The organism is Pseudomonas asplenii (assembly GCF_001293465.1).
In the GTDB taxonomy this organism is placed as follows: domain Bacteria; phylum Pseudomonadota; class Gammaproteobacteria; order Pseudomonadales; family Pseudomonadaceae; genus Aquipseudomonas; species Aquipseudomonas fuscovaginae_B.
In genome coordinates, this window is sequence record NZ_JSYZ01000015.1 from 1 (window position 1) to 57,671 (window position 57,671).

Annotated in this window: 50 protein-coding genes and 1 riboswitch (1 of these 51 running past the window's edge); of the genes, 30 read left to right on the forward strand and 20 right to left on the reverse strand. The window is 63.7% G+C overall.

Translation table 11 applies throughout. The features are described from left to right. Positions 1–73: 73 nt before the first annotated feature. From PF66_RS18745 to PF66_RS18755, 3 genes are all read left to right on the forward strand, one after another. Positions 74–550, forward strand: a complete 477-nt coding sequence (locus PF66_RS18745) for a thioesterase family protein (protein ID WP_054063506.1) — start codon at positions 74–76, stop codon at positions 548–550. A gap of 24 nt (positions 551–574) precedes the next feature. Further along, entirely contained in the window at positions 575–1,738 is a 1,164-nt protein-coding gene (locus PF66_RS18750; protein WP_054063507.1) for a gamma-butyrobetaine dioxygenase, read from the forward strand. Positions 1,739–2,119: 381 nt separating this feature from the next. Continuing rightward, positions 2,120–2,383, forward strand: coding sequence for a hypothetical protein (locus tag PF66_RS18755; RefSeq protein ID WP_054060901.1), 264 nt, complete (start codon positions 2,120–2,122; stop codon positions 2,381–2,383). Between the two features lie 216 nt (positions 2,384–2,599). Here PF66_RS18755 and PF66_RS18760 read toward each other — a convergent pair whose 3' ends face one another. Next, positions 2,600–3,703 carry a GlxA family transcriptional regulator gene (locus tag PF66_RS18760; protein WP_017902435.1) on the reverse strand — a complete coding sequence of 368 codons (1,104 nt, stop codon included), beginning with the start codon at positions 3,701–3,703 and terminating at the stop codon, positions 2,600–2,602. A 552-nt stretch (positions 3,704–4,255) separates the two neighbouring features. Further along, positions 4,256–5,632, reverse strand: coding sequence for an L-serine ammonia-lyase (locus tag PF66_RS18765; RefSeq protein ID WP_054063508.1), 1,377 nt, complete (start codon positions 5,630–5,632; stop codon positions 4,256–4,258). 441 nt (positions 5,633–6,073) lie between these two features. On the opposite strand from PF66_RS18765, the gene PF66_RS18770 reads away from it, so the two are divergent. The 3 genes from PF66_RS18770 (at position 6,074) to choV (ending at position 9,111) form a co-directional block, all read left to right on the forward strand. Beyond that, on the forward strand, positions 6,074–7,021 hold the full coding sequence (locus PF66_RS18770; protein ID WP_054060903.1) for a choline ABC transporter substrate-binding protein: 948 nt from the start codon (positions 6,074–6,076) through the stop codon (positions 7,019–7,021). A 69-nt stretch (positions 7,022–7,090) separates the two neighbouring features. After that, on the forward strand, positions 7,091–7,936 hold the full coding sequence (gene choW / locus PF66_RS18775; protein ID WP_054060909.1) for a choline ABC transporter permease subunit: 846 nt from the start codon (positions 7,091–7,093) through the stop codon (positions 7,934–7,936). Next, positions 7,933–9,111 (forward strand): choline ABC transporter ATP-binding protein, encoded by a 1,179-nt coding sequence (gene choV, locus PF66_RS18780; RefSeq protein WP_054060904.1) that lies wholly within the window; start codon positions 7,933–7,935, stop codon positions 9,109–9,111. The genes choW and choV overlap by 4 nt, the downstream gene beginning before the upstream one ends. 350 nt (positions 9,112–9,461) lie before the next feature. Here the strand turns inward: choV and PF66_RS18785 are convergent, their stop codons facing one another. Continuing rightward, on the reverse strand, positions 9,462–11,414 hold the full coding sequence (locus PF66_RS18785) for a BCCT family transporter (RefSeq protein ID WP_239688118.1): 1,953 nt from the start codon (positions 11,412–11,414) through the stop codon (positions 9,462–9,464). A 477-nt stretch (positions 11,415–11,891) separates the two neighbouring features. On the opposite strand from PF66_RS18785, the gene betI reads away from it, so the two are divergent. The 10 genes from betI to yccS all read left to right on the forward strand — a co-directional run bounded on the left by betI (position 11,892) and on the right by yccS (position 26,861). Then, positions 11,892–12,485: a transcriptional regulator BetI gene (betI, locus tag PF66_RS18790; protein WP_054060906.1), complete on the forward strand. Its 594-nt coding sequence runs from the start codon at positions 11,892–11,894 to the stop codon at positions 12,483–12,485. Positions 12,486–12,592: 107 nt separating this feature from the next. Further along, positions 12,593–14,062 (forward strand): betaine-aldehyde dehydrogenase, encoded by a 1,470-nt coding sequence (betB, locus tag PF66_RS18795; RefSeq protein WP_054060907.1) that lies wholly within the window; start codon positions 12,593–12,595, stop codon positions 14,060–14,062. A 176-nt stretch (positions 14,063–14,238) separates the two neighbouring features. Next, on the forward strand, positions 14,239–15,942 hold the full coding sequence (gene betA, locus PF66_RS18800; RefSeq protein ID WP_054060908.1) for a choline dehydrogenase: 1,704 nt from the start codon (positions 14,239–14,241) through the stop codon (positions 15,940–15,942). A gap of 245 nt (positions 15,943–16,187) precedes the next feature. After that, complete coding sequence (locus PF66_RS18805; protein ID WP_054063509.1) at positions 16,188–17,630, forward strand: TldD/PmbA family protein; 1,443 nt, start codon at positions 16,188–16,190, stop codon at positions 17,628–17,630. A gap of 2 nt (positions 17,631–17,632) precedes the next feature. Beyond that, on the forward strand, positions 17,633–18,955 hold the full coding sequence (locus PF66_RS18810; RefSeq protein ID WP_054063626.1) for a TldD/PmbA family protein: 1,323 nt from the start codon (positions 17,633–17,635) through the stop codon (positions 18,953–18,955). Positions 18,956–19,250: 295 nt separating this feature from the next. Continuing rightward, positions 19,251–20,129, forward strand: coding sequence for an alpha/beta fold hydrolase (locus tag PF66_RS18815; protein ID WP_054059938.1), 879 nt, complete (start codon positions 19,251–19,253; stop codon positions 20,127–20,129). Between the two features lie 34 nt (positions 20,130–20,163). Continuing rightward, positions 20,164–21,594, forward strand: coding sequence for a multidrug transporter subunit MdtD (gene mdtD, locus PF66_RS18820; RefSeq protein ID WP_054059937.1), 1,431 nt, complete (start codon positions 20,164–20,166; stop codon positions 21,592–21,594). A 276-nt stretch (positions 21,595–21,870) separates the two neighbouring features. Continuing rightward, the gene (dbpA, locus tag PF66_RS18825) at positions 21,871–23,208 is read left to right on the forward strand and encodes an ATP-dependent RNA helicase DbpA (protein WP_239688056.1); all 1,338 of its coding nucleotides are present in this window, start codon (positions 21,871–21,873) and stop codon (positions 23,206–23,208) included. A 129-nt stretch (positions 23,209–23,337) separates the two neighbouring features. Then, positions 23,338–24,516, forward strand: coding sequence for an NAD(P)/FAD-dependent oxidoreductase (locus tag PF66_RS18830; protein WP_054063510.1), 1,179 nt, complete (start codon positions 23,338–23,340; stop codon positions 24,514–24,516). Positions 24,517–24,668: 152 nt separating this feature from the next. Next, the gene (gene yccS, locus PF66_RS18835) at positions 24,669–26,861 is read left to right on the forward strand and encodes a YccS family putative transporter (protein WP_054059935.1); all 2,193 of its coding nucleotides are present in this window, start codon (positions 24,669–24,671) and stop codon (positions 26,859–26,861) included. A 50-nt stretch (positions 26,862–26,911) separates the two neighbouring features. Here the strand turns inward: yccS and PF66_RS18840 are convergent, their stop codons facing one another. Then, entirely contained in the window at positions 26,912–27,649 is a 738-nt protein-coding gene (locus tag PF66_RS18840; protein ID WP_054059934.1) for a substrate-binding periplasmic protein, read from the reverse strand. Between the two features lie 250 nt (positions 27,650–27,899). Between PF66_RS18840 and PF66_RS18845 the strand changes: the two genes are divergently transcribed. Further along, a complete protein-coding gene (locus PF66_RS18845) occupies positions 27,900–28,352 on the forward strand; it encodes a GNAT family N-acetyltransferase (protein ID WP_054063511.1) in 453 nt (150 codons plus the stop codon). 6 nt (positions 28,353–28,358) lie between these two features. Here the strand turns inward: PF66_RS18845 and PF66_RS18850 are convergent, their stop codons facing one another. From PF66_RS18850 to PF66_RS18860, 3 genes are read right to left on the reverse strand one after another with little or no spacing between them, the layout of a single operon-like run. Then, on the reverse strand, positions 28,359–28,655 hold the full coding sequence (locus PF66_RS18850) for a winged helix-turn-helix domain-containing protein (protein ID WP_054063512.1): 297 nt from the start codon (positions 28,653–28,655) through the stop codon (positions 28,359–28,361). 21 nt (positions 28,656–28,676) lie between these two features. After that, positions 28,677–29,189, reverse strand: coding sequence for a M48 family metallopeptidase (locus PF66_RS18855; protein WP_054063513.1), 513 nt, complete (start codon positions 29,187–29,189; stop codon positions 28,677–28,679). A gap of 45 nt (positions 29,190–29,234) precedes the next feature. Beyond that, the gene (locus PF66_RS18860) at positions 29,235–31,358 is read right to left on the reverse strand and encodes a putative bifunctional diguanylate cyclase/phosphodiesterase (protein WP_054063514.1); all 2,124 of its coding nucleotides are present in this window, start codon (positions 31,356–31,358) and stop codon (positions 29,235–29,237) included. A 402-nt stretch (positions 31,359–31,760) separates the two neighbouring features. On the opposite strand from PF66_RS18860, the gene PF66_RS18865 reads away from it, so the two are divergent. Beyond that, complete coding sequence (locus tag PF66_RS18865; RefSeq protein ID WP_054059940.1) at positions 31,761–32,432, forward strand: polysaccharide lyase family 7 protein; 672 nt, start codon at positions 31,761–31,763, stop codon at positions 32,430–32,432. Positions 32,433–32,475: 43 nt separating this feature from the next. Here the strand turns inward: PF66_RS18865 and PF66_RS18870 are convergent, their stop codons facing one another. From PF66_RS18870 to tkt, 7 genes are all read right to left on the reverse strand, one after another. Then, positions 32,476–32,727 carry a hypothetical protein gene (locus PF66_RS18870; protein WP_054063627.1) on the reverse strand — a complete coding sequence of 84 codons (252 nt, stop codon included), beginning with the start codon at positions 32,725–32,727 and terminating at the stop codon, positions 32,476–32,478. Between the two features lie 180 nt (positions 32,728–32,907). Continuing rightward, positions 32,908–33,972: a class II fructose-bisphosphate aldolase gene (gene fba / locus PF66_RS18875; RefSeq protein WP_017902971.1), complete on the reverse strand. Its 1,065-nt coding sequence runs from the start codon at positions 33,970–33,972 to the stop codon at positions 32,908–32,910. Between the two features lie 89 nt (positions 33,973–34,061). Next, complete coding sequence (locus PF66_RS18880; RefSeq protein ID WP_054059929.1) at positions 34,062–34,397, reverse strand: MliC family protein; 336 nt, start codon at positions 34,395–34,397, stop codon at positions 34,062–34,064. Between the two features lie 58 nt (positions 34,398–34,455). Then, positions 34,456–34,698: a hypothetical protein gene (locus PF66_RS18885; RefSeq protein ID WP_054059928.1), complete on the reverse strand. Its 243-nt coding sequence runs from the start codon at positions 34,696–34,698 to the stop codon at positions 34,456–34,458. A gap of 14 nt (positions 34,699–34,712) precedes the next feature. Next, positions 34,713–35,876 (reverse strand): phosphoglycerate kinase, encoded by a 1,164-nt coding sequence (locus tag PF66_RS18890; RefSeq protein ID WP_054059927.1) that lies wholly within the window; start codon positions 35,874–35,876, stop codon positions 34,713–34,715. Positions 35,877–35,893: 17 nt separating this feature from the next. Further along, a complete protein-coding gene (gene epd / locus PF66_RS18895) occupies positions 35,894–36,943 on the reverse strand; it encodes an erythrose-4-phosphate dehydrogenase (protein WP_054059926.1) in 1,050 nt (349 codons plus the stop codon). A 232-nt stretch (positions 36,944–37,175) separates the two neighbouring features. Next, positions 37,176–39,173 (reverse strand): transketolase, encoded by a 1,998-nt coding sequence (tkt, locus tag PF66_RS18900; RefSeq protein WP_054063515.1) that lies wholly within the window; start codon positions 39,171–39,173, stop codon positions 37,176–37,178. A 261-nt stretch (positions 39,174–39,434) separates the two neighbouring features. Between tkt and PF66_RS18905 the strand changes: the two genes are divergently transcribed. The 5 genes from PF66_RS18905 to PF66_RS18925 all read left to right on the forward strand — a co-directional run bounded on the left by PF66_RS18905 (position 39,435) and on the right by PF66_RS18925 (position 44,451). Continuing rightward, positions 39,435–40,430, forward strand: a complete 996-nt coding sequence (locus PF66_RS18905) for an ArsR/SmtB family transcription factor (protein ID WP_054063516.1) — start codon at positions 39,435–39,437, stop codon at positions 40,428–40,430. A 19-nt stretch (positions 40,431–40,449) separates the two neighbouring features. Then, entirely contained in the window at positions 40,450–41,640 is a 1,191-nt protein-coding gene (metK, locus tag PF66_RS18910; RefSeq protein ID WP_054059923.1) for a methionine adenosyltransferase, read from the forward strand. Between the two features lie 190 nt (positions 41,641–41,830). Further along, on the forward strand, positions 41,831–42,196 hold the full coding sequence (locus PF66_RS18915; RefSeq protein WP_054063517.1) for a DUF1090 family protein: 366 nt from the start codon (positions 41,831–41,833) through the stop codon (positions 42,194–42,196). An 88-nt stretch (positions 42,197–42,284) separates the two neighbouring features. Continuing rightward, positions 42,285–43,958 carry an NAD-dependent DNA ligase LigB gene (gene ligB, locus PF66_RS18920; protein ID WP_054063518.1) on the forward strand — a complete coding sequence of 558 codons (1,674 nt, stop codon included), beginning with the start codon at positions 42,285–42,287 and terminating at the stop codon, positions 43,956–43,958. Positions 43,959–44,055: 97 nt separating this feature from the next. After that, the gene (locus PF66_RS18925; protein ID WP_054059920.1) at positions 44,056–44,451 is read left to right on the forward strand and encodes a DUF1090 domain-containing protein; all 396 of its coding nucleotides are present in this window, start codon (positions 44,056–44,058) and stop codon (positions 44,449–44,451) included. 20 nt (positions 44,452–44,471) lie between these two features. Here PF66_RS18925 and PF66_RS18930 read toward each other — a convergent pair whose 3' ends face one another. Beyond that, positions 44,472–44,921, reverse strand: a complete 450-nt coding sequence (locus PF66_RS18930) for a c-type cytochrome (protein ID WP_054059919.1) — start codon at positions 44,919–44,921, stop codon at positions 44,472–44,474. Between the two features lie 146 nt (positions 44,922–45,067). Between PF66_RS18930 and mltA the strand changes: the two genes are divergently transcribed. After that, positions 45,068–46,216, forward strand: a complete 1,149-nt coding sequence (gene mltA, locus PF66_RS18935; RefSeq protein ID WP_054063519.1) for a murein transglycosylase A — start codon at positions 45,068–45,070, stop codon at positions 46,214–46,216. Positions 46,217–46,349: 133 nt separating this feature from the next. On the opposite strand, the gene PF66_RS18940 is transcribed toward mltA, so the two are convergent. From PF66_RS18940 to PF66_RS18950, 3 genes are all read right to left on the reverse strand, one after another. Continuing rightward, complete coding sequence (locus PF66_RS18940) at positions 46,350–46,736, reverse strand: MAPEG family protein (protein ID WP_054059723.1); 387 nt, start codon at positions 46,734–46,736, stop codon at positions 46,350–46,352. Between the two features lie 201 nt (positions 46,737–46,937). After that, positions 46,938–47,792, reverse strand: a complete 855-nt coding sequence (locus PF66_RS18945) for a formate/nitrite transporter family protein (protein ID WP_054059722.1) — start codon at positions 47,790–47,792, stop codon at positions 46,938–46,940. 73 nt (positions 47,793–47,865) lie between these two features. Further along, positions 47,866–48,273, reverse strand: coding sequence for an acyl-CoA thioesterase (locus PF66_RS18950; RefSeq protein WP_054059721.1), 408 nt, complete (start codon positions 48,271–48,273; stop codon positions 47,866–47,868). Positions 48,274–48,469: 196 nt separating this feature from the next. Continuing rightward, positions 48,470–48,576: riboswitch (S-adenosyl-L-homocysteine riboswitch) on the forward strand. 21 nt (positions 48,577–48,597) lie between these two features. On the opposite strand from PF66_RS18950, the gene ahcY reads away from it, so the two are divergent. The 4 genes from ahcY (at position 48,598) to PF66_RS18970 (ending at position 54,053) form a co-directional block, all read left to right on the forward strand. After that, positions 48,598–50,007 (forward strand): adenosylhomocysteinase, encoded by a 1,410-nt coding sequence (ahcY, locus tag PF66_RS18955; protein ID WP_054063520.1) that lies wholly within the window; start codon positions 48,598–48,600, stop codon positions 50,005–50,007. A gap of 155 nt (positions 50,008–50,162) precedes the next feature. After that, on the forward strand, positions 50,163–51,008 hold the full coding sequence (metF, locus tag PF66_RS18960; RefSeq protein ID WP_054059719.1) for a methylenetetrahydrofolate reductase [NAD(P)H]: 846 nt from the start codon (positions 50,163–50,165) through the stop codon (positions 51,006–51,008). Between the two features lie 132 nt (positions 51,009–51,140). Further along, entirely contained in the window at positions 51,141–51,899 is a 759-nt protein-coding gene (locus PF66_RS18965) for a substrate-binding periplasmic protein (RefSeq protein WP_054063521.1), read from the forward strand. A 306-nt stretch (positions 51,900–52,205) separates the two neighbouring features. Continuing rightward, positions 52,206–54,053, forward strand: a complete 1,848-nt coding sequence (locus PF66_RS18970; protein WP_054063522.1) for a DEAD/DEAH box helicase — start codon at positions 52,206–52,208, stop codon at positions 54,051–54,053. 152 nt (positions 54,054–54,205) lie between these two features. On the opposite strand, the gene PF66_RS18975 is transcribed toward PF66_RS18970, so the two are convergent. Further along, positions 54,206–54,784, reverse strand: a complete 579-nt coding sequence (locus PF66_RS18975) for a YceI family protein (protein WP_054063523.1) — start codon at positions 54,782–54,784, stop codon at positions 54,206–54,208. A 31-nt stretch (positions 54,785–54,815) separates the two neighbouring features. Then, positions 54,816–55,367 carry a cytochrome b gene (locus tag PF66_RS18980; protein ID WP_054063524.1) on the reverse strand — a complete coding sequence of 184 codons (552 nt, stop codon included), beginning with the start codon at positions 55,365–55,367 and terminating at the stop codon, positions 54,816–54,818. Between the two features lie 343 nt (positions 55,368–55,710). On the opposite strand from PF66_RS18980, the gene PF66_RS18985 reads away from it, so the two are divergent. Beyond that, entirely contained in the window at positions 55,711–57,117 is a 1,407-nt protein-coding gene (locus PF66_RS18985) for an adenosylmethionine--8-amino-7-oxononanoate transaminase (RefSeq protein ID WP_054063525.1), read from the forward strand. A gap of 88 nt (positions 57,118–57,205) precedes the next feature. Then, a protein-coding gene (locus PF66_RS18990) for a 16S rRNA (uracil(1498)-N(3))-methyltransferase (RefSeq protein WP_054063526.1) crosses the window boundary here: on the forward strand, positions 57,206–57,671 show its 5' portion. It continues 254 nt past the right edge of the window; 466 of the gene's 720 nt are visible here — the first part of the coding sequence; its start codon is at positions 57,206–57,208; its stop codon lies off the right edge, out of view.

A 57,671-nucleotide genomic window follows, 5' to 3' on the forward strand; every position in this document is an offset into this window, starting at 1 on the left:
TCGCGGGCGAGCCCGCGAAAGCGCCCGCCCTGACGACACCCACTGCGATCCATTCACATTCGGGAGCCTGCACATGCCCCACCTCACCACCTACACCACCACCGTCATTCCCGACTGGGTCGACTACAACGGCCACCTGCGTGACGCCTTCTACCTGCTGATCTTCAGCTACGCCACCGATGCCCTGATGGACCGCCTGGGCCTGGACAGCGACAACCGCGAAGCCACCGGCAGTTCGCTGTTCACCCTGGAACTGCACCTGAACTACCTGCACGAGGTGAAACTCGGCGCCCAGGTCGAGGTGCACACCCGGATCATCGCCCACGACGCCAAGCGCCTGCACCTCTACCACAGCCTGCACCTGGTGGGCGGCGACAAGGAACTGGCCGGCAACGAACAGATGCTGCTCCACGTCGACCTCGCCGGCCCGCGCTCGGCGCCGTTCAGCGAAGCCGTGCTGGAACGCCTGCAAGCCCTGCTCGAAGAACAGAGCGAACTGCCAATGCCCGAGTACATCGGCCGGGTGATCGCACTGCCTGGCAAGAGATAACCACACAACGAAAAGGAGCTCGCCGTGAACACCGCCGCCGCTTTTGCCGACTACCGCCGTTATCCGCTGATCAGTGCCCTGACCGCCGTGCAAACGCTGGCGGACCAGGTCCGGGTGAGCTGGGCCGATGGCCGGGTCAGCCCCTTCCATCACCCATGGCTGCGGGACAACTGCCCGTGCCCGCAGTGCGTGTACACGGTGACCCGCGAGCAGGTGCTGGAGATCGTCGACGTGCCTGAGGATCTGGCCCCCGCCGCAGCGCGCATCGACGACACCGGCTGCCTGTGTATCGACTGGCAGGACGGCCATGCCAGCCGCTTCGATCCGGGCTGGCTGCGGGCCCACGCCTACGATGACGCCTCACGTGCCGAGCGCCAGGCCGGCAAGCCGAAAAGCCGCCTGTGGGACAGCAGCCTGGAACTGCCGGTATTCGACTACGCCGAGCTCAAGGCCGACCCGCAGGCACTGCTGCAATGGCTGCTGGCGCTGCGCGACATCGGCCTGACCCAGGTCCGTGGCGTGCCCACCGAACCCGGCTCGCTGGCGGAGGTGGCGAAACTGATCGCGTTCATCCGCCAGACCAACTTCGGCGTGCTGTTCAACGTGCAGTCCAAGGCCGATGCCGACAGCAACGCCTACACCGCCTTCAACCTGCCGCTGCACACCGACCTGCCGACCCGCGAGCTGCAACCGGGGCTGCAGTTCCTGCATTGCCTGGTCAACGAGGCCAAGGGCGGCGAGAGCCTCTTCGTCGACGGTTTCGCCATTGCCGAAGCGTTGCGCCGCGAAGATCCGGCGGCGTTCCAGGCACTGAGCGAGATACCCGTGGAGTTTCGCAACAAGGACCGTCACAGCGACTATCGCTGCCTGGCACCGGTGATCGCGCTGGACGGTCTCGGCCAGGTCAGCGAGGTGCGCATGGCGAACTTCCTGCGCGGGCCGTTCGATGCGCCGATGGCGCAAATGCCGGTGTTGTACCGGGCCTATCGGCGCTTTATCGCCATGACCCGCGAAGCACGCTTCCAGGTACAGCGCCGGCTCAACCCGGGCGAGCTGTGGTGCTTCGACAACCGCCGCACGCTGCACGCACGCCATGCCTTCGACCCGGCCAGCGGGGCGCGGCATTTCCAGGGCTGCTACATCGACCGTGATGAACTGCTGTCGCGCATCCTGGTGCTGCAGCGCTGACCGGCCTGGCGCATTCGCGGGCAAGCCCGGCTCCTACGGGGCGGTGTCGTGCACAGCATTCATGTACGACACAGGCCTTGTAGGAGCTGGGCTTGCCCGCGAAGAACGATAACGCGGCGTAATGACAGGACAGGCAAAAAAAACCCCGATCAAGCCGTGACAGGATCGGGGTGAGAGAGTGTCTTCAGCAGTGGCGTCGAGAAGGTGACCAAACCGTCGACTGGCCTAGCTGGAAATCAGTTTGCGCCTTCACCCGGGCCCCGACTTTGCCGAAAACGACATGTTCATAGGCATCTATGACATCGCGACAATCTGTCCTTGCCGACACTCCCATGCCCTACCAGAATCGAGTCACGAACAGCCCTGAATAGGAAAAGCGCCATGATGTACGCAGATCTGATTGACCAGGAAGACCTGTTGGGCCAGCTCAAGTCCCTCGGCCTGCAAGTACCCACCGGCGCCACCGCCGAACAGGCATGCGAACATGCGGTACGCGGCCTGGACGATGCCCGCGCCTACGCGCTACGCAAGATGGTCAAGGAAATGTACACCAGCAGCGCGACGATCCTGCCGGCCGTGCGCCAGGCCATCGACAAGCAGTTGCTGCCGGCCCTGGCCGAATACCAGCAGCAAAAACGCGCCTGATCCCCAGCCGTTGCCCAGAGCAATGGCCGCCCACCGTCGGTGGGCGCAGGCAGGAACGGCGGCCCCAGACGACAGCGCCCCCGGTTTCGGGAAAACCGGGGGCGTGGTGTCTTTCAGCAAGCGTCCCTTATCACGCGCCTAGTGGCCTGTACGGTTAATTCGAATACTCAAACCCCTGGCCCTGGACTTGAGTGTGCGAATTAGCCACGCAGGCCACTAGAGACGCACACTGGCGAAGGTCGACTCGTTGCGCGCCTGGCTCAGGGCCGACATCGGCCCGGACAGCGGCGCCAGGACCATGGCCTGCGGAATCGGCATCATCGCCACCTGCTGGGCGGTGTTGGAGCCGACGCGCTCATCGCGCGGCGGAATGCCGAAGTACTCGCGGTAGCACTTGGAGAAGTGCGGCGTGGAAACGAAGCCGCAGACCGAAGCCACCTCGATGATCGACATCGGCGTCTGCTTGAGCAACTGCCGCGCACGGATCAGCCGCAGCTTGAGGTAGTAGCGCGACGGTGAGCAGTGCAGGTATTTCTGGAACAGCCGCTCCAGTTGTCGACGCGACACGGAGACGTAGACCGCCAGCTCGTCGAGGTCGATCGGCTCCTCCAGGTTGGCTTCCATCAGCGCGACGATTTCCTGCAGCTTCGGCTGGTTGGTGCCGAGCATGTGCTTGAGTGGCACGCGCTGGTGGTCCTGCTCGTTGCGGATGCGCTCGTAGACGAACATCTCGGAGATCGCCGCCGACAGTTCGCGACCGTGATCACGGCTGATCAGGTGCAGCATCATGTCCAGTGGCGCGGTGCCACCGGAGCTGGTGAAGCGATTGCGGTCGAGGGTGAACAGACGGGTGCTCATGGCCACCCGCGGGAAGGCCTCCTGCATCGCCGCCAGACATTCCCAGTGCACGCTGCAATCGAAGCCGTCGAGCAGGCCGGCACAGGCCAGCGCCCAACTGCCGGTGCACACCGCACCCAGGCGGCGGGACTGGCGCGCCTGACCCTGCAGCCAGGAGACGTGTTCGCGGGTCACCGTGCGCTGGATGCCGATGCCGCCGCAGACGATCACGGTGTCCATCGCCGGGGCTTTGTGCATGGCCGCGTCAGGCGTGATCTGCAAGCCGTCGCTGGCCCAGACCTGCCCACCGTCGACGCTCAGGGTAGTCCAGCGATACAGCTCGCGACCGGACAACTGGTTGGCCATGCGTAGCGGCTCGACCGCGGAGGCCAGGGAAATGAGCGTGAAATTGTCCAGCAGCAGGAAGCCGATGGACTGAGGCGCACGGTTCTGAGGCTGAGCCCCGGAGTTGAACGACGTCATCGCGATATCTCCTCACACAAAGCGGGTTATGGCCTCAGGCGGAGGCTCTTGTTGTATGGCTCTTGTTCCCTGTGGGAAAAGGCGCTTTGTGATGACAGAGCAATTGCCATGCCGAAACTTGAATGCGTATTCAATAACTCCTGAAAACGACATGGCGGCCTGTCTGTAGAGCCCTTGCCGCACGTACGGGTTATGGCCTGGGAAACTGGCGTAGACGGCGTGCCCCGGGGATTTGAGCAGATCGGTAGCACTTGTGTTTCGGGCGAAGTGAGCGCTGCGCGCGAGTGTCACCGCAAGCACGCTGGAGGGTATCTGAGAAGCGTTGCCGACAAGGCGGGCGGCAACGGCCCAGTTATCTGTTTGCGACGCGCCAAAAGGTGGCGCGGGCGGCGAGGAGTGGGCGATTAGTGCACAGTTTCAGTCTTTGGAGAGTCGACTGGCGCTTTCGCGGATGAATCCGGCTCCCACAAGAGGGCGGCGAGCACAGACACTATGAACGCCACAAACCTGTGGGAGCCGGATTCATCCGCGAACCGGCACAGCGCCAAAGGATCAGCACTCCACCGCACTGACCGCCAACCCGCCGCGCGAAGTCTCCTTGTACTTGTCATGCATGTCGGCCCCGGTATCACGCATGGTGCGGATCACCCGGTCGAGGGAAATGAAATGCTGGCCGTCGCCACGCAGGGCCATCTGCGCGGCGTTGATCGCCTTCACCGCGGCAATCGCGTTGCGCTCGATACAGGGCACCTGCACCAGGCCGCCGACCGGATCGCACGTCAGCCCGAGGTTGTGCTCCAGGCCGATTTCCGCGGCGTTGCACAATTGCTCCGGGGTCGCGCCGAGCACCTCGGCCAGACCCGCCGCCGCCATCGCGCAGGCCGAACCGACCTCGCCCTGGCAGCCGACTTCGGCACCGGAGATCGAAGCATTCTTCTTGCACAGGATGCCGACCGCCGCCGCCCCCAGGAAGAAGTCGACGACATTGGCGTCGGTCACCGCCTCGCTGAATTTCATGAAGTAGTGCAACACCGCCGGGATGATCCCCGCCGCGCCGTTGGTCGGCGCCGTGACCATGCGCCCGCCGGCGGCGTTCTCTTCGTTGACGGCCAGGGCGAACAGGTTGACCCACTCCATCGCACTCAGGGTCGAGCCGATCACGTTCGGCTTGTTCAACTCCTGCAGGCTGCGGTGCAGCTTGGCCGCCCGCCGCCGCACGTTCAGCCCGCCCGGCAGGATGCCCTCGTGCTGCAGGCCGTGCTCGACGCACTCCTGCATCGCCCGCCAGAGTTTCATCAGGCCGCTGCGGATCTCGTCTTCCGAGCGCCAGACCCGCTCGTTGGCCATCATCAGTTCGGCCACGCGCAGATTGTGCTTGCGGCACAGTTCGAGCAGTTCCACCGCACTGGAAAAGTCATAGGGCAGCACGGTGCTGTCCATGTCCGCCACGCCGCTGGAGGCCTGCGCCTCGTCGACGACGAAACCGCCGCCGACCGAATAGTAGGTGTCGCGGTGCAGCTCGCCATCCTCGCCGAAAACCACCAGGGTCATGGCGTTGGGGTGGAACGGCAGGTTCTCGTCGAGCAGGCGCATGTCCCGCGACCAGATAAAAGGTACCGGCAGGCGGTTGTCGAGCAGCAGCGTGTCGGTTTCACGCAAGGTGGCGATGCGCAAGCCGATCTGCGACGGATCGATCGCGTCCGGCCATTCGCCCATCAGTCCCATGATCACCGCGGTGTCGCTGCCGTGACCGATGCCGGTGGCCGACAGCGAACCATAGAGCTGCACCTCGACCCGCCGGACCTGCTCCAGCAGGTCGCGCCCGCGCAATGCCTGCACGAACAACGCCGCCGCCCGCATGGGCCCCACGGTGTGGGAACTGGAAGGCCCGATGCCGATCTTGAACAGGTCAAACACACTGATTGCCATGACTGCGAAGTCCTCTGGATACGGGAGCCGGGCGGCCAGGCGCCCGGTGGCGGGGCTGCTACGCTGAAGTCGCGATCCGCCGGGATGAAAACATCATCAGCCTTTTGGATCGGTGCTCGTCGTCTCGTACCGACGCAATCTTGTCCATCAACGCCAGACGCCGCCGACAGGCTTTTTTCGCGGTTTTTTTGCGTCCAGGAGACGGAAAAATTCGACGAAAAGTCTGTAAGCGACCTCATCGACACTGGATGCGACCCCCCCTGTACTGGATACGACGCACCCCGTAGGCGACATTTTCAGGCTGGTACATGATCAATCCCGACTCGATTGCAAGGCACCGGGGGTAGAGCTGTCCTCGACGCCTCCAACCGCAACAGAACAATTAAGCGCAATCGTCCCTTTGGACACTGCCAAGAAAAAAACTGATAGGAGTCTACCCCGATGAAAGGTTCCCCCTCGTTGTTGTTGGCCGCCATGCTGAGTCTCCCCCTGCTGGCCCAGGCCGCAGAACCGGCACAATGCAGCACCGTGAACTTCTCGGATGTCGGTTGGACCGACATCACCGCCACCACCGCCACCACCAGCGTCGTGCTCGAAGCCCTCGGCTACAAGACCAAGACCACCATGATCTCGGTGCCGGTGACCTACAAGTCCCTGGCCGACGGCAAGAACATGGACGTGTTCCTCGGCAACTGGATGCCGACCATGGAAAACGACATCAAGGCCTACCGCGACGCCGGCACCGTCGACACCGTGCGCACCAACCTCAAGGGCGCCAAGTACACCCTCGCCGTGCCCCAGGCCCTGTATGACAAGGGCCTGCACGACTTCGCCGACATCGCCAAGTTCAAGAAGGAACTGGACGGCAAGATCTACGGCATCGAGCCGGGCAACGACGGCAACCGCCTGATCCAGAGCATGATCGACAAGAACGCCTTCGGCCTGAAGGACGCCGGCTTCAAGGTGGTCGAGTCCAGCGAGGCCGGCATGCTCTCGCAGGTCGATCGCGCGCAGAAGCGCGACACCGCCGTGGTCTTCCTCGGCTGGGCGCCGCATCCGATGAACAAGCGCTTCAAGATCCAGTACCTGACTGGCGGCGACGACTATTTCGGTCCGGACTTCGGTGCCGCCACCGTCCTGACCAACACCCGCAAGGGCTACGTACAGGAATGCAGCAACGTCGGCCAGTTGCTGAAGAACCTGGAGTTCACCGTCGACATGGAAAGCTCGCTGATGGGCAACATCCTCGACGACAAGATGAAACCCGAAGCTGCGGCCAAGGCCTGGCTGCAGAAGAACCCACAGGTACTCGATACCTGGCTGGCTGGCGTGACCACCATTGACGGAAAACCCGGCCTGGAAGCCGTGAAAGCCAAGCTCGCGCAATAACCGCCGACACCGGGCGGGGTCGCCCGCCCGGACCGGCATTTATTTCCCTGCATGTGGACGTTCGATACCATGCTGACTGAACAGAAAATCCCCCTGGGCCAGTACATCGCCGCCTTCGTGGAATGGTTGACCAAACACGGTGCCAACTATTTCGATGCGATCGCTTCGACACTGGAAACGATGATCCATGGCGTCACGTTCGCGCTGGCCTGGTTCAACCCACTGGCACTGATCGCGCTGATCGCGCTGATCGCCCACCTGATCCAGCGCAAATGGGGCCTGACCGCCTTCGTCGTTGCTTCCTTTCTGCTGATCCTCAACCTGGGGTACTGGCAGGAAACCATGGAAACCCTCGCCCAGGTGATGTTCGCCACCCTGGTCTGCGTGGTCATCGGTGTGCCGCTGGGCATCGTCGCCGCACACAAGCCGGTGTTCTATACTTTGATGCGTCCGGTCCTCGATCTGATGCAGACGGTACCGACCTTCGTGTACCTGATCCCTACCCTGACCCTGTTCGGCCTGGGCGTGGTTCCCGGGCTGATTTCCACCGTGGTGTTCGCGATCGCCGCGCCGATCCGCCTCACCTACCTGGGCATCCAGGACGTACCGCAGGAACTGATGGACGCCGGCAAGGCCTTCGGCTGCTCGCGCCGCCAGTTGCTCGCCCGAATTGAACTGCCCCATGCCATGCCGAGCATCGCCGCCGGCATCACCCAGTGCATCATGCTGTCGCTGTCGATGGTGGTGATCGCCGCGCTGGTAGGTGCCGATGGTCTGGGCAAACCCGTGGTCAACGCACTGAACACCGCTGATATCGCCCTGGGCTTCGAAGCCGGCCTGGCGATCGTATTGCTGGCAATCATGCTCGACCGTATCTGCAAACAACCCGACGCACAGGTCAAGGGGGACGCATGAGCATCATTCGCTTCGACAAGGTAGACGTTATCTTCTCCAAGAACCCGCGCGAGGCGCTCGCGTTGCTGGACAAGGGCCTCAAGCGGGAAGAAATCCTCAAGAAGACCGGTCAGATCGTCGGCGTCGAGAATGCCAGCCTGGAAATCGAGAAGGGCGAGATCTGTGTGCTGATGGGCCTCTCCGGTTCCGGCAAATCCAGCCTGCTGCGCTGCATCAACGGTCTGAACACCGTCAGCCGCGGCCAGTTGTTCGTCGAGCATGAAGGTCGGCAGATCGATATCGCCTCCTGCACGCCCGCCGAACTGAAGATGATGCGCACCAAGCGCATCGCCATGGTGTTCCAGAAATTCGCCCTGATGCCCTGGCTGACGGTGCGCGAAAACATCAGCTTCGGCCTGGAGATGCAGGGTCGTCCGGAAAAGGAACGACGCAAGCTGGTGGACGAGAAGCTCGAACTGGTGGGCCTGGCGCAATGGCGCAACAAGAAGCCCGATGAACTCTCCGGCGGCATGCAGCAGCGGGTCGGCCTGGCCCGCGCGCTGGCGATGGACGCCGATATCCTGTTGATGGACGAACCGTTCTCGGCCCTCGACCCGCTGATTCGCCAGGGCCTGCAGGACGAACTGCTGACCCTGCAGAACAAGCTGGCGAAAACCATCGTGTTCGTCAGCCACGACCTCGACGAAGCGCTGAAGCTCGGTAGCCGTATCGCGATCATGAAGGACGGCCGGATCATCCAGTACAGCAAGCCCGAGGACATCGTGCTCAATCCGGCGGACGACTATGTGCGCACCTTCGTCGCCCATACCAACCCGCTCAACGTACTCTGCGGCCGAAGCCTCATGCGCAGCCTGGACAACTGCAAGCGCGTCAACGGCTCGGTGTGCATCGATCCGGGCGGCGACTCGTGGATCGACCTGGCCGAAGGCAACACGGTCAAGGGCGCCCGCCAGAACGGTTCCAGCCTGAACCTGCAGAGCTGGGTCCAGGGCCAGGCAGTGGAAACCCTGGGTCGCAGCCCGACCCTGGTGGACTCCAACATCGGCATGCGCGATGCCCTGCAGATCCGTTACCAGACCGGCAACAAGCTGGTGCTGCACGACAACAACAGGGTGGTGGGGATTCTTGGCGACAGCGAGCTGTATCACGCGTTGCTGGGCAAGAACCTGGGCTAAGCCAGATGCAGGAACGCCGCGAGACTCTCGCGGCGTTCCTGTTTGTGAAGCACCCAAATGATCCCACACCGTACTGCTGTAATCCCCACGTACTGTAGGAGCCGGGCTTGCCCGCGAAAGCGACCTTCAGGGCAACGCAGGACTCAAGGACCCATTCGCGGGCAAGCCCGGCTCCTGCAGTACGTGATACCAGGCAGAGGGGGCTGGTGTCAGCTGGGAGGGGGCTGGCACCAGGCCCAGAGATGTTGGGCGCCAGGCCGTGGGGCGCGTGGGCATCAGGCCTGAGGGCCGTGATCTGCCGACGATGAGCGGTGTTGGGCGGTGCAACGACTGTACCGCCCAACCAACCTTCAGCTGTAGACCCGGCCCAGGAGCTGCCGATGGCTTTCAAACTGATCGAGCACATCACGGGTGATCTGCTCCTGGGTGAAGCCCATCAGGTCGTATTCCTGGCTGCCGTTGTGCAGGTACACCTCGGCGCGGTAGTAACGGGTCCGCACTTCGCTCTCACCGCCCTCGGCCTGGGCCGATTCGCTCGGTGCCGCCAGATAGCCGTCCAGGCTCACTTCATAGACGAAGGGATTGCCCTCCTCCATTTCCACCCGCAGGCCGATCAGGCTCTTGGACTTGCCCAGTTGCGTCTGCACCGTCAGGCCCAGGTTACGCAGTTGCGCCGCCGCCTCTTCCAGGGCCGGTGTAACCTGCTTGTCCATGTAGCGCTGGACGATCGCCTGGGTCGGCTGCAGGTCCAGCTGACTCAGGCGCTCGCTGAAACCGCGACGGCCGCGGGCCGCCAGCTCGGCCTGCTCGTCTTCGATCTGCACGTCCTGGCGCATCGCCTTGTGCAGGCCGAACATGAAGAACACCAGCACCACCGAGAACGGCAGGCCGGCCAGCACCACCATGGTCTGCATGGCTTCGAAGTTGCCGGCGAACAACAGCCCGACGGTCACCAGGGTGATCACCACCGACCAGAAGATCCGCAGCCAGTGCGGCGCGTCCTCGTCGACCTGGCCGCCCTTGCACGACAGGTTGGCCATCATCACCGCACCGGAGTCCGCCGGGGTCAGGAACAGCACGAAACCGACGAAGATCGACACACCGATCACCACCTTGGCCGCCGGGTAGAAGTCCAGCAACTGGTAGATCGCCATCGATGGCTGTTCCAGGGCGGTCTTGCCCAGTTCCGCAGCGCCGTGGTTCATCACCAGATCCAGCGCCGAGTTGCCGAAGATCGACAGCCAGGCCAGGGTGAAGCCCAGCGGGATCAGCAGCACGCCCGCCACCAGTTCACGCACGGTACGACCACGGGAAATACGCGCGATGAACATGCCGACGAAGGGTGCCCAGGAGATCCACCAGGCCCAGTAGAACAGGGTCCACAGGCCCAGCCAGCGGTCGGACTTCTCGGCGTTGTTTTCGTAGACGTAGAGATCGAAGGTCTTGAGCACCACGCCGTTGAGGTAGTCACCGATGTTCTGCACGAAGCCGTTGAGCAGATGCAGGGTCGGGCCGAACAGCAGCACGAAGATCAGCAGGCCGCTGAACAGCACGATGTTCAGGTTGGACAGGCGGCGAATGCCGTTTTCCACACCCGACACGGCGGCGATGGTCGCCACGGTGCTCATGACGATGATCACGATCAGCAGGTTGGTGTTGCTGTGCTGCATGCCGAAGAGGTTTTCCAGGCCGGAAGACACCTGCATCGCGCCGATGCCCAGGTTGGTCACCAGCCCCAGCAGGGTGACGAACATGCCGAAGCCGTCCACCGCGTGCCCGGCCGCGCCCTTGACCCAGCGCTCGCCCGCCAGCGGGTACAGCGCCGAACGCAGGGCCAGCGGCTGGTTGTGCCGGTAGGCGAAGTACGCCACCGCCAGGCCGACCAGGGCATAGATCGCCCAGCCGTGCAGGCCCCAGTGCAGGAACGTCAGTTGCAGCGCCTGGCGTGCGACCTCGTTGCTGCCGGGCGTGCCCTCGGGCGGGTTGAAGAAGTGGTCCAGCGGCTCGGAAGCACCGAAGTACAGCAGCGAGATACCGATCCCCGAGGAGAACAGCATGCCTGCCCAGGCGCCGTAGCTGAAGTCCGGGGTGTCCTGTCTGGAGCCCAGTTTCAGCTTGCCGTAGGAGGAGAACGCCAGCCCGATGACGAACACCAGGTAGGCGGCGATCACCAGCATGTAGTACCAGCCGAAGCTGCGCGACAGCCAGGCCTGGGCGACGCCGAGCATTTTGCCGGCCTCTTGCGGGGCGATGATCAGGATGGCGGTCAGCAGCAGTATCAACGCGGTAGAGGTGTAGAACACCCAACCGTTGACCCGCACCTTTTCGGCGGGAGTTTTTATAAGAGAGGCAGAACTCATTGCACAGATGCTCCAGGCAGTGCGAGAGAAAGACACAAGGCAACACGGCACCCGGCCAATCGGTTTGGTGGCAGCCGACCGGCGGGTGATATAAAGACACCCCGAAAAAATTCGAACTTGCGTGGATTGCGCCTGAACCGGTGCGCCAGGACCTTATGCAAGACGTTACCGTGCTGCCGGGTGCCTTTCGTGCCTGTTCGCAATGTCCGTCCTGGCCTGCGCAGAGTGTCTACCCCGCAGGTTCGGCGTTTTTTCGGAGGTCGTTTTTCCGTCAACCGCACGTAGGAAAGACCTGTAGGCAGCGACGATTTGTCGCAGATCTTATTCTTTGTTGATTGAACGTTCAATCAAAACAAAATAGACTGGCCCCATGCCGGTAGCCGTGACACGTCTGCCGGAGGGCCTAAGGAGAGCTGCACGATGCCCAAGGTCGGTATGCAACCCATACGCCGCCAGCAATTGATCGAAGCCACCCTGCTGGCGGTCGATCAGGTCGGAATGGGGGACGCCAGCATTGCGCTGATTGCCCGTCTGGCCGGTGTCTCGAATGGCATCATCAGTCATTACTTTCAGGACAAGAACGGCCTGATCGCTGCCACGATGCAGTACCTGATGAATGTCCTGAGCGAGAGTGTCGCCACGCGCCGCCAGGCGCTGGCAGATGGCAGCCCGCGGGCGCATCTGCAGGTGATCATCGAAGGCAACTTCGACGCCAGCCAGGTCAACGGCCCTGCAATGAAAACCTGGCTGGCCTTCTGGGCCGCCAGCATGCACCACCCGTCGTTGCACAGGTTGCAGCGGATCAACGATCTGCGCCTGTACTCCAACCTGTGTTACCAGTTCCGCCGCGTCCTGCCGGTTGCCACGGCACGCAGCGCGGCAAGGGGGCTGGCAGCGTTGATCGACGGTTTGTGGTTGCGCGGCGCGTTGTCGGGAGACGCTTTCGACACCGCGCAGGCGCAACGGATCGCTTACGAATACATGGATTTGCAACTGGCGAAGCAGGAGCGCTAGAGCACAGAGAACCGCTCGGCCCCTGAACGGCTGTCGCCCGGCGTTGTCACGATCTTGTGGCGCGCACGACGGTCAACGTCAACCACTCATGCACTTGCGAGGACACTATGGCCCGTTTCGAACTGCAAAAACTCTACATTGACGGCGGCTACACCGACGCGGGCAGCGATGCCACGTTCGATGCCATCAACCCGGCTAACGGTGAAGTTCTCGCCAAAGTGCAGCGTGCGACCAAGGACGACGTCGAACGCGCCGTGGTCAGCGCCGAGAAGGGCCAGAAGATCTGGGCCGCCATGACCGCCATGGAGCGTTCGCGCATCCTGCGTCGCGCCGTGGAAATCCTCCGTGAGCGCAACGACGAACTGGCCGTGCTGGAAACCCTCGACACCGGCAAGGCCTACTCCGAAACCCGCTATGTCGACATCGTCACCGGTGCCGACGTGCTCGAATACTACGCGGGCCTGGTGCCGGCGATCGAAGGCGAGCAGATTCCGCTGCGCACCACCTCGTTCGTCTACACCCGCCGCGAGCCGCTGGGCGTGGTCGCCGGTATCGGCGCGTGGAACTACCCGATCCAGATCGCCCTGTGGAAATCCGCCCCGGCCCTGGCCGCCGGCAACGCGATGATCTTCAAGCCGAGCGAAGTCACTTCGCTGACCACCCTGAAGCTGGCCGAGATCTACACCGAGGCCGGCCTGCCGGCTGGCGTGTTCAACGTCCTGACCGGCAGCGGCCGTGAAGTCGGCACTTGGCTGACCGAGCACCCGCGCATCGAGAAGGTCTCCTTCACCGGCGGCACCGACACCGGCAAGAAGGTCATGGCCAGCGCCTCGAGCTCGTCGCTCAAGGACGTGACCATGGAACTGGGCGGCAAGTCGCCACTGATCATCTTCGACGACGCCGACCTGGATCGCGCCGCCGACACCGCGATGATGGCCAACTTCTACAGCTCCGGCCAGGTCTGCACCAACGGCACCCGCGTATTCGTGCCGAGCCACCTGAAAGCCGCCTTCGAAGCCAAGATCGTCGAGCGCGTGGCGCGCATCCGCGTCGGCAACCCGGAAGACGAGAACACCAACTTCGGTCCGCTGGTCAGCTTCGCCCACATGGAAAGCGTGCTGGGCTACATCGCCAAGGGCAAGGAAGAAGGTGCCCGCCTGCTGTGCGGCGGCGAGCGCCTGGGTGGCGAATTCGCCAACGGCGCCTATGTCGCACCGACCGTGTTCACCGACTGCACCGACGACATGACCATCGTCCGTGAGGAAATCTTCGGCCCGGTGATGAGCATCCTCACCTACGAGACCGAGGAAGAGGTGATCCGTCGCGCCAACGACACCGACTTCGGCCTGGCCGCCGGCCTGGTGACCCGTGACCTGAACCGCGCCCACCGCGTGATCCACCAGCTCGAAGCCGGCATCTGCTGGATCAACGCCTGGGGCGAGTCCGACGCGAAGATGCCGGTCGGCGGCTACAAGCAGTCGGGTGTCGGCCGTGAGAACGGTATCAGCTCGCTGAACAACTTCACTCGCATCAAATCGGTACAGGTCGAACTGGGCGACTACGTCTCGGTGTTCTGACCCCGAGCCCTGTATTGCCCGCGAGGCCGTTTTCGCGGGCAAGCCCTGCTCCTACAGGGTCCCGGCGTACTCCTGTCATGTGTACGCCCCCTGCAGGAGCGTGGCTCGCCCGCGAACGAGTGCAACGCACTCGCCATGGCCTGCCCCGACCCACTTCAAGAGAGGGAGTGCATTTCATGTCCCAAGAATACGATTACATCATCGTCGGTGCCGGCTCGGCCGGTAACACCCTGGCCACCCGCCTGACCGAAGACGCAGGCGTCACCGTGCTGCTGCTCGAAGCCGGCGGCCCCGACTACCGCTTCGACTTCCGCACCCAGATGCCCGCCGCCCTGGCCTTCCCGCTGCAGGGCCGGCGCTACAACTGGGCCTACGAGACCGACCCGGAGCCGCACATGGACGGCCGCCGCATGGAATGTGGCCGCGGCAAGGGTCTGGGCGGTTCCTCGCTGATCAACGGCATGTGCTACATCCGCGGCAACGCCATGGACTACGACGGCTGGGCCAAGCTGCCAGGCCTGGAAGACTGGAGCTACCTGGACTGCCTGCCGTACTTCCGCAAGGCGGAAACCCGTGACATCGGCCCCAACGACTACCATGGCGGCGAAGGCCCGGTGCGGGTGACCACGCCCAAGGCCGGCAACAATCCGCTGTTCCACGCCATGGTCGAGGCCGGCGTGCAGGCCGGCTACCCGCGCACTGAAGACCTCAACGGCTACCAGCAGGAAGGCTTCGGTCCGATGGACCGTACCGTGACGCCGAACGGCCGTCGCTCCAGCACCGCCCGCGGCTACCTGGATATCGCCAAGAAGCGTTCGACCCTGACCATCGTCACCCACGCCCTGACCGACAAGGTGCTGTTCGAAGGCAAGCGTGCCATCGGTGTGCGTTACCTGGTGGGTTCGGCCGAAGAGCGCGTCGAAGCCCGTGCGCGCAAGGAAGTCATTGTCTGCAGCGGCGCGATCGCCTCGCCCCAACTGCTGCAGCGTTCCGGCGTCGGCCCGCGCAAGCTGCTCGAAAGCCTGGACATCCCGGTGGTGCATGACCTGCCGGGCGTCGGCGAGAACCTGCAGGACCACCTCGAGCTGTACCTGCAGTACGCCTGCACGCAGCCGGTGTCGCTGTACCCCTCACTGCTGTGGTGGAACCAGCCGGCCATCGGTGCCGAGTGGCTGTTCAATGGCACCGGCATCGGCGCCAGCAACCAGTTCGAGGCCGGCGGTTTCATTCGCACCCGTCCGGAATTCGAATGGCCGAACATCCAGTACCACTTCCTGCCGGTCGCCATCAACTACAACGGCAGCAACGGCGTGAAGGAACACGGCTTCCAGGCGCACATGGGCTCGATGCGTTCGCCGAGCCGTGGCCGCGTGCAGCTCAAGTCCAAGGACCCGCGCCAGCACCCGAGCATCCTGTTCAACTACATGGCCACCGAGCAGGACTGGCAGGAATTCCGCGACGGCATCCGCCTGACGCGCGAGATCATGGCGCAGCCGGCACTGGACGCCTACCGTGGCCGCGAGCTGAGCCCGGGGATCGAGGTGCAGACCGACGAGGAACTCGACAAGTTCATCCGCGAACACGCCGAGACCGCGTTCCACCCGTCCTGCTCGTGCAAGATGGGCACCGACGAAATGGCGGTGGTCGACGGCCAGGGCCGCGTGCATGGCATGCAGGGCCTGCGGGTGGTCGACGCGTCGATCATGCCGATCATCACCACCGGCAACCTGAACGCGCCGACGATCATGATCGCCGAAAAAATCGCCGACAAGATCCGTGGCCGCCAGCCACTGCCGCGCAGCACGGCTCCCTATTACGTCGCGGGCGAGGCACCGGTGCGTGGCAAGCCGCTGCGTGAAGTGAGCCATCCCGCGAAGTAAGTGGCGCCTTGATCATTCCCACGCTCTGCGTGGGAATGCCTCCCTGGACGCCCGGCATCCGCTCTTGTGACGCAGAGCGTCACGGGCTGGGTTCCCACGCCAGAGCGTGGGAACCATCATGCCCTCTGCCATCAGATCTCTCCCCGACATTTTGTTTCTCCGACTGGATTGCGCGCGCCTGACGCCGCACTATGACGGTACTGGCGCCAAGCGCCCCTCACCGACATTTCCAGGGAGGTGTCCTCATGTTCGATTTCCACCCCCAGCTCAAGCAGCACTTCGCCGCCTTGCGCACCGGGGCCGAATTCTTTTCGCTGCGCTACGTGCGCCAGACCGGCCAATACCTGTCGGTGCGCAAGAACGTTCCGGAGCCCCCCAGCCTGAGCCGTGACGAAGGCGCGATGCTGACCGTACGGGTCAATGGTGTCGAAGCCTATGCCGCCACCAACGATCTCTCCCGCCAGGGCCTGCAGGCCGCGCTGCAACGGGCCGAGGACCAGGCGCGGCTGATCGGCGCCCGTGCCCTGCTCGACCTGCGCCAGCAGGCCGTATCCAGCGAGCGTGGCGACTACCGTTCGCCGCAGCTCGACCAGGCGTTCCCGTCGCTGAGCGACTGCTACGACCTGCTCGCCGCCGAGTCCGCGGCCGTGCCCCGGGACGAGCGCCTGGTGAACTGGGAAGTCAGCCTCGGCGTGAACCACGTCGAGCAGATCTACCTCAACAGCGCCGGCGCCGAACTGCGCCAGGCCCAGCGTTTCGTCTTTCCGGGTCTGAGCGTCACCGCCTTCGACGGCATGGACAGCCAGACCCGCACCCTCGGCCGCGAGAACTTCGGCCAGCAGGGTGGCGCCGAGGTGCTCGGCCGTTCGGGGCTGATCGGCGCCGGCGCACGGGTCGCCGACCAGGCCCTGCAACTGCTGCTGGCCCCCAACACGCCATCCGGCCCGCGTGACCTGCTGCTGACCCCGGACCAGATGATCCTGCAGATCCACGAGTCCATCGGCCACCCGCTGGAACTGGACCGCATCCTCGGCGACGAGCGCAACTACGCCGGCACCAGCTTCGTCCGGGCCAGCGACTTCGGCCACCTGCAATACGGTTCCAGCCTGCTCAACGTGACCTTCGACCCGGAGATTCCCGAGCAGTTGGCCAGCTATGCCCATGACGACGACGGCAGCGCCGCCCGCAAGCAGTTCCTGATCCGCGAAGGCCTGCTGCTGCGGCCGCTGGGTGGCGCACTGTCGCAGTTCCGCGCCAACCTCGATGGCGTCGCCAACAGCCGCGCCTGCAGCTGGAACCGGCCACCGATCGATCGCATGGCGAACCTCAACATCGAGCCGGGCGACCGCTCGTTCGAGCAACTGGTCGGCGGTATCGAGCACGGCATCCTGATGTCGACCAACCGTTCGTGGTCCATCGACGATGCCCGCAACAAGTTCCAGTTCGGCTGCGAATGGGGCCAGTTGATCGAGAACGGTGAACTCAAGGGCGTGGTCAAGAACCCCAACTACCGGGGGATTTCCGCACAGTTCTGGCGCAACCTCAGCGCGGTCGGCGATGCCGGCACCTTCAAGGTCCTCGGTACGCCGAACTGCGGCAAGGGCGAGCCCAACCAGGTGATCCGCGTCGGCCACGCCTCGCCGGCCTGCGTATTCAGCCAAGTCGATGTCTTCGGAGGAGATGCCTGATGATGGACTCCACTCATTTCCAGGCGCTGCTGGACGGGTTGCAGGCGAACCTGCGGGCCACGGAACAGTTCACCCTCGGCTATGCCGCCGAGTCGTCCGAGTTCATTCGCTTCAACCACGGCCGGGTGCGCCAGGCCGGCCAGGTCCAGCAGGCCAGTCTGAGCCTCAAGCTGATCGACGGGGGGCGCCACGCGGACCTGCAGATCACCCTCTGCGGTGAGGCGCAACAGGATCGCCAGCGTCTCGCCGACGGCCTGCAGCAATTGCGCGAGACCCTGCCGTTGCTACCGGCCGATCCCTATCTGCTGCTCAATCACACCGCCTGGCAAAGCCGCAGCGTGCAGCAGCAGCCGTTGCCCGACAGTGCCCAGGTACTGGAAGAGATCAGCACCGCCGCGGCTGGCCTGGACCTGGTCGGTTTCTATGCCGCCGGCCCGATCAGCCGTGGCTTCGCCAGTTCGGACGGAGCGTTCGGCTGGCACCAGGCCAACAGCTTCAACTTCGACTGGAGCCTGTTCCACGACAACGGCCAGGCGGTGAAGGCCAGCTATGCCGGCGAACGCTGGGACAGCGAAAGCTTCGCCCGGCGCTTCCAGCAGGCCCGCGAACAACTGGCGTTCCTCGGCCGACCGCTACGCACCCTCGCTCCCGGCCAGTACCGCGCCTACCTGGCACCGGCGGCGCTGGAAGAGATCATGGGCATGCTCTGCTGGGGCGGCTTCTCGGCCCAGGCCATCGCCAGCAAGTACAGTCCGTTGCAGAAGCTGTATGCCGGCGAGGCGTCGTTCCATCCACAGGTCTGGCTGGACGAGCAGGTCAGCGGCTCGCTGAGCCCGGCCTTCTCCAGCGAAGGTTATCCACGCAGCGACCTGTCGCTGGTGGCCAGCGGTTCGGCCAACGAGCGCATGGTCAGTTCGCGCAGCGCCGCCGAGTATGGCCTGACCGCCAACGGCGCGGGCGGCGGCGAGTACCCCAGCGCGCTGGAGATGCGCGGCGGCCAGCTGGCGCAGGCGGATATTCTCAAGGCGCTGGACACCGGCCTGTATATCGGCAACCTGTGGTACCTGAACTATTCGGACCAGTCGGCGGCGCGCATGACCGGCATGACCCGCTTCGCCACCTTCTGGGTGGAGAACGGCGAGATCCAGGCACCGGTCAGCACCATGCGCTTCGATGACAGTGTCTACAGCCTGCTGGGCAGCGAGCTGCTGGCCCTGACCACCGAGCGCGAACTGCTGCTGTCGGCCAGCACCTATGAACAGCGGCAGACCTCTTCCAACCTGCTGCCCGGTGCACTGATCGGCAAGCTGACCCTCACACTCTAAGAAGCCATGGGGGCGGGGTGCCCGCAAGCTGCAAAAAGCTTCGCGGGCAAGCCCGCTCCCACAATGCCCCCGCAAGCCCCCTGGCATCCCTGGCGGAAACACCCGCACACCTATCCATTCAGACTGTTGTCCCGCCAGCACGGGCGCGCTATACATACCCCTTCATCCGACACGGCATTAAAAAGCCAGCACCTCGCTCGTCTCCCGATCATGGATCCATCAGGCTTCACCCCCGATTTCGTTACTCAATGCCACGCCTCTTTCCTCTCTCGAAAGTGTTTTGCTGGAGTTTGATATGAATCACGGAAGCTTCGTCATCAACAATCTGTTCAGACATTTCAACATCCACGTCGAACGCATCGGCGATGACCCGTGCCGCAACACCGTGCTGATGGTCAACGGCGCCCTGTCCACCACCTCCTCCTTCACCCGCACCAGCAAGTGCCTGGCCGAACATTTCAACGTGCTGCTGTTCGACCTGCCCTTCGCCGGCCGCTCGCAGGCCCACAACCCCGACCCTGGCCTGGTGACCAAGGACGACGAGGTGCAGATACTCCTGGCGCTGATCGAGCGCTTCGCGGTCAACCACCTGGTGTCGGCGTCCTGGGGCGGGATCTCCAGCCTGCTGGCCCTGGCCAGGAATCCGCCGACCATCGAGAGCTCGGTGATCATGGCCCTGGCCCCCGACCTCAACCCGCCGATGCTGGCCTATGTGCAGCGAGTGCACGAGCTGATCCAGGTCGACGACAAGTCCGCCATCGGCCACCTGCTCAATGACACCGTCGGCCACTTCCTCCCGCCTCGCCTCAAGACCACCAACCACCAGCACCTCGCCAACATGGCCAGCACCGAATACCGCCAGGCGCGCTTCCATATCGACCAGGTGCTGCAACTGGGTGACGGCAACTACCTGAAGACGCTCTCCGATATCCGCACGCCGGTGCACTTTCTCAACGGTGCCAAGGACATCTACACCCCTGCCGAAGGCGCCCGACAGTTCCAGCGGCATATTCCCCATTGCAGTTTTTCGGTGGCCGAGGACACCGGCCACCTGCTCGACCTGGAGTCACGGGTGGCCGCCGACAACGTGCACCGGGCACTGCTCGGTTTCCTGTTGAAGAAGGAGCAAATAGGGCTTCGGCACAGCGCTCAAGTGCAAACCGATCAGGCATAATCCGGTCCATCGCCTGCCAACGAAGAGCCGTTCCATGCCCGACCGTGCCCCGCTGGACGCAACGACCGCTCGCTGGCTGCCCTGGGTGGTAGCCATTGCCTTCTTCATGCAGTCCCTCGACGGGACGATCCTCAACACCGCCCTGCCCGCCATGGCCCGCGACCTGGCGGAGAACCCGCTGCGCATGCAGGGCGTGGTGATCGCCTACATGCTCACCGTGGCGTTGCTGATCCCGGCCTCGGGCTGGATTTCCGATCGCTTCGGCACCCGGCGGGTGTTCTTCAGCGCCATCCTGCTGTTCAGCATCGGTTCGCTGCTGTGCGCGCTGTCGAGCTCGCTGAACATGCTGGTCGGCGCCCGGGTGATCCAGGGCCTGGGCGGCTCGCTGATGCTGCCGGTGGGCCGGCTGGTGGTGCTGCGCGCCTACCCGCGCTCGGAGCTGGTGCGGATCATGGGCTTCATCACCATTCCCGGTCTGCTCGGCCCGTTGATCGGCCCGACCATGGGCGGCTGGATGGTGCAGTTCCTGACCTGGCACTGGATCTTCCTGATCAACCTGCCAGTGGGGCTGATCGGCTGCTATGCGGTGTGGAAGTTCATTCCCGACCTGCGCGGCAGCGAACGCACCCGTTTCGACAGCCTCGGTTTCCTGCTGTTCGGCGCGGCGATGCTGCTGATCACCATCGCCATGGAAGGCCTGGGCGAACTGCAACTGCCGCATCTGCGGGTGATGTTGCTGCTGTTCGCCGGCCTGGCCTGCCTGGCGGCCTACTGGCTGCGCGCCGGGCATGTCGACAATCCGTTGTTCGCGCCGTCGCTGTTCAAGACCCGGACCTTCGCCGTGGGCATCCTCGGCAACCTGTTCGCCCGCCTGGGCAGCGGCGCCCTGCCGTTCCTGGTGCCGTTGCTGCTGCAGGTGGCGCTGGGCTACTCGCCGTCCCAGGCCGGGATGAGCATGCTGCCGCTGGCCGCGGCGGCGATGTTCGCCAAGTCGATCGCCCGTCCTCTGATCGAGCGCCTGGGTTATCGCATCGTCCTCACCGGCAACACCCTGGCCCTGGGCATCATGCTCGCCGCCCTGGGGCTGGTCACCGAACACACGCCCTATCCACTGCTGCTGGGCATGCTGGCGGTGGCCGGGGCGATCAACTCGCTGCAGTTCACCGCGATGAACACCGTGACCCTGATCGATCTTGACGACAAGGCGGCCAGCAGCGGCAACAGCCTGCTGTCGGTGGTGGCGCAACTGTCACTGAGCCTCGGCGTGGCCTGCGCCGGTGCGCTGCTCGGCGGCTTTACCGCGGCGATCGGCAACGATGGCGTGGAAACGGTGCTCGGCGCCTTCCAGCTGACCTTCCTCACCGTGGGCATCATGGCGATGCTGGCGGCGGCGATCTTCCTGCAACTCTCGCCCCAGGACGGACGCCGGGCGCGGGTGGTGCGGGAGCAGCATATCGAGCACTGAGCCAGGAGCTCGCTGCCTAGGGGAGCGCACACCTCCCCAGGGCGGTCCAGGGGGCGATCTTGAGGACCTGTTCGCGGGTGAATCCGATGCCCACGACTTGCATCCCGCCGATATGGTGCAGGTCCACAGATAAGGATGAGGATATCTGACTACTTTTCGTCCAGAAATTACGGATTGCCGGGGCGAGACTGATACACTACGCGGCATTTTTTCTTGCAGGCCCGTCCCGTGACCACCATCGCCACCGCTTTCAACTCGCTGCCCCTGTCCGCCGCCATGCTGGCTAACCTGGAATCCCTCGGTTATGCCCAGATGACGCCGATCCAGGCACAGAGCCTGCCGGTGATGCTCAAGGGCATGGACCTGATCGCCCAGGCCAAGACCGGCAGCGGCAAGACCGCCGCCTTCGGCATCGGCCTGCTGAACCCGATCAACCCGCGGTTCTTCGGCTGCCAGGCGCTGGTGATCTGCCCGACCCGCGAGTTGGCCGACCAGGTCGCCAAGGAAATCCGCCGCCTGGCCCGTGCCGAAGACAACATCAAGGTGCTGACCCTGTGCGGCGGCGTGCCTTTCGGCCCGCAGATCGCCTCGCTGGAGCACGGCGCGCACATCATCGTCGGCACTCCGGGGCGCATCCAGCAGCACCTGGACAAGGGCACGCTGGTCTTGCGCGGGCTCAACACCCTGGTGCTCGACGAAGCCGACCGCATGCTCGACATGGGCTTTCACGACGCCATCGAGGCGATCATCGCCCAGACCCCGGAGCGCCGGCAGACCCTGCTGTTCTCGGCCACCTACCCGGCCGGCATCAAGCAGTTGGCAGCCAAGTTCATGCGCGACCCGCAGCAGGTCAAGGTCGAGACCCTCCACACCGACAGCCAGATCGAGCAGCGCTTCTTCGAAGTGGCGCCGCAGGAACGCCTGGAGGCGGTGGTGAAGGTGCTCCACCACTATCGTCCGCAATCGTGCGTGGCGTTCTGCTTCACCAAGCAACAGGTGCAGGAAACCGTCGACCTGCTCAGTGCCAAGGGCATCTGCGCCGTCGGCCTGCACGGCGACCTGGAGCAGCGCGACCGAGACCAGGTCCTGGCGATGTTCGCCAACCGCAGTACCTCGGTGCTGGTGGCCACCGACGTCGCTGCCCGCGGCCTGGATATCGATGCCCTGGACATGGTGATCAACGTCGAGCTGGCCCGTGACCCGGAGATTCACATCCACCGCGTCGGCCGCACCGGCCGTGCCGGCGAGAAGGGCATCGCGGTAAGCCTGGTGGCCCCGGCCGATGCCCATCGGGCGCGGGCGATCGAGGAATTGCAGAAGGCCCCGCTGCTCTGGGAACAGCTCGACAGTCTCAAGGCCAAGGGCGGCGGCCCTCTGCTGCCGGCCATGAGCACCCTGTGCATCGCCGCCGGGCGCAAGGACAAGGTACGTCCGGGCGACATCCTCGGCGCCCTGACCGGCGACGCCGGGATTCCCGGGGCCCAGGTCGGCAAGATCGCGATTTTCGATTTCCAGGCCTATGTGGCGGTGGAACGCGGTATCGCCAAGCAGGCCCTGCAGCGCCTGAACAGCGGCAAGATCAAGGGCCGTTCGCTGCGCGTGCGGATTCTCTGATAGCCGCCAGGTCCATCTGTGGGGGCCGACGACCCCGGCCAGGCTGACTGGCCCATTCGCGGGCAAGCCCGCGCCCACTAAGGCCAGGGACCGGCTCCACCCCAACAGAAACCGAGTGAGGACAGCGCTGTGCGCTCTACTGAAGTTGTGATCATCGGCGCCGGTGCCGCCGGCCTGATGTGTGCCTTTACCGCCGCTGCCCGTGGGCGCCAGGTGCTGCTGCTCGACCATGCCAACAAGGCCGGGAAGAAGATCCTGATGTCCGGTGGCGGGCGCTGCAACTTCACCAACCTGTACACCGAACCGGGCAACTTCCTTTCGCAGAACCCGCATTTCTGCAAGTCGGCGCTGGCCCGCTACACCCAGTGGGACTTCATCGCAATGGTCGCCAAGCACGGCGTTCCCTACCACGAGAAGAAGCTCGGCCAGCTGTTCTGCGACAACAAGTCCAGCGACATCCTCGGCATACTGCTGGACGAATGCGACCAGGCCGGCGTCGAACTGCACCTGGACACTTCCATCGAACACATCGAAAAGCTGGACAGCGGTTACCTGCTGCAAACCACCCTTGGCCCGGTCACCTGCCAGTCGCTGGTGATCGCCACCGGCGGGCTGTCGATCCCGACCCTCGGCGCCACCGGTTTCGGCTACCAGGTCGCCCGGCAGTTCGGCCACCAGGTGTTACCGACCCGCGCAGGGCTGGTGCCGTTCACCATTACCGATCAACTCAAGGCGCTGTGCACGGAACTGTCGGGGACCTCGGTCGATTGCCTGGTGAGCTGCAACGACCAGGGTTTCCGGGAAAACATCCTGTTCACCCACCGCGGCCTCAGCGGCCCGGCGATCCTGCAGGTGTCCTCGTTCTGGCAGCCAGGCGACACGGTGCATATCAACCTGCTGCCGGACCACGATGCCCTGCAGTGGCTGCAACAGCAGCAGGCCGAGCGGCCCAACAGTGAACTCAAGACTCTGCTGGGCGAAATCTTCACCAGGAAAATGGCCAACCTGCTGGCCGAACACTGGTTCGTGTCCAGGCCGATGAAGCAGTACACCCCGGCGGAGCTGGCCGAGGTGGCCGGCAAGCTCGGCGACTGGCAGGTGATTCCGGCGGGAACCGAGGGTTATCGTACGGCCGAGGTCACCCTGGGCGGGGTCGACACCCGCGAGGTGTCGTCCAAGACCATGGAATCGCTGAAGAGCCCGGGGCTGTATTTCGTCGGTGAGGTACTGGACGTCAGCGGCCACCTGGGTGGGTTCAACTTCCAGTGGGCGTGGGCTTCGGGGTATGCAGCGGCACAGTTCGTCTGAGGCGTTGCGGCAGATGGCGCTGACACCGATCGCCAGCCAGCGGAGCGCCACCCACCGGAACAGATTTTGCTTTGTTTGCATGTGGCGCCATTGCACCGCCACCCGTCTATAAGCTAATACAGATCAACCGCTTGGCAGGCTCTCACACCTTCATGGCATCGACCTCGTTCAACCAGTCCCTGCGCCGCCTCTGGGCGCTGGACAAATTCAGTTATAGCGTTCGGGTATTCATCGCACTGAGCGGCATCATGGCGCTGTGCTGGTTCCAGAACGAAATGAAGCTGCTGATCCCACTGTTCCTCGGGGTCATCGCCTGCGCCCTGGCCGAGACCGATGACAGCTGGCAGGGGCGCCTCAATGCCCTGGCGGTGACCCTGGTCTGTTTCAGCGTGGCGGCCTTCTCGGTCGAGCTGCTGTTCCCCTACCCCTGGGTATTCGTGGTGGCCATGGCCCTGGCGGCCTTTGCCCTGACCATGCTCGGGGCGCTGGGTGAACGTTATGGCGCGATCGCTTCGGCCACCCTGATTCTCTCGGTCTACACCATGATCGGCGTGGACCAGCGCGGCGGTGAAGTCACCAACCTCTGGCACGAGCCTCTGCTGCTGGTGGCCGGCGCCGCCTGGTACGGCGTGCTTTCGGTGCTGTGGCAGGCGATGTTCTCCAACCAGCCGGTACAGCAGAGCCTGGCCAAGCTGTTTCGCGAGCTGGGCTACTACCTCAAGCTCAAGTCATCGCTGTTCGAACCGATCCGCCAGCTGGACGTGGAAGCCCGGCGCCTGGAACTGGCCCAGCAGAACGGCCGGGTGGTCGCGGCGCTGAACACCGCCAAGGAAATCATCCTGCATCGGGTCGGCAACGGCCGGCCGGGCTCGAAGGTCAGCCGCTACCTGAAGCTGTATTTCCTCGCCCAGGATATCCACGAACGCGCCAGTTCCTCGCACTACCCGTACAACGCCCTGGCCGAAGCCTTTTTCCACAGCGACGTGCTGTTCCGCTGCCAGCGCCTGCTGCGCCAGCAGGGCAAGGCCTGCCGGGAACTGGCGGCCTCGATCCAGTTGCGCCAGCCGTTCGTCTATGACGCCAGCTTCGCCGAGGCCCTGGCGGACCTGCATGCCTCGATGGAGCATCTGCGCATCCAGAGCAATCCGGCCTGGCGCGGGCTGCTGCGCTCGCTGCGGGCACTGGCCGCCAACCTCAGCACCCTCGACCGCCTGCTCAGCGCCGCGAGCAATCCCGACAGCCTGGCCGACGCCAGCGACAGCAGCCTGCTGGACCGCTCGCCCCGCAACTTCAAGGACGTGCTGACGCGCCTGCGTACCCAACTGACGCCGACCTCGCTGCTGTTCCGCCATGCCTTGCGCCTGCCGCTGGCCTTGAGCGTCGGCTACGGCATGGTGCACCTGGTGCACCCGTCCCAGGGCTACTGGATCATTCTCACCACCCTGTTCGTCTGCCAGCCGAACTACGGCGCCACGCGGCGCAAGCTCGGCCAGCGGATCATCGGTACCGCCTTCGGCCTGACCGCGGCCTGGGCCCTGTTCGACCTGTTCCCCAGCCCGCTGATCCAGGCGTTCTTCACCATCGCCGCCGGCCTGGTGTTCTTCATCAACCGCACCACCCGCTACACCCTGGCGACGGCCGCCATGACCCTGATGGTGCTGTTCTGCTTCAACCAGGTGGGTGACGGCTACGGGCTGTTCCTGCCACGCCTGTTCGATACCCTGCTGGGCAGCCTGATCGCCGGCCTGGCGGTGTTCCTGTTCCTGCCGGACTGGCAGGGGCGACGCCTGAACAAGGTGCTGGCCAATACCCTGACCTGCAACAGTCTGTACCTGCGCCAGGTGATGCAGCAGTACGGCCAGGGCAAGAGCGATGACCTGGCCTACCGCCTGGCCCGTCGCAACGCCCACAACGCCGATGCGGCGCTGTCGACCACGCTGGCGAACATGCTGATGGAGCCGGGGCACTTCCGCAAGGAGGCCGACGTCGGCTTCCGCTTCCTGGTGCTGTCGCACACCCTGCTCAGCTACCTCTCGGGGCTCGGCGCGCACCGCGAGAACCCGTTGCCGGCGGAGGCCCGCGAACACCTGATCAATGGCGCCGGCGCCACGCTGGCCAACAGCATCGAGCAGATCGCCATCGGCCTGGCGAACAAGACGCCCATCGAAGTCCAGAGCGACGCTGAAGAAGCCCTGGCCAACGAACTGGAACAGATGCCGGAAGAAATCGACGAAATCCAGCGTCTGGTCCAGACCCAGCTGGCGCTGATCTGCCGGCAGTTGGGGCCATTGCGCACGCTGGCGGCGCACCTGATCAAGGGGGCGGAAGAACAGGCGCCGGTGTAAAGCCGCCAACCGCTTCGCGGGGCTTGCCCGCGAAGCTTTCGATCCGACAATCACATGCCGTGCAATTCGAGCAGGCGCTGATAACTTCCATCCGCCTTCATCGCGGCGATCTCACGGTCGAAGCCGGCGACAATCTGCTCATGCTGGGGATTCTGCAGGCTGACCAGGATATGCAACCCATTCTCCGTCAGCGGCTTGGGCAGGAACTCCACCGCATCGCGCACCTCGGGCGACTCCTGGCCAAGGTAGTAACGCGCCACATACTCATCCTCCAGCGTCAGCTTCACCCGCTCCGCCGCCAACATGCGTACGGCCAGGGCGAAGTTGTGCACCGGCACCTTCTGTAAGCGGGTATCGGCTTCGAACTCGCTGGAATAGGCATAATCACGCACCACCGCGATCGGGTAGCCGTGCAACTGCTGCAGGTTGTCATAGCTGATCGACGAGCCCTTGTGCCGGAGGAACATCACCCGGTTCATCAGGTACTCGCCCGAGAATTGCCCCAGCAGGGTCCTGTCCTTGCTGTACCAGGCGTTGATCAGGACATCGTAACGACCTTCGCCGACGCCCTTGAGTGCCCGCGCCCAGGGCACCTGTTCGAATTGACTGGCATAACCGGCACGGGCCAGGGCCGTACTGACGATATCGGTCGCCAGGCCACCATTGACCAGGCCCACATCGGTGAAGGGCGGCCAGGCATCGGCGACCAGACGCAGCTTTTGCGCAACCGCACCCTGTGCGAGCAACAACAATCCAAGCAAGGCAAAAGCTCGATGCAGTCGCGACATGCCAAAGATCCTTAGCGGGCTGGACGGCCCAGCAGAATGAGGCGAAGCAGAGGGGCCGGAAGAAAGCAATTGAGCGCTCCCTGTTCCTAACAGTAGCTCATTAGCATCAGGGCAGACGCCCTGCCGGGCAGATTACACAAAGATGCCGAAAACGGGCAACGCGCCCGGGGCCGCAACAGTGTTCACCCGGTTGGCGGCATGGGCCAGGCCGCTTAGTATCGACAGCGGATATCGAATCAGAGTGAATGAAATGAGCATCGACTGGATCTGCAAGCACCACAGCGACCTGGGCAAGGAACAGCTGTACACCATTCTGCGACTGCGCACCGAAGTTTTCGTGGTCGAGCAGAAATGCCCCTATCAGGAAGTCGATGGCCGCGACCTGCGGGACGACACCCATCACCTGATGGGCTGGCGCGATGACCGGCTGGTGGCCTATCTGCGCCTGCTCGACCCTCTGTCCCAGGGCGGCAACGTGGCGATCGGGCGGGTGGTCGTCGCCCCCGAAGCCCGCGGAACCGGGCTGGGCCATGAGCTGATGCAAGAAGCCCTGAGGCAGACCGAGAAGATGTGGTCGGGGCTGGAGATCTACCTGTCGGCCCAGGCGCACCTGCAGGACTACTATGGCCGCTATGGTTTCGTCGCCGTGGGCAACACCTACCTGGAGGACGGCATCCCGCACGTCGGCATGCGCAAGGCCTGAGACGGTTCAGGGATAACCCAGCACCCGCTTGATCGACGCCAGGTTGCCCTCGATCCAGCGCTTGTCGATCGCGCCCCAGTCATGAATCCGGTAGCTGCCGGCATGATTGCGGGCGCCTTCCTGCTGTTCGAATGCGCAATGAATATCCAGGTCGGCCAACGCGACGATGGTGTCCTGGGCCGTGCGCCGCGGCATGCCGGTCACTTCGGTCAGCGCCGGGACGCTGTTGGCCGCTCCGCTGTCGATCAGCCAGGCCACGTACAGGCGGCGATAGAAACTGCTCTTGGTCTTGCTGATGTCCATCGGAAAGTCCTTGTCGATCGATCAGTCGGCCACGGCGGCCTTGCCTTGCAGATCCCGCCAGGTCAGGTAGACCCGCAGGTCGAACTCCAGTTGGTGATAGCCCGGCTGCATATACTCGCACAACTGGTAGAACGCCTTGTTGTGCTCGCTTTCCTTGAGATGCGCCAGTTCATGCACCACGATCATACGGAGAAATTCCGGCGCCGCCTCCCGAAACAGTGAAGCGATGCGGATCTCCTTCCTGGCCTTGAGCTTGCCCCCCTGGACCCGCGAGATCGCGGTGTGCAGGCCGAGGGCGCGATGGGTCAGGTCCAGGCGGTTATCGAACAGCACCTTGTCGATGGCCGGCGCGTTGCGCAGGTGTTCCTGTTTCAGGTCCAGGACATAGCCATACAGCGCCTTGTCGCTCTGCACCGCATGCCGGCCGGGATAACGCTGGCTCAGGTAGGCGCCCAGCCGATCCTGGGCGATCATCTGGCGCACCTGCTCCTGCAGGGACGGCGGATAGGCCTGGAGGTATTTCAGCACAGTCATGGGAGGCCGTCGCCTGCATCGGGAAAGGCAGCCAGTTTAGCGAAATCAGCTCGACAGTGCGCTCCAGTCGAAGGTCGTGGCAAAACCGGTGGCATCCCTGGCGATCAGCGGACGGGCGACCAGGAAGCCCTGTACGAACGGGCAGCCATTGGCCCGCAGCCAGTGGGCCTGTTCCAGGGTCTCGACGCCTTCGGCAATCACCAGCAGGCCGAACTGCTGGCACAACTCGATCACGCTGCGCGCCAGGGCGGCATCCCGGGGCGAATCGAGAATCCGGGCGATCAGATGGCGGTCGAGCTTGAGGGTGTCCAGTTCGAGATCGCGCAGGTGATTCAGCGAACAGTGACCGGAACCGAAATCATCCAGGGCCACCCGCACGCCCTGCCCGCGGATCCGCCGCAGTTGCTTGCGCGAAGCCTCGAAATCCTGCATCAGCGCCGACTCGGTGACTTCGACCTCCAGCTGGCTGGGGCGCAGGTCATACCGCTCGATCACTTCCTGCAACTCGTCGATCAGGTTCGGCATGCAGAACTGCGTGGCGCTGAGGCTCACGCTCAGCACCAGCTCATCGGCGAACACGCCATTCCAGTCATGACGCTGGCTGGCCGCCTGGCGATAGATCCAGCTGCCCAGGCGACTGATCAGCCGCACTTCTTCCAGCAGCGGCAGGAACAGCCCCGGCGGGACATCGCCGACGCTGGGATGATGCCAGCGCAACAGCGCCTCGAAACCGCGCAGATGGCCGTCTTCCAGGGACACCTGGGGCTGATAGACCATCTTGAACTCACGACTCTCGATGGCCGAACGGACGCTTTCCTCGAGCATCAGCCGCGAGCGGGCGCGGCCGTTCATTTCATGGTCGTAGTAGCGGTACTGCTGGCGTCCGGCGCGCTTGGCCTCGTACATGGCAATGTCCGCCGCCCGCAACAGGCCTTCCAGGTCGGCACCGCAATCGGGGTAGATGGCGATACCGATGCTGACCCCCAGGGTCATGTCCATGCCATCGATCTGCTGGCGGATCGACACGCGCTCGATCAGCTTCTCCGCGACTTTCGCCGCCTGCTCCGGGCGCTCCAGTTCCAGCAGCGCGGTGAACTCGTCGCCGCCCATGCGCGCCAGGATATCGAAGGGTTTCAGGCAGGCCTTCAACTGCTCGGAGACCCAACGCAGCACCCGGTCGCCGGCATCGTGCCCAAGGGAGTCGTTGACCCGCTTGAAGCCGTCGAGGTCCAGGTACATCAGCACCATCGACTTGTGACCGGGATCGCTGCGCAGCAGGGTGTTTTCCGCGGTCTGGTAGAAGCCCCGGCGATTGAGCAGGCCGGTCAGCGGGTCGGTCACCGCCTGGAACTCCAGCTGCTGATGCAGGTGGCGCACCACCGACATGTCGAGCACGGTCACCACCATGGCCTTCTGGTCGCTGGGCAATGGCGCAAAGGACATCGCCACCGGCAGCGAATCGCCGGTGCTGGTGCACAGCAGCGCATCATGCAGGCGATAGGTCTCGCCCTTGCAGTAACCTTCGTAGAAAGGCGACGTCAGCCATTGGGCAAAGTGCGGCGTGTGCATGAAGTTCAGGAACGGCATGCCGATCAGCATTTCCAGCGGCGCCGCCAGCAGGCGCGAAATCGCCGGGTTGGCGAAGCGGATGCTGCCGTCGTCGTTGACCACCAGGATGCCTTCCGCGGCGTTGTCCAGCACCGAGGCATTGAAGGCCCGGGCGGCCTCCAGATCGCGGGTCAGGCGCTGCAAGGTGCGCCGATTGCGTTGCTGCTCAAGCAAGGCCTGGATCTTGGGCTTGAGGATGTCCGGGTTGAACGGCTTGAACAGATAGTCCACCGCGCCGCTGGCATAGCCCTTGATCACGGCATCCTGGGACTGTTCGTTGGCCGTCAGGAAAATGATCGGGGTCAGCCGGGTACGCTGGCTACCACGCATCAGTCGGGCGACTTCGAAGCCGTCCATGCCGGGCATCTGCACATCCAGCAGTACCAGGTCGATTTCGTGTTCGAGCAGTAGTGTCAGCGCTTCGATACCGGACGCCGCCGTGACCACCTGCCAGTCCTGCCGTTCCAGCAGGGCTCGCATGCTGATCAGGTTTTCAGGATAGTCGTCGACCACCAAAAGGACAGAACTGCTATCACCAGCCTTAAGTTGAGCGCAATCCATGCTGCATCTCTATAGTTCAGGGGACTCCACCCATGTCAGACGGAACCGGACGTAATTACAGAAACAACTCTAGTCCGAGTTTGCGCAAAGCGTAGTAATCACTACGCCATCATTTAACCCGGGCCCGTCTCTCCCGACTAACGGTTGATAGAAGCAATAGGCCATCTTTCGTGCTAGCACCCTGCCAATCCGACTAGCGGTCGTTCGGCCAAGCCGCCGCCAATCGGGGCTCGCGCATTTCGTCGGCGATTTGACGTCAACCGTTCGCCGCTTCGGCGTTAACAAACTATCTTTCAAGCCTTATAAAGAGCGCGCAAAAGCGCGGGCCAAAGCGGTTTGTCCGAAATTTCCGGGCAGGCCTGCGGCTGCGCGAGTCCCATGTTTTTCACGGAACAGATGATCATGATCGACCTGACGACCTGGAACCTCAGCGTCCCTGTCGGCACCCCGCCGGCAACCATCGATACCCCCAAACTGGTACAAGGCTTCAAGGACCAGTATTTTCATTCCGATACCGGCACCCTGTTCTTCTGGTCACCGGTGACCGGCTCCAAGACCGAGAATGCCATCTACCCGCGCAGTGAACTGCGCGAAACCTACCCCGACGGTCGCCTGCGCAACTGGCTATACAGCGAGGCCAACAATTACCTGCGTGCAACCCTGGCGGTGAACCAGGTACCGTCCTCGGGCAAGATCGTCATCGGCCAGATCCATGCCTTCAACAGCACCCAGCCGATGCTCAAGGTCGAGTACCAGTACAAGGACAGCCGCAAGACCGGGATCATCGTGGTGAAGGTCCGCAACCACCCGGACGACAAGGAGAGCCGGGTCATCCAGATCGCCGACGACGTGCCGCTGGACAAGAGCTTCACCTACGTGATCCACCTCAGCCGGGGCGGCTACCTCAGCGTGCGCGCCGCCGACGCGGCGTGGTACACCCAGGTCAGCAGCAGTTGGCGCGACAAGCCGCTGTACTTCAAGGCAGGGGTCTATGTGCAGGACAACACCGGGTATACCAGCGAGGGCGGGATGGTGACCTTCTACAAGCTCGATATCGATCACGAGCAAGGCTGACGGCCCCGAATACAGGGCGGGGCTGGAGAGAGATACCGCTCGATCAGGGGTGGAACAGGGACGACTTGCGGTAGCTGGCGATGGGATCGATCTGCTCGATCTCATCGAACTTCACGGCTCGGTACAGGCCGCTTTCGGCACAGTAGACGAGTAGCCGCGCACTCCAGTCGATACTGCACAGTTCGCCGCGCTCACAGGCCGGTTGCACGCCCGGGATACGCCGGGTCACGGTGATCTTCTGGCGGGTCTTGAAATATCTCAGACGGTTTGGATCGCTTTCTTCCTCTTCGCTCATGGTCATTGGCCTCACTGGCTGAATGAACCGTCAGCGTGGCGTATCGGCGTCCTGGCACACCACTGTCATAATTGACAGTCCGCTATATCGTTTCCTCATAGCCTCAAGCGCATTCGCGTCTAGCGATCGACGACCATGAAAAAACCCGCCTTGCGACGGGTTTCTTCAGCGCACAGGGTCTTAGTTGACCTTGGCGTTCAGCTCACCTTTCAGGTAGCGCTGGAACATGCCTTCCAGGGAGATCGGCTTGATCTTCGAGGCATTGCCGGCGGTGCCGAAGGCTTCGTAACGGGCGATGCACACGTCACGCATCGCAACCACGGTGGCACCGAGGAACTTGCGTGGGTCGAACTCGCTCGGGTTGGTGGCCATCAGGCGACGCATCGCACCGGTGGACGCCAGGCGCAGGTCGGTGTCGATGTTGACCTTGCGTACGCCGTGCTTGATGCCCTCGACGATTTCCTCGACCGGTACGCCGTAGGTTTCCTTGATGTCGCCACCGTACTGGTTGATGATCGCCAGCCACTCCTGCGGCACCGAGGAGGAACCGTGCATCACCAGGTGGGTGTTGGGGATGCGCTTGTGGATTTCCTTGATGCGGTCGATCGCCAGCACGTCGCCGGTAGGCGGCTTGGTGAACTTGTAGGCGCCGTGGCTGGTGCCGATGGCGATGGCCAGGGCGTCGACCTGGGTCTTCTTGACGAAGTCGGCGGCTTCTTCCGGATCGGTCAGCATCTGGCTGTGATCCAGCACGCCCTCGGCGCCGATACCGTCTTCTTCACCGGCCATGCCGGTTTCCAGCGAACCCAGGCAGCCCAGCTCGCCTTCCACGGAAACGCCGCAGGCGTGGGCCATGGCCACGGTCTGCTGGGTCACGCGGACGTTGTACTCGTAGTCGGTCGGGGTCTTGCCGTCTTCGCCGAGGGAGCCGTCCATCATCACCGAGCTGAAGCCCAGCTGGATCGAGCGTTGGCAGACGTCAGGGCTGGTGCCGTGGTCCTGGTGCATGCACACCGGGATATGCGGGAACTCTTCGATGGCAGCCAGGATCAGGTGGCGCAGGAACGGCGCGCCGGCGTATTTGCGGGCACCGGCCGAAGCCTGGACGATCACCGGGGAGTCAGTCTTGTCAGCGGCTTCCATGATGGCGCGCATCTGCTCAAGGTTGTTGACGTTGAAAGCCGGAACGCCGTAGCCGTATTCGGCTGCGTGGTCCAGCATCTGGCGCATGCTGATAAGTGCCATTGTGTATCTCTCTCCCGGACGAGGGTCGTTAATCGTGCAAGCCTGCCGTAGCGGCGGCTGCTATTCAAGTTAGATCAAGCTACTACCGGTCAGGGCGCCTTGCAGGCCCGACCGATCAAATCGTTGGTGGCAACCCAGTAGACCAGGCCTTCCTCACCTTTTTTGTGAAACGCCAACATGTTGTCGCTGTACAGCACACCGCTGTCGACGGCGCCGACTTCCGGCTTGAGGCGATAGACCTGGTCGCCGCCACCGAGGCGTACGTCGACCGCCTGCTGGCTGCTGTCGGCGTAACGCCAGAGCACTTCGGCCTGACTGTCGCAAACCCAGCGGGTCCAGTTGTCCGCCGGTTTCGACGACGGCAGGTTGAAGGCGGCGCAACCGCCGAGCAGTGCCAGTGAAGCGAGGGCGATAAAGCCTTTCATGCCGGTTCCTCGACTGGCGACCCAGGCCGCCAGTACTGCATGTGATGAATCAGACCCGTCAGGGGCAACCCTGTTCCCGAGCCGGCGACGGGGTGTCGTATTTCTCCAGGCCATCCGGGCCCAGGCGCTTGTTCAACAACGGCGCGGTTTCCGCCTGCCAGTCGGCCTGGTAGCAGCCCTTGCCGGCCGGATCGGGCGCTGGCCGCGCCGGTTCGACCGCGGCCTGGCCGGCACATCCGGCCAGCGCGGCGACGGCGAGCCACAGCGCAAGCGGCTTGACCCTATGAACACTCCCTTTCAACGGTCGGTACCGGCTCAGGCCTTGGCGCGGCTTTCCAGCACTTCCACGGCTGGCAGTACCTTGCCTTCGACGAACTCGAGGAAAGCACCACCACCGGTAGAAATGTAGGAGATATCCGCAGCCACGCCGTACTTGTCGATGGCGGCCAGGGTGTCACCACCACCGGCGATGGAGAATGCGGCGCTTTCGGCGATAGCCTGGGCCAGCACCTTGGTGCCATTGCCGAACTGATCGAACTCGAACACGCCGACCGGGCCGTTCCAGAGGATGGTCTGCGACGACTTCAGCAGCTCGGCGAACCGGGCGGCGGTCTGCGGGCCGATGTCGAGGATCATGTCGTCGGCGGCCACGTCGGCGATCAGCTTGACGGTGGCGGCAGCACTTTCGGCGAACTCCTTGGCCACCACCACGTCCACGGGCAGCGGTACGCTGACCTTGGCGGCGATGGCACGGGCGGTGTCCAGCAGGTCAGGCTCGTACAGCGACTTGCCCACCGGGTGGCCAGCAGCGGCCAGGAAGGTGTTGGCGATGCCGCCGCCGACGATCAGCTGGTCGCAGATCTGGCTCAGGCTGTTGAGCACGTCGAGCTTGGTCGACACCTTGGAGCCGGCGACGATCGCCGCCATCGGCTTGGCCGGAGCGCCCAGGGCCTTGCCCAGTGCTTCCAGTTCGGCGGCCAGCAGGGGACCGGCGGCAGCGACCTTGGCGAACTTGGCCACGCCATGGGTCGAACCCTCGGCGCGGTGGGCGGTACCGAAGGCATCCATCACGAACACGTCGCACAGGGCGGCGTATTTGCGGGCCAGCTCGTCGGCGTTTTTCTTCTCGCCCTTGTTGAAACGCACGTTCTCGAACAGCACGATGTCGCCGGCCTTGACTTCAACGCCATCCAGGTAGTCGGCCACCAGCGGCACTTCGCGACCCAGGGCGCGGCTCAGGTAGTCGGCCACGGGCGCGAGGCTGTTCTCGGCCGAGAACTCGCCCTCGGTCGGACGGCCCAGGTGCGAGCAGATCATGACTGCCGCGCCTTTTTCCAGGGCCAGCTTGATGGTCGGCAGCGAAGCCAGGATACGCGCATCGCTGGTGACAACACCGTCCTTGACGGGGACGTTGAGGTCTTCGCGGATCAGTACGCGCTTACCTTGCAGATCGAGGTCGGTCATCTTCAACACGGTCATGGGTCGCAATCTCTGGTTTACGGTTTTGGGTGGACAACGTTCAGGTAGTGCCCTGCAACGTCGATCATTCGGTTGGCAAAACCCCATTCGTTGTCGAACCAGGCCAGCACGTTGACCAGCCTCGGGCCGGAAACGCGGGTCTGACTCGCATCGACAATCGCCGAATGGGGGTCATGGTTGAAATCACAGCTGGCGTGGGGCAACTCGGTATACGCCAGCAACCCCTTGAGCGGGCCGCTGGTGGCGGCTTCGCGCAGGATCCGGTTGACCTCCACGGCATCGGTGTCGCTGACGGTCTGCATCGTGATGTCGAGGCAGGACACGTTCACCGTCGGCACCCGTACCGCTTTGGCCTGGATTCGGCCGGCAAGTTCCGGCAGCAGCCGTTCGATACCGCGGGCCAGGCCGGTGGACACCGGGATGATCGACTGGAAGGCCGAGCGCGTGCGCCGCAGGTCCTCGGCGTGGTAGGCGTCGATCACCGGCTGGTCGTTCATCGCCGAATGAATGGTGGTGATCGACACATGCTCCAGACCGATCGCCTGATCCAGCAGGCGCAACAGCGGCACGCTGCAGTTGGTGGTGCAGGAAGCGTTGGACACCAGCAGTTCGTCGCCGGTCAGGCAATCCTGGTTGACCCCATAAACGATGGTTGCGTCCACCGCCGCCTCGCTGGCCATCGGCTGGGAGAACAGCACCCGTGGCGCACCGGCCGCCAGGAAGCGCTGGCCGTCTTCGCGAGTGTGGTAGGCGCCGGAGCATTCGAGCACCAGGTCGACGCCCAGGCCGGCCCAGTCGATGTCTTCGGGGTTGGCGCTGCGCAGGACCTTCACGCAGCGGCCATTGATGTGCAGGCAATCGTCCTCGACCCGTACTTCGCCAGGAAAGCGGCCGTGGGTGGAGTCGAAGCGTGTCAGGTATTCAAGGCTGGCCATGTCGGCCAGATCGTTGAGGGCAACGATTTCCAGCCCGGCCCGGTCTCCCCGCTCGAACAGCGCACGCAGGACACAACGACCGATACGGCCGTAGCCGTTGAGGGCAACTCTGTAGGGACGCGGTTGAGGCATGGGGATCTCGCCGGAGCTTGAACATCAAGAACCCATGCCGGGGCATGGGTTCTGTGAAAACGGGACTGTCTGTGAGCCAGGGAAGCAGGCGGTGTTCGGGCTACCGCCTTCGCGGGCAAGCCCTGCTCCTACAGGAGGGTGCCGTGCACAAATGTTGCGTACGACACACACCTTGTAGGAGCAGGGCTTGCCCGCGAAGAGGCCGGCCCGGACAACCGACCTGTCACCGGACTCAGTCTTCCAGCAGTTCCTCGGCCTGACCCAGGATGTTCTCCAGGGTGAAGCCGAACTCTTCGAACAGGGCTGCCGCCGGCGCCGACTCACCGTAGGTGGTCATGCCGATGACGCGGCCTTCCAGGCCCACGTACTTGTACCAGTAGTCGGCGTGCGCCGCCTCGATGGCGATCCGTGCACCGACTTCCAGCGGCAGGACCGCCTGCTTGTAGCTGGCATCCTGGGCATCGAACAGGCTGGTGCAAGGCATGGACACCACGCGGACCTTGCGGCCCTGCTCGGTCAGCTTGTCGAAGGCCTGTACCGCCAGGCCGACTTCGGAACCGGTGGCGATCAGGATCAGCTCGGGCTCGCCTGCGCAATCCTTGAGCACGTAGCCACCACGGCTGATGTTGTCGATCTGCGCGGCATCACGCACCTGGTGCTGCAGGTTCTGCCGGGAGAAGATCAGCGCCGAAGGACCGGCCTTGCGCTCGATCGCATGCTTCCAGGCCACGGCGGATTCCACCGCGTCGGCTGGACGCCAGGTATCGAGGTTCGGCGTGGTGCGCAGGCTCGTCAGTTGCTCGATCGGCTGGTGGGTCGGGCCGTCTTCGCCCAGACCGATGGAGTCGTGGGTGTAGACATGGATCACGCGCTGCTTCATCAGGGCCGACATGCGCACCGCGTTGCGGGCGTATTCCATGAACATCAGGAAGGTCGCGCCGTAAGGCACCAGGCCGCCGTGCAGGGCCACGCCGTTCATGATCGCGGTCATGCCGAACTCGCGCACGCCGTAGTACATGTAGTTGCCGCTGGCATCCTCGGCGCTGACGCCCTTGCAACCTTTCCACAGGGTCAGGTTGGAGCCGGCCAGGTCAGCCGAGCCGCCGAGGAACTCGGGCAGCAGCGGACCGAAGGCGTTCAGGGCGTTCTGGCTGGCCTTGCGGCTGGCGATGGTTTCACCCTTGGCCGCGACTTCGGCGATGTAGGCCGAGGCCTTTTCCGAGAAGTCGGCTGGCAGTTCGCCGCTCAGGCGACGCACCAGCTCGTTGGCTTCGGTCGGGAAGGCTGCGGAGTAGGCGGCGAAACGCTGGTCCCACTCGGCCTCGACGGCACGGCCGGCTTCCTTGGCGTCCCATTCGGCGTAGATGTCGGCCGGGATTTCGAACGGACCGTGGTTCCACTTCAGCGCGGCGCGGGTCAGGGCGATTTCCGCGTCACCCAGCGGGGCACCGTGGCAATCTTCCTTGCCCTGCTTGTTCGGCGAACCGAAACCGATGGTGGTCTTGCAGCAGATCAGGGTCGGCTGCTCGCTCTTGCGGGCGGTCTCGATGGCGGTCTTGATCTCTTCCGGATCGTGACCGTCGACATTGCGGATCACCTGCCAGTTGTAGGATTCGAAACGCTTCGGCGTGTCGTCGGTGAACCAGCCTTCGACTTCGCCGTCGATGGAGATGCCGTTGTCGTCGTAGAAGGCGATCAGCTTGCCCAGGCCCAGGGTGCCGGCCAGGGACGCGACTTCATGGGAAATGCCTTCCATCATGCAGCCGTCACCCAGGAACACATAGGTGTGGTGGTCGACGATGTTGTGGCCGGGACGGTTGAACTGCGCCCCCAGGACCTTTTCCGCCAGGGCGAAACCGACGGCGTTCGCCAGGCCCTGGCCGAGTGGACCGGTGGTGGTTTCCACGCCCGGGGTGTAACCGAATTCGGGGTGACCCGGGGTACGGCTGTGCAGTTGACGGAAATTCTTCAGGTCGTCGATCGACAGGTCGTAGCCGGTCAGGTGCAGCAACGAGTAGATCAGCATCGAGCCATGGCCGTTGGACAGGACGAAACGGTCACGGTCGGCGAAGGACGGGTTGCTCGGGTTGTGTTTCAGGTAGTCACGCCACAGTACTTCGGCAATATCCGCCATACCCATGGGGGCACCGGGATGGCCGCTGTTGGCTTTTTGCACGGCATCCATGCTGAGGGCACGAATGGCGTTGGCACGCTCACGACGGCTGGGCATCGCTGATCTCCTGGGTTTTGAGTTGAAACGAAACGGAAAAAAGGCGTGCATTTTCCCTCAGGGAGAGCCCTCGGGGCAATGACAGATAGTCGTTCCACCGCGTTTTTCCCGCCGATAGTTGCGCATCGTGCTGATGAATCCTTTCCGCTCCTGGTCTGTAGAGCCACGGGAAAACGGGAAAGTGCCATTTATCCTGCAATATCAAAAGTTTTTGATATTGACCTTGCGGGGCGTCGCGACGCTGACTAGACTGCTGGCCTTATGAATCTACCTGCGCCCGCCCTGCTTCACGATCGCTGCGACGAGCTGTCCGCCCTGTGCAAGGCCGGCGGCGATCCGTTGCGGCTGAACGTATTGCGGGCGCTGGCCAACGACTCGTTCGGCGTGCTGGAGCTGGCGCAGATCTTCGCCATCGGTCAGTCGGGCATGAGCCACCACCTCAAGGTACTGGCCCAGGCCAACCTGGTGGCGACCCGCCGGGAAGGCAACGCGATCTTCTATCGTCGCGCCCTGCCCCACACCGAATTGCCGGGCGGCCGGCTGCACGCCGCCCTGCTCGACGAGGTCGACGCCCTGCAACTGCCGGTCGAGGTGCAGGCCCGTATTACCCAGGTACACAGGCAACGGGCCGCCGCCAGCCAGGATTTCTTCGCCAAGGTCGCGGAAAAGTTCCGCGCCCAGCAGGACCTGATCGCCGGCCTGGCGCAATACCGCGAAAGCGTCCTGGCGCTGCTCGACAAGCTCAACTTCGCGCCGACCGCCACGGCCCTGGAAATCGGCCCCGGCGACGGTGGCTTCCTGCCCGAGCTGGCGCGGCGTTTCCAGCAGGTCACGGCGCTGGACAACAGCCCGGCCATGCTCGAATTGGCCCGCCAACTGTGCGACCGCGAGGCGTTGACTAATGTCAGCCTGCAACTGGCCGATGCATTGCAGAACAACAGCATCCAGGCCGACTGTGTGGTCCTGAACATGGTCCTGCACCATTTCGCCGCGCCGGCCGAAGCCTTGAAGCAGATGACCGGGTTGCTGCGACCCGGCGGCAGCCTGCTGATAACCGAGTTATGCAGCCACAACCAGAGCTGGGCCAGGGAGGCCTGCGGTGATCTCTGGCTGGGGTTCGAACAGGAAGACCTGGCCCGTTGGGCCATCGCTGCGGGGCTCGTCCCCGGGGACAGCCTCTATGTAGGCTTACGTAATGGTTTCCAGATTCAGGTTCGCCACTTTCAGGGACCGACTGGCGCCACTCAACATCGGTAAACTCAGGAAAACCATCGATATGAGCGAATATTCCGTTTTCACCTCCGAGTCCGTGTCTGAAGGGCATCCGGACAAAATTGCCGACCAGATTTCCGATGCGGTGCTGGACGCCATCATTGCCCAGGACAAGTTTGCCCGCGTCGCGTGCGAAACCCTGGTGAAAACCGGCGTGGCGATCATCGCTGGCGAAGTCACCACTTCGGCCTGGGTCGACCTGGAAGACATCGTCCGCAACGTGATCCTCGACATCGGCTACAACAGTTCCGACGTCGGTTTCGATGGCGCGACCTGCGGTGTGATGAACATCATCGGCAAGCAGTCGGTGGACATCGCCCAGGGCGTTGACCGCAGCAAGCCGGAAGACCAGGGCGCCGGCGACCAGGGCCTGATGTTCGGCTACGCCAGCAACGAAACCCCGGAGCTGATGCCCGCCCCGATCGCCTACTCGCACCAACTGGTCCAGCGCCAGGCCGAAGCCCGCAAGTCCGGCCTGCTGCCATGGCTGCGTCCGGACGCCAAGTCGCAGGTGACCTGCCGCTACGAAGGCGGCAAGGTGGTCGGTGTCGACGCCATCGTCCTGTCGACCCAGCACAACCCTGACGTGTCCTACAGCGACCTGCGCGAAGGCGTGATGGAACTGATCGTCAAGCACGTCATCCCGGCCAACCTGCTGACCAAGGACACCCAGTTCCACATCAACCCGACCGGCAACTTCATCATCGGCGGCCCGGTGGGCGACTGCGGCCTGACCGGCCGCAAGATCATCGTCGACAGCTACGGCGGCATGGCCCGTCACGGCGGCGGCGCCTTCTCCGGCAAGGACCCGTCCAAGGTTGACCGTTCCGCCGCCTACGCCGGTCGCTACGTGGCCAAGAACATCGTCGCCGCCGGCCTGGCCGACCGCTGCGAAATCCAGGTTTCCTACGCCATCGGCGTAGCCCAGCCAACCTCGATCTCGCTGAACACCTTCGGCACCGGCAAGATCAGCGACGACAAGATCATCAAGCTGGTTCGCGAGATCTTCGACCTGCGCCCGTACGCCATCACCACCATGCTCGACCTGCTGCACCCGATGTACCAGGACACCGCGGCCTATGGCCATTTCGGTCGTACCCCGGAGCTGAAGACCGTCGGCGACGACACCTTCACCACCTTCACCTGGGAAAAGACCGACCGCATCGACGCCCTGCGAGCCGCTGCCGGCCTGTAATTTGTCGGTTGCGTCACAAAAGCCCTTCATGGTTCGCCATGAAGGGCTTTTTCATGACAGCCGGTCATTCCCTGTACAAACCTGTTTCCCTATATTTCGCCATCTCGGACCCTGTTTCTCCCCTGGATATTGCACGGCGCCTGTTCGAGAACCTTCCTGATGCGTCGGCAATCGAACATTGAGGTTTGCCATGCGTACTTCCGCTTTCGCCCCCGCCGCGATCCTGCTCGGCCTGTTCACCCTTCCAGCCCAGGCCGCCGACCTGAGCGCACTCACCAACCTGGCGACACAGCTGGGCGGTGGCTCGACGACACAGACGACCGGCAGTTGCAACCCCAAACAGGTGCAGGATCTGCAGAAACAGATCTATGCCGCCAAGGTCAAGGGTGACACCGTCAAGGCCAACGGCCTGCAAATGGCCGTGGACCATATCACCGCCAGTTGCAGCGGCGTGGCCAGCTCCCAGCAGCCCATCAACAACACCGCGGCGCCCCAGGATCCCAAGGCGCAGGCGATCGATGCCGGCATCAAGGCACTGGGCGGCCTGTTCAAGTAAGCCGACATATGCGGTAAGAAAGCCCCGCCCCCGCGGGGCTTTTTAATGCCCTAGGCTTTGCCTTTCGGTCGAGCAAGGAGGCTGCGGCATGGGCTTCGTCCTGGGTATCGCCTTTTTCATCTGCTGTTTCGCAGCCCAGGCCGCGCCGTGCCCGCAGTGGCCGCAGGAGCGCGCCCTGCGCGAAATCGAGGCCCTGGAGCGGCAAATCGCCCAGTGGGACGAGCGTTACCACCGCCAGGGCATTTCGCCGGTCGCCGACGAGCTCTACGACCAGTCCCGCCAGACCCTGCAGGGCTGGCGCGACTGCTTTGCCGCCGGCGGGAACCCGCCGGACAACCCGCTGCTCAAGGCGCGCGGGCCGACTCCCCATCCGATTGCCCATACCGGGCTGGACAAGCTGCCGGACGAACAGGCGGCCCGGGACTGGATCAGCACCCGCCAGGACCTATGGATCCAGCCCAAGGTCGATGGCGTGGCCGTGACCCTCAGCTACCGGCAAGGTCGCTTGCAGCAGGTGATCAGCCGTGGCGACGGCCTCAAGGGCCAGAACTGGACCGACCAGGCCCGCCGGATCGCGGCCATTCCTGGCCAATTGCCGCAACCCCTCGACCTGGTGCTGCAAGGCGAGTTGTACTGGCGCCAGAGCGGCCATGTGCAGGCCGAACACGGCGGGCTGAACGCCCGCAGCAAGGTCGCCGGCCTGATGGCCCGGCACCGCTTGCAACCCGATGAGGGCGAAAGCATTGGCCTGTTCGTCTGGGACTGGCCCGATGGCCCGGCGACCCAGCCTGAGCGCCTGCAAGGCCTGAGCGCCCTGGGCTTCCCCGACAGCGCGACCTACAGCCGGCCGATCAGGGGATTTGCCGAAGCCCGGCACTGGCGCGAGCGCTGGTTCCGAGAGCCGTTGCCCTTCGTCAGCGATGGCGTGGTTCTGCGTCAGGGTCAGCGGCCCGCCGCGCACCTCTGGCAGGCCCGGGCACCCTACTGGAGCGTCGCCTGGAAATACCCCTACAGCCAGGCCCTGGCCCATGTACGCCAGGTCAGCTTCAAGATCGGTCGCACCGGCCGGATCACGCCAATGCTCGAGCTGATCCCGGTACGCCTGGATGACCGTCAGATCAGGCGGGTCAGTACCGGCTCGCTGCAACGCTGGCGGGAGCTGGACATTCGTCCCGGCGATCAGGTGGCCATCAGCCTCGCCGGCCTGACCATTCCGCGCCTGGACGCGGTGGTCTGGCGCAGTGTCGAACGCGAACCGCTCGACGTCCCCAACCCGGACGATTTCCATGAGTCGAGTTGCTGGCGCTACGGCCCGGGCTGCGAAAGCCAGTTTCTCGCCCGACTGGCCTGGCTGAGCGGCAAGCAGGGGCTGGAGCTGCCAGGACTGGGCCCCGGCACCTGGGAAAAGCTGGCTCGCGCGGGCCGCCTTGAACAACTGCTCGATTGGCTGACCCTCGATGCCCACGAGCTTGCTAACATTGCCGGCCTGGGCCCGGTCGGCAGCCGGCAGTTGCTCGATAACGCCCGGTTGGCCCGACAACGGCCGTTCGAGCGCTGGCTGAGGGCCCTGGGCGTACCCGCCGGTGCCGGTATCAGGCTGGACGGCAACTGGCAGGCACTGGCCAGCCGAACCGTCGGGGCCTGGCAGGCCGAACCCGGGATCGGCCCCGAACGGGCCACGCGCCTGGGTGCCTTCTTTCGGGACCCACAGGTAGTGGCCCTGGCTGAATCATTACGTGTCGCCGGGGTCGATGGGTTCTGAGGAAAAAGCTGCAAACCGAATCGGAACACTCATACAACCGAGTCGGCTTTTATTTGTTCATTGTCACTTTTCAGTATTTTTCAGCACGGAGCCTTTCATGAAACTTCCCTCTTCACTGGTGCTTTTCACCCTGTGCACGGTCATGGCCGCCCCGCTCCTGGCCGCCGAGGAACAACCCGAACTGACCGGTTGCGCGGCCAAGCGCCAGGCCATCAGCAACCAGCTCGAGGCCGCCAGGGCCCAGGGCAACAGCGAACAACAGGCCGGCCTGGAGAAGGCCCTGGACGAAGTCACCACCCACTGCACCGACACCTCGCTGAAAAAGGAGCGGGAGAACAAGGTGCTCGATGCCCGGCACGAGGTCAGCCGCCGTCAGGCCGACCTCGACAAGGCGATGAAAAAGGGTGACCCGGAGAAGATCAACAAGCGCAAGGACAAACTCGCCGAGTCCCGCAAGGAGCTGCAGGACGCCCTGGACGAGCTGGACAAGTAGCCCGGCCCGCCCCCGTTCACTCAGTGATCGCGAAACTCCTTGTGGCAGGCATCGCAGGCATCCTCGACCCTTTCCACCGCCGGCCTGAGCAGGCTGGCCTGGTAGGGCTGGACCTTGCTCGCCACCACCAGCTCGCCGGTGGCGCTCTCCAGCGAGCGGGCCAGTTCCTGAAAACGCGCCTGCTTTTGCCAGACATCGGCCTTGGCGCTGGTATGCTCCGTTTCCTTGACCTGCGGGAAATGTTTCCACGGCTCATGGGACAGGCTATCCAGCTTGATCGCTCCCTCGGCAAACGCCGGGCCGTCGAAAGGGATCCGACCTCGGAGCATGCCGCCCAGGTCTTCGCTGGTCTTGAGCATCTGCTTGAAAATGGCCTTGCGCTGGCCCAGTGGCGAGTTCGGGTCGATACCGCCACAGGCGGCGAGGCTCAGGCCGGCCAGCAATACAACGAAAAATTTCTTGATAGTCATGATGGCATCAGGTCACGGGAGACGGCGGCCAGTATCCTCGCCTGAAGATCAAACACCAATAGGCCAGGCCGCCAATACCCTCACTCAATGAATGGATTACCTGAACAACGACTGAACAGGTGATCACTCAAGGAATACACCGCTTCATGAACACCACTTACAAACGCCTGGGCTGGAGCCTGTTCGCCCTGGCCCTGCTCGCCGGCTGCAATGGCAAGGACAACCAGCCACCCGTGCCGGTCACCACTTACGTCAAGGCCGACTGGAAAGCCCTGCCGAACGTTTCCGACGCCGACCTGCAGGCCGGCTTCGCCTCGTGGCGCAGCGCCTGCACCCGGCTGAAGAGCGACGCCACCTGGGCGGCCACCTGTGCCGCGGCGAGCAATGTGCCCGCCAACCCCGTGGCCATTCGCAGCTTTCTTCAGCAGAACCTCGAGGTCTACGGACTGCGCTCGGCGCAAAACAGTGCCGACGGGCTGATCACCGGTTACTACGAACCCGTCTACCCCGGCAGCCTGACCCGCACGGACAAGGCCACGGTGCCGGTCTATGGAGTACCGGACGACCTGATCATCGTCCAGTTGGACAGCCTCTATCCGGAACTCAAGGGCAAGCGCCTGCGTGGACGACTGGAAGGCCGTGTGGTCAAACCCTATGACGACGCCGCACTGATCGCCACCCAGGGCGTCAAGGCTCCGGTGCTGGCCTGGCTGACCGACCCGATGGACCTGCAGTTCCTGCAGATCCAGGGCTCGGGCCGAATTCGCCTGGATGACGGCCGGCAACTGCGGATCGGCTACGCCGACCAGAACGGCCACCCGTACCGGGCCATCGGCCGCTGGCTGGTGGAACAGGGCGAGTTGAAGAAGGAAGACGTGACCATGGGCACCATCAGCGCCTGGGCCAAGGCCCATCCGACGCGCATCCCGGAGCTGCTGGCCAGCAACCCGAGCTATGTGTTCTTTGCCCGCAACCCGGACAGCAACGAAGGCCCGCGTGGCTCGCTGAACATACCGCTGACCGCCGGCTACAGCGTCGCGGTGGATCGCAAGGTCATTCCGCTGGGCAGCCTGCTGTGGCTGTCGACCACCCGTCCGGACGGCACGCCGCTGGTACGGCCGGTGGCGGCGCAGGACACCGGTGGAGCGATTGCCGGCGAGGTCCGCGCCGACCTGTTCTGGGGCACCGGCGACGCCGCCGGGCAACTGGCGGGAGACATGAAGCAGAAGGGCAATATCTGGATGCTGTGGCCCAAGGGCATGGCGTTGCCCCAGGTGCCGGATATCGGTAGCTGATTGCGGTGCAGGCCGTAGGGGCCTATTCGCGGGCAAGCCCGGCTCCTACAGGCTGGTGTCGTAGTCGGAAAACCTGTTTCCGACACCGCACTGCAGGAGCCGGGCTTGCCCGCGAAGAAGCCTTCGCCAGGCCTCAGATGGACACGAAGAAGAAACTCGCGATCAAGGCCATCCCCACTGCCCATACCACCGAGCGCAGTACTGCCCAGTCAGCCAGGTAGCAGATGATGTACAGCAGACGGCTGGTGATGAACAGCACCGCCAGCACGTTGATCGTCACCAGCGAGGCATGACCGACCAGATGCGCGATGATCACTGCGGCGGCAAAGGCCGGGGTCACCTCGAAACTGTTCAACTGCGCCGCATGCGCGCGCCTGGCGAAACCTTCGAGGGTTTCCAGGAACGCCCGCGGGTCATGGTTCTGCCGCGGCCCGAACTGGCCACCACTGAACTTGGCGATACCGGTGCACAAGTAGGGCAGGAAGATCGCGATCAATACACACCAGAGTGCTGGAGTCATGACAAAGTCCTTGTTCTTGGAGTTGGATGAACATGTCGACCAGCATGCAGGCACGCCGGTTTCGCGCAAGCCGGTCTAGTCGGCAAAGGCGCACACAACACTAGCGCATCTGATGGCCCGCGGGGCAAATACGTTCACACTTTGACAAGCCTGCCGCCATACGAATGCGTTGGGTACTCACCAGAACCGCTCGGTCACCTTTCAAGCATCATGCGAATCCCTCGGCGCCCCGCTTTCACTGCGGATCTGCGCATGACTGATCAGGGCGAAGATGCAACTGCCGCCAATGATGTTGCCGGCCAGCGTAGGGCCGGCGAAGTGCAGCCAGAACTCACGCCATGACAGTTCCCCGGCGAATACCAGGTAAGAGACCTCGGCCGAACCGGCCACAATATGCGTGAAATCGCCCAGCGCCATGAGGTAGGTGATCAGGATGATGATCCACATCTTCGCGCTCTCCATGGACGGGATCATCCAGACCATGGTGGCGATCATCCAGCCGGACACGATGCCCTTGGCAAACATCTGTTGTGGCTCGTGCTCCATGACCTTGCGACCGATTTCGAGAAAGGCCAGGTCGGTCTTGTTGTCGAAGATCGGCAGATGCAGCATCACGTAGGCCACCAGCAGCGTGCCGCAAAGATTGCCCACCAGCACCACGCCCCATAAGCGCAGCAGGCGACCGAGGTTGCCCAGGGTCGGCTGGCTCATCAGCGGCAGCACCGCCGTCAGGGTGTTTTCGGTGAACAGTTGCTGGCGCGCGAGGATCACCGCGAGAAAGCCCGCGCAGTAGCCGAAGCTGGCGATCACCTTGAACGCCTCGCCCTCCGGCAACCGGGAGTTGAGCAGTCCCATCGCCATCAGCGACAGGCCCATGGTCAGGCCAGCCGCCAGCGCCGACCAGCCGAGCGCGGCGACACTGCGCTCCAGTTCCTGGTCGCCCTGCAGGCGGATGATTTCATGCAGCACCGCCGCCCTTGGCGGCTGGTTGCGTGTGACGTCCTGCCGCTCTTCGGGCGACAGGTCCGGGGTCTTGCCGTCTTTTTGCGTATCCATCGAGTGCCTGAACCCAAGGTGTGCCTGAAAAGTGGGACACCACGGGTTCGCGGCTGTTCAGTGACTGGCGCGATCAGATCGGACTGATCCCGTCCTCCTTGAACTGGTCCTTCACGTACTTGATCTCGGTCCGACCATGAGGCGCCGGCAGGCCGTCTTCGCCCAGGTTGACGAAGACCATCTTCTCCACGGTCAGGATGCTCTTGCGGGTGATCTTGTTGCGCACTTCACAGGTCAGGGTGATCGAAGTACGCCCGAACTCGGTGGCCGTGATACCCAGCTCGATGATGTCCCCCTGGCGCGAGGCACTGACGAAGTTGATCTCGGAGATGTACTTGGTCACCACCCGCTGGTTGCCCAGCTGGACGATGGCATAGATCGCCGCCTCTTCGTCGATCCAGCGCAACAGGCTACCGCCGAACAGGGTGCCGTTGGGGTTGAGGTCTTCGGGTTTGACCCATTTGCGGGTGTGGAAATTCATGCGCGTACCTGACCGTCTTGCCATTGATGCCAGCTATCATGGCAGACCGTACGGTCAAGCTCTATGAACACTCGACTATGGTCGCCATGAGCATTCTTCATCGAACCGACAGAAACCCTTGGGAAGTCCTCGACAGGCCGCTATACTCAGCGCCGATCAAAACGGTCATCTTCCCCTGATACCGTTTACCCGCCACCTGTCCGAGGGGCGCTGCAGCAGGCTCGACCTGTCAGGCTCGGATGGGGCGTTCTCCGGTCGTGATGATGCGCCCGGATACTAAACGCACAACGGCGCCCATTCGCACACTACGAATGGAGGCTCTCTATGAGCGCTGTCAACACGCCTGCAGATTTTACCGATTACAAAGTCGCCGACCTGTCCCTGGCTGCCTGGGGCCGTCGCGAAATCATCATCGCCGAATCGGAAATGCCTGCCCTGATGGGTCTGCGCCGCAAGTATCTGGCCGAGCAACCGCTCAAGGGTGCCAAGATCCTGGGCTGCATCCACATGACCATCCAGACCGCCGTGCTGATCGAAACCCTGGTTGCCCTGGGTGCCGAGGTTCGCTGGTCGTCCTGCAACATCTTCTCGACCCAGGACCAGGCCGCTGCCGCCATCGCCGCTGCCGGCATCCCGGTCTTCGCCTGGAAAGGTGAAACCGAGCAGGAATACGAGTGGTGCCTGGAGCAGACCATCCTCAAGGATGGCGCGCCTTGGGACACCAACATGGTCCTCGACGACGGCGGCGACCTGACCGAACTGCTGCACAAGAAGTACCCGCAGGTCCTGGACAAGGTCCACGGCGTCACCGAGGAAACCACCACCGGCGTCCACCGCCTGCTGGACATGCTGGCCAAGGGCGAGCTGAAGATCCCGGCGATCAACGTCAACGACTCGGTCACCAAGAGCAAGAACGACAACAAGTACGGCTGCCGTCACAGCCTGAACGATGCCATCAAGCGCGGTACCGACCACCTGCTGTCCGGCAAGCAGGCCCTGGTGATCGGCTACGGCGACGTGGGCAAGGGCTCGGCCCAGTCCCTGCGTCAGGAAGGCATGATCGTCAAGGTCACCGAAGTCGACCCGATCTGCGCCATGCAGGCCTGCATGGACGGTTTCGAAGTGGTTTCGCCGTTCATCGACGGGATCAACAACGGCACCGAAGCCAGCATCGACAAGGCCCTGCTGGGCAAGATCGACCTGATCGTCACCACCACCGGTAACGTCAACGTCTGCGATGCGAACATGCTCAAGGCCCTGAAGAAGCGCGCCGTGGTCTGCAACATCGGTCACTTCGACAACGAAATCGACACCGCCTTCATGCGCAAGAACTGGGCATGGGAAGAAGTGAAGCCGCAGGTGCACAAGATCCACCGCACCGGCCACGGCGATTTCGACCCGCAGAACGACGACTACCTGATCCTGCTGGCCGAAGGCCGCCTGGTGAACCTGGGCAACGCCACCGGTCACCCAAGCCGCATCATGGACGGTTCGTTCGCCAACCAGGTACTGGCGCAGATCTTCCTGTTCGGCCAGAAGTACGCCGACCTGTCGCCTGCCCAGAAAGCCGAGCGCCTGACCGTTGAGGTACTGCCGAAGAAACTCGACGAGGAAGTGGCCCTGGAAATGGTCCGCGGCTTCGGCGGCGTGGTCACCCAACTGACCAAGACCCAGGCCGACTACATCGGCGTGAGCGTCGAAGGTCCGTTCAAGCCGCACGCCTACCGCTACTGATCGGCCTGGTTGCCTGCTCTCCCGGCGAGAGCAGGCTGTTGTGGGAGCTGGCTTGCCGGCGATGGCAGCGCCTCGGTACTGTTGCAGAATCGAGGCCACTGCATTGCGGGCAGGCAGCTCCCACACTGGTATTCTGAGCTTCCACAGGTATTACCATGTCCCAAGATCGTCGCTACAGCTTCGAGTTCTTCCCGACCAAGACCGATGCTGGGCATGAAAAGCTGCTCGCCACTGCCCGCCAGCTGGCCAGCCACAATCCCGACTTCTTCTCCTGCACCTACGGTGCCGGCGGCTCGACCCGCGACCGCACACTCAACACCGTGCTGCAGCTCGAGAGCGAAGTAAAGATTCCTTCCGCTCCGCACCTGTCCTGCGTGGGCGACAGCAAGAACGACCTGCGCGGCCTGCTGACCCAGTACAAGGACGCCGGCATCAAGCGCATCGTCGCCCTGCGCGGCGACCTGCCCTCCGGCATGGGCATGGCCAGCGGCGAACTGCGCCACGCCAACGACCTGGTCAGCTTCATCCGTGAAGAGACCGGCAGCCATTTCCACATCGAAGTCGCCGCCTACCCGGAAATGCACCCGCAGGCGCGCAATTTCGAAGACGACATCCAGCATTTCGTGCGCAAGGCCAACGCCGGTGCCGACAGTGCGATCACTCAGTACTTCTTCAACGCCGACAGCTACTTCTACTTCGTCGACCGCGTACGGGCACTGGGGGTGAACATCCCGATCGTGCCGGGCATCATGCCGATCACCAACTACAGCAAGCTGGCACGCTTCTCCGACGCCTGCGGCGCGGAAATCCCACGCTGGGTCCGCAAGCAGCTGGAAGCCTACGGCGATGACAGCCAGAGCATCCAGGCCTTCGGCGAGCAGGTGGTCACCCAGATGTGCGAACGCCTGCTGCAAGGCGGCGCGCCGGGTCTGCATTTCTATACCCTGAACCTGGCCGAACCGAGCCTGGCGGTATGGAACAATCTCAAGCTGCCGCGCTGATCCGACAGCAAAGGCCGTGAACAAAAGGTCCTCGCGCAAGCCAGGGCCTTTTTTATTGCAACGGGAATAGCCCGGGACAGAGCCCTCACGCGGCTCTGGCTATTTACTGCGCGCCCATCGTACTCTCTGGCAATGCCCGTCATTGCCCAACTGCTGACAGCCATTCTCCTGACTTGCCTGAGCCTGACGGCCCGGGGCGAGCGACTGCGCATTGTCACCGAACCCTGGGCCCCCTATGTCTACGAGGAGAATGGCCAGGCCAAGGGCCTGGACTACGAGACCACGGCGATTGTCTTCCAGCGCCTGGGGATCGAGGTGGAGTGGCAGTTCCTGCCCTGGAAACGCTGCCTGGCGATGCTCGAACAGGGCCAGGCCGACGGCGCCCTGGATATCTTTCACAGCAGCCAGCGCGACGACAAACTGCTGTATCCCGACGAGGCACTTTCCGAAGTGGAGTTCGTGCTCTTCTACGCCAAGGCCCATCCCCATCCGTTCAGCAGCCTGGATGATCTGCGCGGGCTGACCGTAGGCGTCTCGCCGGGCTATCAGTACAGTCCGCAATTCAACGAATCGCGCCTGTTCCGACACGAACCGGCCCCCAGCCATGAGTCCAACTTCGGCAAGCTGGCCCTGGGGCGCATCGACCTGGTGATCACCGACCGCCGCGTCGGTCAGCATGTGCTCAACGAATTGAACCTGCAGGAGCAGATCGCCCAGTACCCGAGCGTGATCAGCCGCAATCGGCAATACCTGGCCCTGCGTCGCAACGCCGGCATGGACCTGCTGATGCAGCGCTTCAACGCCGAACTCAAGCGGTTCAAGCGCGAACCGGCCTATGCCGAACTCAACGCCCGCTATGCCGGCGCGCCCGGCGCCGGGAAAAAGCAGTGAACCGTTGAGCAGCAGGAACGCGGCACAGGCCGATTGCTCTGTTATACTCCGGCGTTCCCGCCAGGCTTACGCCCGGACGCTCGACCTTGCATCAGGTATTCCGACACAGTGACCTGCGCCGCCAAAGAGCCAGCGCGCGCCGTGCGTAGAGCCTCAAGATCCAGCATTACCGGACGGGATTGCGTCCTCCAGGACCGGACAGGAAAACGCCGCACACGCTGCCGGCCGCTTTTGTTCAGCTCCCAGATGCCATTCGCGCCAGGCAAGATTCCCATCGGGCTTTGCCCTAACTGAACAGGATTACTCATGTCCTTTGCTTCCCTCGGTCTCTCCGAGGCTTTGGTCGGCGCCATCGAGGCCGCCGGCTATACCGAGCCTACTCCGGTGCAACAGCGGGCCATTCCCGCCGTGTTGCAAGGTCGCGACCTGATGGTCGCGGCACAGACAGGTACTGGTAAAACCGGCGGTTTCGCCCTCCCGATTCTGGAGCGGTTGTTCCCCAACGGTCACCCGGACAAATCCCAGCGTCACGGCCCGCGCCAACCGCGCGTACTGGTCCTGACCCCGACCCGCGAACTGGCCGCCCAGGTGCACGACAGCTTCAAGCTCTATGCCCGCGACCTGAAATTCGTCAGCGCCTGCATTTTCGGCGGTGTCGGCATGAACCCGCAGATCCAGGCCATGGCCCGTGGCGTCGACGTGCTCGTCGCTTGCCCGGGGCGCCTGCTGGACCTGGCCGGGCAAGGCAGCGTCGACCTGTCCCACGTGGAAATCCTCGTGCTGGACGAAGCCGACCGCATGCTCGACATGGGCTTCGTCCATGACGTGAAGAAGGTTCTCGCACGGCTGCCGGCCAAGCGGCAGAACCTGCTGTTCTCGGCGACCTTCTCCAAGGACATCACCGACCTGGCGAGCAAGCTGCTGCACAACCCGGAGCGCATCGAGGTGACGCCACCGAACACCACGGTCGAGCGTATCGAGCAGCGTGTGTTCCGCCTGGCCGCCAGCCACAAGCGCGCCCTGCTGGCCCACCTGATCACCACCGGCGCCTGGGAACAGGTGCTGGTGTTCACCCGCACCAAGCACGGTGCCAACCGCCTGGCCGAGTACCTGGACAAGCACGGCCTGACCGCCGCGGCGATCCACGGCAACAAGAGCCAGAACGCCCGCACCAAGGCCCTGGCCGACTTCAAGGCCGGCGAGATCCGCATCCTGGTCGCCACCGATATCGCCGCCCGCGGCCTGGATATCGACCAGTTGCCGCACGTGGTCAACTTCGAACTGCCGAACGTCGATGAAGACTACGTCCACCGCATCGGTCGTACCGGCCGTGCCGGTCGCTCGGGCGAGGCGATTTCCCTGGTCGCTCCGGACGAAGAGAAACTGCTGAAAAGCATCGAGCGCATGACCCGGCAGAAAATCGCCGACGGCGACCTGATGGGCTTCGACGCCAGCGCCGTGGAAGCGGAAAAACCGGAAGTACGCGAGCGTCCGGAAGGCCGCAACCCGCGCAACGCGCGTGCTCCCCGTGGCGACGGCGCCAACGGCGGTGGCAGCGGTAGCGGTCGCAAGGACAAGGGCAAGGACAAGGGCGGCAAGGAGAAGCCGGCGAACAGCGGTCGCGGCGAGCGTCCGGCCCGTGAGCAGAAGCCTCGCGAGCAGCAGCAACAGCGCCAGATCCCGCGTCCGGCACCGGACCGCGACCCGGAAGAGTTTCTCGATGACGACGTGGACAACTTCGGCAACCGTGTCGACTACGTGCCACAGGCCGCCAAGCCCCAGGGTCGTGGTCGCCGTCCCGGCGGTGCCGGACAAGGCGCAGCCCGTGGCGGTGCAGCCCAGGGCCAGGGTCGGCAGAATGGCCAGCGCGGCAGCAACGGCACCGGTGCAGGCGCGGGCGCCCAGAAGCGTACTGGCCGTAATGGCGCAGCGCGGGATGGCCAGCCACGTCGCGACGACTCGCGCAACCGTCGTCCGGCCCGGGACGACCAGTCGTTCCGCCAGGAGCCGGCGGTGAAAAGCCCTCGTGAGAACCAGCCGAAGATCATGCACAAGGAGTCGAAGATCGATCGCTCCCTGACGCCTGAGCAACTGGACCAGTTGCCGAACCGCCCACGCGGCGAGAAACCGGCGTTGCTGACCCGCAATCGCTGAGTATTCCCTCGGCAATGAAAAACGCCCCCGGTTCGTGAGAACCGGGGGCGTTTTTCATTGTGGCCGGCTTCCCCTGCAGGAGTAGGGTTTGCCCGCCAAGCCATGCCCATCGGGCCCCTTCGCGAACAAGCGCTGCTCCTACAGGAAAAGTATTACTTGGCCTTTACGCCTTCGAACGAGATGTCCAGGTCCAGAGTCTGGGAGGATGGGCCTGGGCCCTTGATGCCGAAATCGTTCAGGTTGAGGGTGGTGGTACCGTTGAAGCCGGCACGGTAGCCGCCCCATGGGTCCTTGCCTTCACCGTTGAAGGTGGCCTTGAAGGTCACCGGCTTGGTCACGCCGTGCAGGGTCAGGTCACCGGTCACGTCAGCGGTTTTCTCGCCAGTGGATTTGACGCTGGTGGAGACGAACTTGGCTTCCGGATACTTGGCAACGTCCAGGAAGTCCTTGCTGGCGATGTGCTTGTCACGCTCGGCGTGGTTGGAGAACAGGCTGGCGGTCTTCAGCTCGACCTCGATCTTGCTCGCTTCAGGCGCCTTGGCGTCGAAGCTGAACTTGCCGCTCCAGTCCTTGAAGGTGCCGTGTACGAAGCTGTAGCCCAGGTGGCTGATCTTCCAGTCGATGAAGGCGTGCTGGCCTTCCTTGTCGATCACGTAGTCAGCGGCCATCGCCTGACCGGCAGTGAACAGTGCGGTACCGATTGCCAGGGCGGCGAGAGTCTTTTTCAACATGCTTCTATTCCTTTTGAGTCGAGGTTGAACATCAGGCTTTGCGACCCAGCATGCGGGTCAGCGTCGCATCACGATCGATAAAGTGGTGTTTCAGCGCAGCCAGGCCATGGAGAACGGCAAAGATCACCACGGTCCAGGCCAGGTACAGGTGCACCGTGCCAGCCACATCCGCCTGGTCGGGGATGCTGGAAATCCAGGCCGGCACGTCGAACAGATTGAACACCGGAATCCCGACACCTTCTGCGGTGGAAATCAGGTACCCGGAGAACATCAGGGCGAAAAGGCCCAGATAGAGGAACGCATGGCCGAACTTGGCGCCCAGGCGGGTCAGGCGGCCATGATTGGACGGTGCCGGCGGCGGCGGGCTGATGAAACGCCAGGCCAGCCGTACGACCATCACCGCGAACAGGGTCAAGCCGATACTTTTATGCAGGTCCGGAGCGGCCTTGCGGTACTCGCTGTAGTAGTCGAGACCGACCATCCACAAGCCCAGCGCGAAAAGGCCGAAGACCACCAGAGCCACGCCCCAATGCAGGAGCATGCTGACTGCGCCGTAGCGGGAAGATGAATTACGTAGCTGCATGACCGAGAGATCCTGTAAGTACTGCGCCCAAGACTAATGGTTTACCTATCGAATTAAAGCGAAAAATTTTGCTTTGAAATATCGAGAAATACGATCATAAGTCTGGAACGAGCGGGTTAAGAAAATATTAAGGTCGCCGCCTATCCGGAACACCCCGGCGGGCGACTTTATTCGAGGCGCCGGAGGATAATCGTTGCAACCGCTGCAGGCCGCGTCGCCCGGACACCTCGCCGGTAGCGAGGCCGTTGAATGACCGGCACGGGTTGTCCCGTCGCCCGGCATTGCATAGGCTTGCGCGATTGTTGGCCCGCGCCTGTCGCAAGGTGCCCGTGGGAGAGTGGAAATGAGCCTGAACAACCAGTGGATGCAACGCGATCTCGCGGTGCTGTGGCATCCCTGCACCCAGATGAAAGATCACGAGCAACTGCCGATGATCCCCATCAAGCGCGGCGAAGGCGTGTGGCTGGAGGATTTCGACGGCAAGCGCTACCTCGATGCCGTCAGTTCCTGGTGGGTCAACGTGTTCGGCCACTGCAACCCGCGCATCAACCAGCGCATCAAGGACCAGGTCGACCAGCTGGAGCACGTGATCCTCGCCGGTTTCAGCCACCAGCCGGTGATCGAGCTGTCCGAGCGCCTGGTGAAGATGACCCCCGAAGGCCTGACCCGCTGCTTCTATGCCGATAACGGTTCGTCCTGCATCGAAGTCGCGCTGAAGATGAGCTTTCATTACTGGCTCAACCGCGGCCAGCCGCAGAAGAAACGCTACATCACCCTGACCAACAGCTACCACGGCGAGACCGTGGCGGCGATGTCGGTAGGCGACGTGCCGCTGTTCACCGAGACCTACAAGGCCCTGCTGCTGGACACCATCAAGGTGCCGAGCCCGGACTGCTACATGCGTGCGCAGGGCATGAGCTGGGAAGAGCATTCGCGCAACCTGTTCCAGGTCATGGAACAGACCCTGGCGGAGAATCACCAGAGCGTCGCCGCAGTGATCGTCGAACCGCTGATCCAGGGAGCCGGCGGCATGCGCATGTACCATCCGGTGTACCTCAAGCTGCTGCGCGAGGCCTGCGACCGCTACGGCGTACACCTGATCCACGATGAAATCGCCGTGGGCTTCGGCCGCACCGGTACGATGTTCGCCTGCGAACAGGCCGGTATCCGTCCGGACTTCCTCTGCCTGTCCAAGGCGCTCACCGGCGGCTACCTGCCCCTGGCGGCGTGCCTGACCACCGAGGACGTCTACGGCACCTTCTACGACGACTACCCGACCCTGCGCGCGTTCCTCCATTCCCACAGCTACACCGGCAACCCGCTGGCCTGTGCGGCGGCGCTGGCGACCCTGGATATCTTCGAGCAGGACAACGTCATCGAGAACAACCGGGCCCTGGCCCAACGGATGGCCAGTTCCACCGCGCACCTGGCGGATCACCCGCACGTTGCCGAAGTGCGCCAGACCGGCATGGCCCTGGCGATCGAGATGGTCCAGGACAAGGCCAGCAAGGCCGCCTACCCGTGGCAGGAGCGCCGTGGCCTCAAGGTGTTCCAGCATGCCCTGGAGCGCGGCGCCCTGCTGCGGCCGCTGGGCAACGTGGTGTACTTCCTGCCACCCTACGTGATCACGCCGGAACAGATCGACTTCCTCGCCGAAGTGGCCAGCGAGGGGATCGACATTGCCACCCGCAGCGCGGTCAGCGTGGCGGTGCCGGAAAACTTCCATCCGGACTTCCGTGATCCGGGCTAACCCCACAGAAGCCAAGCGGGCGCGCGCGACCCATTCGCGGCAGTGCGGCGCCCCGGCAACCCATCATTCCGATATCCAGAGATACACCATGAGACTGTCCCGCTTCTTTATCGACGCCCCTCTGAGCCTCGGCGAACACGAACTGCCTGAGGCCCAGGCCCACTACATCGGCCGCGTACTGCGCATGGCCGAAGGGGACGCGCTGCAGGTATTCGACGGCTCCGGCCACGAATTCCTCGGTACCCTGCTGGAAGTCGGCAAGAAGCACGTGCGTGTGCAACTGACCGAAAGCTTCGCCGGCCAACCGGACTCGCCGCTGCACATCCACCTCGGCCAGGGCCTGTCCCGGGGCGAACGGATGGATTGGGCGATCCAGAAAGCCACCGAGCTGGGCGTCAGCGAAATCACCCCGATCGTCAGCGAGCGCTGTGAAGTCCGCCTCAAGGACGAGCGCGCCGACAAGCGCCTGGCCCACTGGCGGCAGATCGCGATCAGTGCCTGTGAACAGTGCGGCCGCTCCACCCTGCCGGTGATCCACCCGCCGCTGCCGCTGG

Coding starts and splice junctions, on each gene's coding strand:
- PF66_RS18925 (WP_054059920.1), top strand. CDS start 44,056: ATGAAACTTCCCTCTTCACTGGTGCTTTTCACCCTGTGCACGGTCATG.
- PF66_RS18870 (WP_054063627.1), bottom strand. CDS start 32,727: ATGAGCGAAGAGGAAGAAAGCGATCCAAACCGTCTGAGATATTTCAAG.
- PF66_RS18940 (WP_054059723.1), bottom strand. CDS start 46,736: ATGACTCCAGCACTCTGGTGTGTATTGATCGCGATCTTCCTGCCCTAC.
- PF66_RS18770 (WP_054060903.1), top strand. CDS start 6,074: ATGAAAGGTTCCCCCTCGTTGTTGTTGGCCGCCATGCTGAGTCTCCCC.
- ahcY (WP_054063520.1), top strand. CDS start 48,598: ATGAGCGCTGTCAACACGCCTGCAGATTTTACCGATTACAAAGTCGCC.
- betA (WP_054060908.1), top strand. CDS start 14,239: ATGTCCCAAGAATACGATTACATCATCGTCGGTGCCGGCTCGGCCGGT.
- metK (WP_054059923.1), top strand. CDS start 40,450: ATGAGCGAATATTCCGTTTTCACCTCCGAGTCCGTGTCTGAAGGGCAT.
- epd (WP_054059926.1), bottom strand. CDS start 36,943: ATGCCTCAACCGCGTCCCTACAGAGTTGCCCTCAACGGCTACGGCCGT.
- PF66_RS18930 (WP_054059919.1), bottom strand. CDS start 44,921: ATGACTATCAAGAAATTTTTCGTTGTATTGCTGGCCGGCCTGAGCCTC.
- PF66_RS18860 (WP_054063514.1), bottom strand. CDS start 31,358: ATGGATTGCGCTCAACTTAAGGCTGGTGATAGCAGTTCTGTCCTTTTG.
- PF66_RS18845 (WP_054063511.1), top strand. CDS start 27,900: ATGAGCATCGACTGGATCTGCAAGCACCACAGCGACCTGGGCAAGGAA.
- PF66_RS18760 (WP_017902435.1), bottom strand. CDS start 3,703: ATGACGTCGTTCAACTCCGGGGCTCAGCCTCAGAACCGTGCGCCTCAG.
- yccS (WP_054059935.1), top strand. CDS start 24,669: ATGGCATCGACCTCGTTCAACCAGTCCCTGCGCCGCCTCTGGGCGCTG.
- PF66_RS18965 (WP_054063521.1), top strand. CDS start 51,141: ATGCCCGTCATTGCCCAACTGCTGACAGCCATTCTCCTGACTTGCCTG.
- mltA (WP_054063519.1), top strand. CDS start 45,068: ATGAACACCACTTACAAACGCCTGGGCTGGAGCCTGTTCGCCCTGGCC.
- metF (WP_054059719.1), top strand. CDS start 50,163: ATGTCCCAAGATCGTCGCTACAGCTTCGAGTTCTTCCCGACCAAGACC.
- PF66_RS18880 (WP_054059929.1), bottom strand. CDS start 34,397: ATGAAAGGCTTTATCGCCCTCGCTTCACTGGCACTGCTCGGCGGTTGC.
- PF66_RS18890 (WP_054059927.1), bottom strand. CDS start 35,876: ATGACCGTGTTGAAGATGACCGACCTCGATCTGCAAGGTAAGCGCGTA.
- PF66_RS18950 (WP_054059721.1), bottom strand. CDS start 48,273: ATGAATTTCCACACCCGCAAATGGGTCAAACCCGAAGACCTCAACCCC.
- PF66_RS18970 (WP_054063522.1), top strand. CDS start 52,206: ATGTCCTTTGCTTCCCTCGGTCTCTCCGAGGCTTTGGTCGGCGCCATC.
- choW (WP_054060909.1), top strand. CDS start 7,091: ATGCTGACTGAACAGAAAATCCCCCTGGGCCAGTACATCGCCGCCTTC.
- PF66_RS18745 (WP_054063506.1), top strand. CDS start 74: ATGCCCCACCTCACCACCTACACCACCACCGTCATTCCCGACTGGGTC.
- mdtD (WP_054059937.1), top strand. CDS start 20,164: ATGCCCGACCGTGCCCCGCTGGACGCAACGACCGCTCGCTGGCTGCCC.
- PF66_RS18815 (WP_054059938.1), top strand. CDS start 19,251: ATGAATCACGGAAGCTTCGTCATCAACAATCTGTTCAGACATTTCAAC.
- PF66_RS18945 (WP_054059722.1), bottom strand. CDS start 47,792: ATGGATACGCAAAAAGACGGCAAGACCCCGGACCTGTCGCCCGAAGAG.
- PF66_RS18840 (WP_054059934.1), bottom strand. CDS start 27,649: ATGTCGCGACTGCATCGAGCTTTTGCCTTGCTTGGATTGTTGTTGCTC.
- PF66_RS18805 (WP_054063509.1), top strand. CDS start 16,188: ATGTTCGATTTCCACCCCCAGCTCAAGCAGCACTTCGCCGCCTTGCGC.
- betI (WP_054060906.1), top strand. CDS start 11,892: ATGCCCAAGGTCGGTATGCAACCCATACGCCGCCAGCAATTGATCGAA.
- choV (WP_054060904.1), top strand. CDS start 7,933: ATGAGCATCATTCGCTTCGACAAGGTAGACGTTATCTTCTCCAAGAAC.
- tkt (WP_054063515.1), bottom strand. CDS start 39,173: ATGCCCAGCCGTCGTGAGCGTGCCAACGCCATTCGTGCCCTCAGCATG.
- PF66_RS18975 (WP_054063523.1), bottom strand. CDS start 54,784: ATGTTGAAAAAGACTCTCGCCGCCCTGGCAATCGGTACCGCACTGTTC.
- betB (WP_054060907.1), top strand. CDS start 12,593: ATGGCCCGTTTCGAACTGCAAAAACTCTACATTGACGGCGGCTACACC.
- PF66_RS18755 (WP_054060901.1), top strand. CDS start 2,120: ATGATGTACGCAGATCTGATTGACCAGGAAGACCTGTTGGGCCAGCTC.
- ligB (WP_054063518.1), top strand. CDS start 42,285: ATGGGCTTCGTCCTGGGTATCGCCTTTTTCATCTGCTGTTTCGCAGCC.
- PF66_RS18810 (WP_054063626.1), top strand. CDS start 17,633: ATGGACTCCACTCATTTCCAGGCGCTGCTGGACGGGTTGCAGGCGAAC.
- PF66_RS18850 (WP_054063512.1), bottom strand. CDS start 28,655: ATGGACATCAGCAAGACCAAGAGCAGTTTCTATCGCCGCCTGTACGTG.
- PF66_RS18855 (WP_054063513.1), bottom strand. CDS start 29,189: ATGACTGTGCTGAAATACCTCCAGGCCTATCCGCCGTCCCTGCAGGAG.
- fba (WP_017902971.1), bottom strand. CDS start 33,972: ATGGCACTTATCAGCATGCGCCAGATGCTGGACCACGCAGCCGAATAC.
- PF66_RS18980 (WP_054063524.1), bottom strand. CDS start 55,367: ATGCAGCTACGTAATTCATCTTCCCGCTACGGCGCAGTCAGCATGCTC.
- PF66_RS18905 (WP_054063516.1), top strand. CDS start 39,435: ATGAATCTACCTGCGCCCGCCCTGCTTCACGATCGCTGCGACGAGCTG.
- PF66_RS18865 (WP_054059940.1), top strand. CDS start 31,761: ATGATCGACCTGACGACCTGGAACCTCAGCGTCCCTGTCGGCACCCCG.
- PF66_RS18985 (WP_054063525.1), top strand. CDS start 55,711: ATGAGCCTGAACAACCAGTGGATGCAACGCGATCTCGCGGTGCTGTGG.
- PF66_RS18915 (WP_054063517.1), top strand. CDS start 41,831: ATGCGTACTTCCGCTTTCGCCCCCGCCGCGATCCTGCTCGGCCTGTTC.
- dbpA (WP_239688056.1), top strand. CDS start 21,871: ATGCTGGCTAACCTGGAATCCCTCGGTTATGCCCAGATGACGCCGATC.
- PF66_RS18765 (WP_054063508.1), bottom strand. CDS start 5,632: ATGGCAATCAGTGTGTTTGACCTGTTCAAGATCGGCATCGGGCCTTCC.